Origin of the sequence: Microcoleus sp. CAWBG27 (genome assembly GCF_020883145.1) — a bacterium.
Lineage (GTDB): Bacteria > Cyanobacteriota > Cyanobacteriia > Cyanobacteriales > Microcoleaceae > Microcoleus.
The window spans coordinates 1-42,333 of sequence record NZ_JAHREU010000064.1 but is presented as its reverse complement, the minus strand read 5'-3'; the positions used below and the strand labels follow the sequence as shown (position 1 = coordinate 42,333).

Sequence of the window (42,333 nt, the reverse complement as noted above, 5' to 3'; positions counted from 1 at the left end):
TTTGCACGGCGACAAATCATTATACCTTAAAAAACCTCAAATGATTGCATAGCAACCATCTCAGGTTTTGAAAATTATGATTTGTTTGAAAATTAAATCCGATCGAATATCTGCGGAATGTGGGTTATAACTATTGACGCTTGAAAAGAGGTATCCACTTTTTGGCATCTGACCAGAGAATTGGAAGAGTATTATTAGGACAAGCATCGGCAAATACAACTGCTGCTTGACAATTTCCGTAACCAAGTGGATTATTGTTAACTAAGTTACGACCATACTCATAAGCGACATTTTTTGCTCGTTCCAAATCACTAGATTTAGAGAATATTTTAGACCGATCGCTAAAAACTTTATCAGATTCATCAAGGGGATCACATATATGTACCTTGACATTAAAATTAAGTTCATAAAGCTTAGTTTCGATCCGTGTTTTAGCTTCCTGGAAACCAGATACAGAGATAAAAAATACTATCAAGTTGGTATTCCGAAGCAGTTCTCCACATTCATTCGCTAATTCTTCAAAATATTGACAAGCAGATCCCCCCGTACCTATAAAATCATCAATAAAAACAAGACCTTTTATTTTTTCCATTCGGGTCTGATCTGTTAGAGTTTGAGCTAGTTTTCCTCGTTCAACAATATTATTAGCATAAATTTCATTTTCATCAGCAAAATTTTTCGCATAAGAGCATCCACTTTTGCTGGGATTATCTTCTAGATAGCTAACAAGTATATCCGATCTTTTCCTTTGCTTTTCTGTTTCATATTTACGTACTGAAATTCCTCCTCTAACGATAATTCCATGAGCTTCTTTCATTTTATTTCTAAGATTATCACCATTGTAGAATTTTAGATGTTTAAGAATTCGGAACATTAACCTCTGTTCTGTATTTTCCTTAAACTGGCTTAGCCAAGCTCTCACCTTATCTTCTGTAATGGGTCTAGATAAATATTGTCCCCAATTACTGATTAATTGGATGATTTCTTCAGAACGAACATAAGCCTCTTCTTCTTCTTTTTTTCTTGACAAAATAGCATCTAAATCAGTAAAGGTTGTAATGATTTCATGAAGTCCTTTCTCTTTCAGCCATTTTCCAAATAAAGGAACTTTATACTTATAAACAGTATCCTCTTCACTTAGAATTATTTGACGACGTTCAAAATCTCGCAGTTCAAATTTAACCTGATTTTCATTTAATCCATATTTCATACCCTGTTCTATAATTATTTCTTGGTTGAGATTAATATTTTTTCGACTTATTTCTGCTAGAGCCAACAAAACTTTTCTCCGATTCATTGACCTTTCTTCAGCACGATCTGTCTCAAATAAACCATCTTCCCAAAAATGCAGGAAACTATTGCTAGCTAATTTATTTATAGTTATCTTAGTAGCCTCTTCCACTTCTTTTTGTGTAATATGCCCATCTCGACGATTTACGATAAGTTTAAATAATTCACTGCATATTTGCTTTGTAAAATAAGGATTACCACCTGTTTGTTGATAAAGTTCATATATTGCTCGTTCTGAAATTTCAATATTCCACTGAGCCACTGGTTTTTTTACAAGGTCTTGAAAGTCAGATTGATGATTTTCAAAGTAATCAATTCTAAAAGGTTCAAATTTATTAAGAGCATCACCTTGAGTGCTTATTATAAATTCCATTTTTTCGCCTCCTACCAGAAGAAAGCCAAAATGTGTCTTTCCACTAATAGCTCTTAAGCTTAAAAAAAATGTATCTCCAATAGTCCCTCTTCTGTAAAGGTCAATTGGCAGTTCGTCAAATTCATCCAAGATAAAAAGAATTTTATATTCAGGTACAATTTTTACAACTGACTCTAAAAAACTACTCAAAGGAGATAATGCACCGTTGAAAGAAGGTATTTCCAACCCATCAAACTGAGAATTGCTTTGTTTTATTCGTTCGCAAATCTTTTTTGCTAAATTTTCTATAGTAATTATCGGATCGCTATTAGCATAATCACCACCTTCTAAATCAATTACAAGATAATTACTGGGCATTAGCCTATTTAAGCGTGCTTTTAAAGTTTGCGCTATAGAGGTTTTACCCACACGCTTTTGTCCAAAAATATAAGATGATCCTATACTTCTGGCTTTGCTTCTTGCGATTAATCTATTGAGTTGTTCTGTTCTGCCAACTAACTCATCCTCGGTTATGACTGGTTCTAGACTGTATGGCTCTTCTATCGCTAAACTATCCCAATCTATCTCATAATTTTGGCTTTCAAACTCTAGGCAAAATTCTTTTTTGATTTCTGAGCTATCAAAGTTTTTCCAAGCTAGTTCTAGTATTAATATAGCCTGTTTTTCTGAGCGAGTTACCTTACAGGTAATGGGAACTGTTATAGAAGTCAAATCTAGATTTCCTAGATATCGTTCTGAGCTATCTAAATATAGATTATTATCTATATCTATTATATTTAAGCTGACATCAAATGCCTGACCTGGTCCATGATTTTGAACAACCAAGTTCAAATCAAATTTAGCATCTTTTGTTGAAAAAGGGTACTTTTTATCCGAGCGAGAAATGTCTAATTCAGAAGGTTTACTAAGGGGATTATTTTGAAAATCTTTTTCTAAAAGTTCTAAGACTTTAGTAGCAAATCCCCCTAAGTAATTACAACTATATTTTGTTCCAAATGTTTTAGCCGAACTTAAATAATCAGTGAGGATTTCTTTGGATTCAGTAAAATACTGAATTTTTTTCACTTCTGCTTCTTTTAAATACTGGTCGATAGATTGAAAAATTTGCGCTAGTTTTCCATTTTCGATTAAATTCTTTGGTACAAAATAATGCAGTACAGCCTTGGATATTTTACTATTGATTATTTTATTAAAATCATTGCGAAAATTATTAATTAAAGTAATATCATTAAAAGAATCTATCAAGTTATCAAAATCTTTCTCTAAGGTTAATACAACGTCTTTTAGAATATTTGCTTTTACATAAGATTGAGATTTTATTTTTATATCTAATTGGGAATACAAGTCTCTGGCAAATACTTCATTAAAAAGTTCTAGGGTTTGGTGTTTGACTCTGTTATCATCAAGGATATTTTCACAAATATTTAACAACCGTAACAAACAAGCAGCTATAAATTTTTTTTGATTGGAATTTAAGTTTTGATCGAAAAGCATATCTCCTAAATTCGAGTGATTTATATATTCAATATCTTGGTATTGGAAGACTGCCTGACAAAAAAGAACAAAAAATTCTGAATTGATATGTTTTTGCTTGGCTTCTTTGGTGCCGAATAAAAAAGCCTCTAACGTATAGTCAAGGGCTACAATAGGTTGACTAGATAATATTTTTTTAATCTCGTCTATACTTTTTGGCGACATGATTTTTTTTTCGTAAAACTGCAAACCGAATAGTCTCAAATAGATATTTGTACTGTTTATTATCTTTGCTTCTGTGTCTCTGTCAGCTTAGCTTGATATCGGAAGTTCAGATATAGGAAACCACTGTCGAGTATGACATATAATGCGAATATTCCGCCACTTCTGCACGATTCAAATCAAACCTTGTCTGAATTACCCTTAATTCCCGTGCCCGCATCCCCACAACCGTGCCCAAACCTTCCTCTTCCTCACTGGCTGCATACGTTAGATACTTGTCCCAGTACCAATACCTGGGCGATCGCCCGCGCAGACCAATTGCACCACGGAGATGTAATATTTACTAAGCAGCAAACCAACGGGCGCGGACAGCAAGGGCGCACCTGGTACGCCCCAACAGGTGTTTTGACTGCCAGTTTTGTACTCGACAACCTCAATCCCCATCTGTTACCCGGACTCAGTTTAGCAGTCGGTTTGGCTGTGATTTTCGCGATCGAAGATTTAGTACCCGAATGTCGCGATATGCTGCGCCTGAAATGGCCAAATGATGTTTGGATACATCGACAAAAATTAGCCGGAATTCTCTGTGAAGCCTCTTCTGGTAACAGTTTCGGCACTCGCGCCGTTGTGGGAATTGGACTCAACCGCTGCGTAGATTTCGCGGCGGCCGGATTGGATGACAGGGCGATCGGCAATGCGGTAAGCTTGCATTCTATTGCTACTAATGTACCCGATGAATTGTGTTTGCTTGCGAGACTCCGGCACTATTTACTCGAACTAGCCGATATGTTTTCCGCCACCGACAAGCCACCCGAAAAGTCTGGTTTAGCAATGCTTTTGCCAGAATTACGCCGCCGCGACGGGCTGATTGGTTCCAATGTGGCGATCGAACTTTCCTCCGAAACCATCTGCGGAGAAGCCGCCGGCATTGACGGATGCGGCCGGTTGTTAGTATGCTTGGCGGGCGATCGAATACAAGCCTTTACCTCCGGGCGAATTCGATTAAGTTAAGACGAAGAAGTCATTAGTCATGAGTCATGAGTCATTAGTCATTAGTTATTTGCTAGCAATGCCCAATGCCCAATGCCCAATGCCCTATGCCCAATTCCCTATGCCCAATTCCCAATTCCCAATTCCCCATTACCACTTTAATTTACCACCTCAAATACTACTAATCTGCTCATCCACAGCGGTTGATTAGCCTCCACACCTTCAGGACGACCCTTCGTAGAAGCAACTTGTATTCTATTGCCATTTATCCCTTCTTTAACTAGAGCAGCTTTCACATTTGTCGCCCTTTCCAGCGCCAACTTTTGATTTTCCACAGGACTACTTTTAAAATCGCTGTAGCCAATTACCCTCAAATTAGTCGTGCTATTTTCCTCCATATATTCTTTGACTTTGCTCAGTTTTTGTGCTATGTCTTTCGGCGCCAAAATTGCTGAACCAGCACCGAAATAAAGGCGAACTTCTATTGGCAGTGACGGCGGTTGAGTTCCGATTCCCACTGTATTTGTTACAGACTTTACCCCCGGAATTTTCTCGAAAGCTTGAGTAATTTTCTGAGCATCCGTTGCTTTGCTCACACTACCTGCAATCGCGACTTTTCCCTCTGCATAGCGAGCCGAGATATTAATACTTTCTAATTTATTCAAAAGAGCCACAGTCCGCTTGACATCAGCTTCGGTTAAAACCGGATCGGGAGGTACTTCAACGGCTATAATTTTATTGTCAATTCTTAATTTGGGAGCTGCTTGCTGAGCAATTTTTTCCGCTTTCACTCGCAGCTTTTGATTCGGTACTCGTCCCGAAATCTCTAATACTCTATCTTTAACATCTGCCGCGAGTCGATAAACCGATAAGTCGGGAGCAGATTGTAAAGCTAAATTTGTATCTGCTTCTAAAGTCGCTGCAATTCCGCTGCGGTATTCATGAATGCCCCAACCTACGCCAATTAAACCTAACGCGGCCAAACCGATAACTGGTAAAATTGGAATCTTAGCAGGTTTAATTTTTACCTCTGTATCGATTAATTTTTGCAAGTTCAAGTTTACTTCTGGAGGTACACGGGTTGGATCTCCGTTAAATGCCTGAATTTGCTCTCCGTATTCTTCAATAATATTCTTGAATATCGCTCGCATTTTGTACTTAAACCACTGGCGGGTTCCTCCTTCGATCACTACTGCTAGATAACACGAACCTGCTACTTCCAATACTATCGAAGATGTCCCGTATTGTACCGCATCAATCTCTGCAAGATTTCCCGATTTAGATATACAGTCGTTGACAAAAGAGCGGATAGCAGTCAGCATCCCTGCTACCATTTCTGATTCTAGCTCTTCGCTTTCAGGCGGCTGCACTCCTGAAATTAACAAGCCAGAGTTTTTTTGAATCAAAAATACAGCTTTAACAGTCAGCGGTGCTGTTGCTTGCATTAGCAATTCTGCTTCAGAAATTCCCTGCAATTTGGCTTTAATTTTGCGAGCGATCGCCTCAGGACTTAACGATTGCTCCAACTTTTCGTTAATCTCGCGCATCGTCTCGCCTATGTATTTTAAAATTGTGCTGCCTATGATCGGATAAAGTGCATCCGACATTGCTTCTCGCTTGATAGTGATTTGCTGTTTGATTGCCGAGGCTATTTCCGGCGCCAGCGCTATGGCAATTTCATCGGGATATTCACTAATTCTGTGGCTGATTCCCACAGGAATAGAAGGCGCTAGGGCTACTCCAAACGACTGCCGATTTTCTCGAATTTTGGTATTAATTACTTCATCAATTATCGGAGCTAGAGTTTCGGTAAATAATTTTCTAGAGTCATTAATTGTTTGGATCATCATTTCGGGAAAGATGCTTTTAATTCGGGCCATTAATTCTGCCCGATCGCCTCCCCATTCAGCATCAGTTATTTTGCGTTCTAGTTCCTGTACTTTACTGTTGAGATTGTAATTATAACCTACCACTTCATCTAATAACGGTAAAATAGATTCTATGACCGATTTTTCTAGTTGGGAGTGATGGCTAACCATCAGCTCATCAATCAAGGGTTTGAGTAAATCTGTAAACAAGTCTGTCGATTGATAAATCCGGTGTTCGATCGCCACAATTTTTTGTTCGATATTTCCGAGTCTTTCATCAATCTTTTTGTTCTGAACGATCGCATCGACAGTAGGGGCGATCGCAGATTCTATCTCTAGCTTAGCGTCCCGAATGCTTCCGGACAGCATTTCCAAGATCGCGGGCATGATTCTTCCCATCAACCCTTCGATCTCGCCTAAAACTTGCTGCTGAACTTCGACAATCTTACTTTCATTTTGCAATATTTTTGCTGCAATACCGCTGTTTTGAATAGCAGTATCGACAGCAGGTGCGATCGTCTCTCTCATCTCTAACTTTGTCTCGTCAATTTTCCGGCTTAGCGACTCAATCATTAACGGCATCAACCTTGCCATGATTTCTTCCGGCTGAGATTTTTGCTGGCGCTGAAGATTATTGAGCCTACTTTCGACATCGCTCAATTTTCCGGGAATTTCTCGTTGCAGAATCGCTGATTGAATCAAAGGTTCGATCGCTGCTGCTACCTCTAATTTTGATTCATCAATTTTCCGGTTCAGAAAATCCGTGATTGCTGGCATTAGCATCGCCATAATCTCTTCTGGCGTCTGAATTGGCGACTCTTGGGTAGCTAGTCGGCGCTCGACGATGCTCAATACTTTTTCTTCTATTTCTACCCAAGCTATTCTTACCTGTACTGAAGGTGCGAGTGTTTCGACAACTTCTAACTTTAATTCACTAATTTTGCGGGCGAGCAAATCGCTAACTACCGGGACTAACTGTTTGATAATATCTTCCGGTTGCTGCTGGTAACGCTGCTGAACAGTCGCAAGTTTCTCTTCAATTATGACTACTTGTTCTTCCAGTCCGTTTTGATTTTCAACTACTTGATTGATTGTCGGTGCGATCGCCGAAGTCACCTCTAACTTAGACTCCTCTACCTTGCGGTTGAGCAGATCTCCCACCATCAACATTAGCCGTTTAACTAACTGTTCTGAATTTCCCAATTGCTGCTGGTTGAAATCAGAAATTTGATTTTCCAAATCCGCTAATTTGGTCTGAACTTCCAGGCGATTCATTTTATCGTTGCCGGCGAGTTCTATCGCGTTGTTTAATTGAAACTTCAACCGCTCTAGGTCTTCTCTCACTAACTCGGGCATTAAAGGTTTCAATAAATTCATCAATTCTTTCGGTTCAGACATTAGTTTCTCAAAATTTTCTAACCTTTGTTCTACACTGAAAATATTACTATAAAATTCCGGTAAATCCCTTTCAAACAACAGTTGCTGCAACCGCTTAAACTCTTCGACTGCTTTTTCTAAATCTTCTTCCGACGGTGGCTCATTGTTTTCTAAATTCTCGATTCTAGATAAGCCTGCTTCCTCGTTCTTGTTTTGTCCTCTTTGAGATGGTATCTCTTCACGATCGTTCAACACTTCCGGTACCACAGCAGGTGATTCGATCAAAAAAGACAATTGGTTGCGCCGATTTTCCTCTTCCTCCAGTCGCTCCGCTGACTTTTCAGAGAGCGGTAACTTCAGCTCGATAGATTCTTTTTTTGATTGCTTCAATAACTGAATTTCAGTTAATATGATTAGCAATTCCTGAAGTTGATCTCCTGCTTTAGAACTTGCCAGAGTTGCATCTGACACCTGTGTTTCTGACTGATATATGTTCCCTGAATTATCATTAGATGCTGCCATACTGTGCTACCAAAATCTGATTTTAACCGATCGACTAAAATGACCAGCTTGCTTGTCGCCTGACACCAGCGAACATCAATAGGATTGACACTCAAGCGGGCTGAAGCCGCTGAGATTTTGCGGACAGAATAGGCTTGGGTAATACCCAAAGTCTAACTCTCGCTACGGTCGTCAAAGACCGTCTACCCAGTTGGTTTAAGCTTACACCTAACTTACTGGCTACTTTTCTCAGAATATTTGCAGCACCATTTAAGTCTGCATTCACCATCAAAGCATTAGCTGACTGATACAAGCCACGTTTAATCCGTTTTCCAGATGCTTTCCACCACGATGGTTTTTCACCATATTTGGGTAGGGAGTCACCATCTAAAAAACTAGCTTTCGATGTATATGCTTCTTCAGTTTCAACAAACCTGACACCGTGCAAATCACACAGTTCTTTTAACCTATTTTTCAGTTTACCTAAAGGCATTTGAACAAATTTTTGATTGTTCGCTTTACCTAGATTACTGTTAGACTTAAAACCTTCATTCCACCCAACTATCAGTGTACCAATTCCGATTTTAAGACAATGGTTAGCAATCAACTTAGCAGCCTTATTGATACCATCACGCATTTGGTGGTTACGTTTTCGGGTAACACCGTCTAACCAACTATCCCAATAACCTTCTGGCTTTCCTTCTTTTCTGGTTGCTACTTTTTTGTTCCATAATTGATTCATCGCTTTCATAGCACGAGCATCAATCAAGAAGGAATTTCCTAATGTATCAACACAAGCTGCTAAATTATCAGCAGTTTCCAAGTCAATTGATAACGCTTGACTAATGTCTAGATTATGTTGTTTTTTTTCAACCTCGTAGGACATTTCCAGATAAAAAGCGCCATTTTTAGGGAGAATCGTAAACTCTTTTACCTTGGAAAAATCAAGATTTGACGGCATAGGTAAAAAGAATTCAGAAACTCCAAACCATCGCTTCACTGTTAAACCCAAGGAAAATCTTAACTGATTGTCAATAAGCTTAGGTCTTAAACCTCCCGAATTTGGATAAGCCACTTTGAACAACTTAGAACCTGTCAGGTATCCCGGTGGCTTGGGCTGGAAATGCAGTTGACCTTTGATGTACAAATCTCTTAATTCTTTAAAAGATTTGAAGGCTTCCGTGACTGACATCAATGTTTGCTGCATTGGTGTTGATGGCAACGACTTAGCGATCGTTGATTTGGCAACTGACGATTCAAAAGATAAGTCGAATTTTCCCGTCAACAGTTTTCCGGTCTTAAAAAAAGTTTGACGAGCCAAATAAACACCACTATTGTAAAGTTTACCTGATTGTTGGCAGAGATACTCCAACAATGCTTTAATTTCTTTGTTAGGAGACAGCAATACTTGCTGAACTTCCATTATTTTTTGGGTTTGAGTCACCTCTGTTTTCCTGAATATTGGTTGATTTGTCTAGTTTCAGTTATTATACTAGATATCTCAAGCTCGCTCAATAAAATCTTTAGAAAGAAAGAAAGAAGGAAAGAAAAGAGACAGGGACTAAAGTCCCTCGTGCCGCTTCCCTAGGAAGGTCTAAAGACTCGCTTGTTTCTCGCATCCCGTATTAATTTTTATGACACAATTTTGCACAGTGTCAGACTTAATTAAGGCTATCGCCCTATTTTAACTGGTGCTCTGCGACTAGCCAACTGGGCCGCCAACTGCAACGCTGCTGTCATGCTGGAGGCATCGGCAATTCCTTGACCTACAATATCAAAAGCTGTGCCGTGATCTGGAGATGTACGGACAAAGGGTAAGCCAATTGTAGTGTTGACTGCTTTGTCGAAGGCCATCAATTTGACTGGAATCAAGCCTTGGTCGTGGTACATTGCCAAGTAACCGTCGTGAGCTTCTTTGGCTAAGCCGTACCAAACTTTAGCCGGTTTTACCCACATGGTATCCGGGGGGATTGGCCCGTCTAATTGCACTTGAGGAAAACGATCGCGCTGCGCTTTCAACCACGGTATCATCCAGTCTTGCTCTTCACTTCCCAGTTTGCCATTTTCGCCGCTGTGAGGATTTAAGCCAGAAATCGCTATTTTTGGTTTTTCTATCCCAAAATCTTCGCGCAAACACTCGATCAGCAATTCTAGTTTTTCACTCAGCAACTCTGGAGTCAAAGCCTCGGGTACTTGACGCAGAGGAATATGTGTGGTAGCGAGTAAAGTTACCAGCGTCCAACCGCTGTGGGGAGATGTGGCGGCAAACAGCATTCCGAACCGCTGCGATTTCGACCTTTCTGCGAGAAGTTCTGTTTGTCCGGGGTAATTGTAACCTGCGGCCTGCCAGCAAGTTTTGGAGATGGGGCCGGTGACGATCGCACAAAATTCGGCGGCAAGGGTACGGGCGATCGCCTTTTCCATATAATCAAAGCTAGCTGCCCCACTAGCCGCATTCCCGACACCGGGGATAATGGAACCCCACTTGCTGTCTGGTTCGATATCAATAATGTTTAATGTTGCGGGATTTGCTGCTGTTGTAGCCCGATCGATCGATCGCAACCGATCGTAAGTTTGTTGCAAAATCATCCTCGATCCGAAAACCGTCACCATCAAAGCAGCAGCCGGATCTGCCAAAGCCTTGAGAATCACTTCCGGGCCAATTCCTGCCGGATCTCCCAGAGTTACAGCTAGTTTTGATTGCCGATCGAGACTCAAGGCAGTTTTCTCCCCAAAAAATACAGAAATTTCAGCAGTAAACTACCCCACGGCCTTAAGCCGGGGACTTTCAGTAGCCCTGATGTAGTCTGCAAGGTGGCAAGACAACACCGAACCTCCGAGCGGATTTACTGCCGCTCCAACGATTGAAATCACCTTTGAAGCATTTTCATCCGCATCACATTGATTGCCGCAATGCCCACACTTGAACGACTTGCCAGAGCGATAGGACTTACCTTTGACCGGATGGATGTGCAAGCACTTGTGGCAAGTCTGGCTAGTGTATGCCCGGTTAACTGCAATCAACTTCACGCCATACTTCACGCTCTTGTAGCTCAGAAATAATCGCAGTTGGAAGAATGCCCAACAGAAGCGAGCGCCTACGCTCAGTCTTATTTCTAGGCAGTTCATTGGTGCGTTCTCGAATGCCCGTCAAGTCTTCAATCGCAATCATTGAATTACCTTGAAGTGCAGACAGGACAATCAATTTGCTGATGTTATGCTTGGGCCAAGTCTGATAGCGACGTTCACGCCCCGACAGCCGTTTCAAAATCTGCCTTGCCCTGCGGCGAGTAGACCTTGTGCCTTTGGAAGCTTTGCTTTGGAGAGACGCTCTGACTCTGGCAAATTTATCTCTAGTTTCTGTAGTCTGTTTTCCGTCCCATTTGTCACCCTCAGAGGTTACGGCAATGTCTCTACGTCCCAAGTCAACGCCGATTACCTTGTCACCCTCGATCGGGTCTGGCGCATCGTCCGTTACTTGGATGTGCATATAAAACCGTCCATCACCGTGCTTGCACAGTTGAGCAGAGGTGGGCTTACGTCCCTTCAATTTACCTGCCTGATAGTTGGCAAGCACGACCCGAATCCGCTCGCGACTGCCCAACAGTGTCAGGCTGACGGTTTGATCCTTCTCCCTGAAGTCAAAGATCCGAGCGTCATAGTCTGCCGAAGTTGGACTAAACGATTTCACCGTTTCGCCTTTGAACTTCGTGGTTTTTCTATTAGCTCCGACTCTGGCGCAAACTCTGACGGCTTGATTGGCGCTCAAACCAAACCGAGCGCGAATATCCTGATAAACCAAGGTTTGAATAGTAGTTTTGCTAGTTATTCCTGGTTTTACCTGCTCATTGACATAGTTGCAAGCATCTGCGAACGCCTTCAACAAGTCATCTGCTTTGATGGCTTGTTCGGGAGTAGGTTGAAGTTTGCAAACTATAGTCAATGTTTGTTCCATCTCCCAATTATATCACACTGTGAGATACTATGGATAATTCAAGGAGACTTGAATTCGCAGCCGCTTACCTCCCCATGTCCTTAGCCCAGGGCATCCGCTCGTTTTTCGGTGAGATCTTAGCATTCATGTAGCTGGTTGGCCCAAATTATATTATTATTTTTACTTAATGCGATCGTCCAATTAGGTCTATAAATTATGAATCCTGAAATTTTCAATGCAGCCTTTTTGTCCTTTTCCCTAATTTTCGTGGGTATAGGTGGAGGCTTCCTCCTGCTCAAACTGCAAGGTGGCGAAGAATAAATTTTTGTAACAATCATTCAGAAGTCTCCTAGGTCAAGCCTTCTAGCTTCTGCGTGACACCCCAAAGCCAGCGTGCTGCTTAGGCTCTCCAGCCGAAAATGAGAAATATTCAGGTTTTTGTTAAGTTTTTATAAAAAACATAACGAAAACCTGATACTATCTTATAGAAAGTTTAAGATTCATAAATTAATCCCTAGATGACTTTATTGATTGTAGGAGCCACCGGCACCCTCGGCCGTCAAATAGCCCGCCGCGCCCTAGACGAGGGCTACCAGGTGCGTTGTTTAGTGAGAAATTACAGAAAAGCGGCCTTTTTGAAAGAATGGGGCGCCGAACTCGTACCGGGGAACCTTTGCCAGCCTGACAGTTTGATTCCTGCACTAGAAGGAGTCACTGCTATCATCGATGCAGCAACAGCCAGCGCGGCAGATTCTGTCAGCATTAAAAGAGTAGACTGGGACGGAAAAGTATCGCTGATCCAAGCAGCAGCAGCAGCAGGCATCAAGCGTTACATATTCTTTTCATTTCTCGACGCCGAAAAATATCCGCAAGTCCCCTTGTTGGAAATTAAGCGCTGTACCGAGCTATTCTTAGCAGAATCCGGTCTAGACTACACAATTTTGAGACCTTGTGGCTTTTTGCAAGGACTGCTCAGCCTGTACGCAATGCCGATTTTGGACGGTCAGGGAGTCTGGCTGCCCAACAAGCCGTCAGCCCTTGCCTACATGAACACTCAGGATGTAGCGAAGTTTGCCGTCCGGGCCCTTTCTGTTCCTGAAACCGAGAAAAAAAGCTTTCCGGTGGTGGGAAATCGCGCTTGGGATGCAGAAGAAATCGTGCGGTTGTGCGAGCGCCTTTCTGGCAAACAAGCCAAAATCACCCGCACGCCAGATGCCTTGTTGCAGGCTACCCGTCAATTTGCTAAGTTCTTTCAGTGGAGTTGGAACGTAGCTGACAGATTGGCTTTTTCAGAAGTCTTAGCAGCCGGAAAACCCTTGAAAGCTCCGATGGATGACGTTTACAGTGTCTTCGGATTAGACCCCAAAGAAACTACAACTTTGGAATCTTATCTGGAAGAATACTTCAGTCTGATTATGAAGAAGCTCAGGGAAATAGAGTACGAGCAGCTTAAGACTAAAAAACGGAGTAAACAAAAAATGCCTTTTACATTTTAAAGTGCCGAAAGCTGGGATTATATACAACGACGTTAAACCAGTCTCTTGTCGCATCGCCGAAGAGTTGAAAGACAAGCTGACTGCCCGCGGCTGGGAGGTCTGTGCGGTTTCCGGTGCCGGGGGAATTTTGGGCTATTCTAGCCCAGATCGCCCCATGTGCCACACTCCGATCGACCAACTTGTCCCCCCCGGTTTTGACAGCGACATGGAGTTTGCGGTGGTTTTGGGTGGCGACGGTACGGTGCTGTCGGCATTTCGCCAAGTTGCTCCCATCGGAGTGCCGCTGCTGACTGTCAATACCGGTCACATGGGCTTTTTAACAGAAACTTACCTAAACTTGCTCCCGCAAGCTTTGGAAAAGGCGATAGCTGGAGAATACGAAATAGAAGAAAGATCGATGTTGGCCGTGCGGCTGTTTCGAGAAAACGACTGCCTTTGGGAAGCCCTTTGTCTCAATGAAATGGTGCTGCACCGCGAACCGTTGACTTGTATGTGTCATTTTGAAGTGGCAATTGGCCAGCACGCTTCTGTGGACATTGCCGCAGATGGGGTAATTATCTCGACTCCGACAGGATCGACAGCTTACGCGCTGTCAGCCGGCGGGCCTGTAATTATTCCGGGAGTGCCGGTGCTGCAATTGCTACCCATTTGCCCTCATTCAATGGCTTCGCGGGCTTTGGTGTTTTCCAACACCGAACCGGTCAAAATTTTACCTGCCAGTCCCAACCGCCTGGTAATGGTGGTAGATGGCAACGGCGGATGTTATGTTTTGCCGGAGGATTGGGTGCAAATTGAGCGATCGCCCTACCCAGCCCGCTTCGTGCGGATACAATCTTTTGAGTTTTTCCACATTTTGCGGGAAAAATTAGGCTGGGGCTTGCCTCACATTGCTAAACCCAGTTCCGTTGAGTTGCCTTAATACTTGTTGATAATGAGCGGAGTGTAGCGGAGGATTAAAGTCCCGTCCTTTTAGGGCGGCTTTTTCTTTGCGTTCAGGTTTCTAAGTTTTTGTGCAGGATAAGGCTCGATCGTCCGGGTGCATCTCAATGAGTGCAAATATCTTCGTAGGGGATCTCGCATTTCGGCAGTAAATCTCTGATTCTGAGTAGTAAATTGTCTGCCGAAATGCGAGATCCCTTGCCAAATAGAGATGCACCCGATCGGAATCTCCTAAGGAATCCTTAATTCTCGATCGAGCTTCCGAATCATCTCCAAAGTCAGGCAGCGTTTGCGAGATAACAGTTGAACTCACCGGACGGGAATAATCTTTGCAACTCAACCAACCAAATTGACACATTCCGGTGCAGTGCGGTTGTTAGGCGGCGGACTAAATGAAAAGTGAAGTCCTTAAACTGGATACTCTAATGGTTTATTTCGCATCTTAAAATACTTTCTTACACTTTTAATTAAACTTTCTGTTCTTTGCCGATAGTAATTTCCTCTACTTTGTCTCTCATACATCACTATTGGCTGTGTCACTCCCCAAATTCTTAAGAAAACTTCTCCATAAGTTTCGCAAACAAATTTAGTGTTTATTTGCTTATTTTCTATTAATATCCAAGCCCGGTCTAAGCTTGATAAAACTTCATCTACAATGAGAAGTTCCTCTGTTGTTAATTGAGACGGATCTTTGTTCTTAAGGGAATATATGAACGCTCTATTCTTCCTGCTGTTTGGTGAAGAAAGCTCATCAAATAGCCTAATAGATACATCTAGCTTATGACTTTGATTTGTCTGTTTGATTTGTAAAATAGCAAAGCCAACTGTGACAATAATTACAATTGTTTGAATAAGAGATGATATTGCACTTATTGCCTCCCACGGTGATGACATTTGCCTCACTCCCAACCTGTAATTATATTTGTAAATTAGAGTAGCTTGTATTCCGGGGAACTTAAAATGACTAGGCTTTGTCTGCCTCACAAACAATATCGCTGTACCGTCCCAACCGAGATTTTAAGCTGCCTAACTATTAATTAGACCGACTTTCTCCATATATCCTCATAATTCTACCAGATAGACGGACAACTGGCAAGTGATTTTCGGAAAGCGAATCTTCATATTTCCGCTATTTCTATAAATATCTGGAAAATTTCCATTTATCTCTCCGCTGGAAAGACAACTTTTCGGAAATTTATTGGACTTATCACGCACGAATGACTGTAATAGTTCTTCCCATTGGACTAACCTGAATTTCAGTATTCAACCGTTCTTCGATTTCCGGTGCATTATCTCTGCGATCGAATATAACCAACCAACCCGAATCTTGTCCCAATCTCGCCAAATATCCATCTAACTGTTCCAATCCTTTACTCAACGGATCGACTTTCCGAGTCCGCCAAACCTTCAGTTCAATTCCTAATGTTACCTCACCATAACGCAAACATAAATCCATCCTGTCTCGTCCGATCGCATATTCCCTCTCCAGCGTTCCCCCACCATTAATCACCCGATGCAGAAACGCCATCAGCACTAAATGCGGCGCAATTTCAGGGTAAGACGCACTTTTGAGTAAGGGTTCGCCATGTTGCAACCAAAATTCTAAAAAAGTTTTCAGTAAAGCCTGAGTATCTAATTTACCTTCTGATGTCAACCAACTCGGTGCAATTTGGGGCAGAGAGGCCATTGGAGTTACGGTGAGCACGCGGGGCAAAACTTCGCGATAAATTGGGTTGGCGATCGTCAATCCACCCTGAACGTCCATCTTACACAAACCCAAATCGATTAAAAACTGAATATCATCATTGGGGATATTGCCGAGTTCCAAACCCGCCAACATCGGCTCGATAATTGCTTTGACTCGGTTTTCTCTGAGTCGTTCAGCCAAGCTATCTAAATGCGTATCTTGTCGTTTTATCAGAATTTCTTTAGCTTCTAAAATATGTTCTGGTGTAATTTCTATAGATTCATCTGTTACTAATTCTTCGACGATTTCTTTGGCTAAAGCATTCACCAACCAAGGTTGTCCTTGTGTTAATTCAAAAGCTAAGGCTACGGCTTCTGGTGTAAAAACTTGTCCGGTATTTTGGGTATGTTGCCCGTAGAGTTCTGCGACTTCTGAGGCATTAAAATTTCTGAGCGTAATCGATCGCACTTTAATATTAAACGGACTGGATGTATTGAGGCGATCGCTACCACCCGCAGCCACTTTATAATCGCGAACATCCCGCAAACCGATTAAGCCCACCGATTGCGGAAACGCACGAGGACGAGAGGGATAACCATTGCGTAACTGACGCAAAACGGACAGCAATACTTCATTTTGCAGCGAATCAATTTCATCAATGAAGACTACTAAAGGGCGAGGTGAAGTTTGTGCCCACTGCCGCAAGGTTTCTTCAATTCCTTGTCCCACCTCCATCTCTTGTTTTGCTGGTGGCTGGAGCTCCGGTGGCAAATAGACTCGCGCCTCACTTCGCCAAGAACTTAAAATCGCCGCTTGGGCTTGTTGTGGATTGTCATTAAAGGGCGAACCTAACTCTACTGAAACAACAATCGCAGTGTACTGTCCGCTATCGGTGAGTTGTTTGGCTAAAGCCAGCATGGCCGTGGTTTTTCCTACTTGTCGGGGTGCATGGATGACGAAATAGTTTTGCTGAGCAATCAGTCGCTCTAAATTTGGGAGGCGGCGGGTGGCAGGAAGCTGATAGTGAATGTCTTCTTGGCAAGGGCCAGCGGTATTGAACCAACGTGGCATAGGTCAACTGGGGCGAATGGGGCTGCTCTCAGTTTACTTTACTGTTGTTGGAATGGGGTTCTATTGTTGTTAAGTGGGGTTTGTACCGACTCATCGGGTGGAAATGAGAATCTTAGGCGGAATTATTAATTATCGATCGAGCTTCCGAACCATCTCCAAGGTGAGCCAGCGTTTGCTAGATAACGTTCGTGTTCAGCGGACGCAGACCATCTTTGCGACTCTATTCAGCGGACTGATACGTTCCGCTGCAACACGGTTGTTAGGTTGCTGGTAAACAGATGACTTTTTGAGATTCTGTAAGCTGTCACGATTTTGTACTAATACAAATGTGGCAACTGCTAGAAGAAAGTAACCAAAGCTTTTCTGAAGTTGCTTTGGTGAAACAAATTGGGCAAGATATGCACCGATCACTGTTCCACATCCTGCTAAAAATGTAAATGAAACCGTTAGCGTCCAATTTAAAGAAATATGTCCTAAATAACCAAGGAGACCAGCAAAAGAATTACACGCAATGATCAACAGCGAAGTTCCAATCGCTTTTTTCATTGGGATATTGCCTAACAGTACCAAAGCTGGAACGATGGCAAAGCCACCGCCAACGCCGACTAACCCGGTCAAAATGCCTACAGCAATTCCTTCAGTCATGAGCCATAGCCAGCAATATTTACAAGCAGGTTTGACATACTGGATTGCTGCTAAATCATCCTCGCTCATGTCAGGTTTTGCATTAGCGGAACGATAAATCATTAACCCTGCGGCAATCAACATCGATATTCCAAATAGAAGCATCTGAATTCCACTTGTGATGAAGGGAAGTGTGGCAATCCTGGCACCTAAATAAGCACCGACCATCGTTGCCGATCCGAAAATTCCTGCTATTTTAAGATTTAGATTGCCACGTCGCGCATGAGGAATACTCCCCAACAAACTCACACTTCCCACGATAACTAAGGTCATCGCGATCGCTGGTTTCGGTGAAACCCCCATGACATAAACCAGCACAGGCAGTGCCAGCACCGAACCACCACCACCCAACAAGCCTAAACTGATACCGATACAAATGGCGAAAAGATTTCCGAAAATCCAAGTCATAGTTTATTCCCAGATCGTTGATTGTAGGGCAACTTAGCTAAGAGCAATCCCATTGCACAGGTGTTCGTGACTCCAGCAAACACAAGCCCAGCACCCACAAATCCACTGAGAAGCAAGAAATTAGGTGAAATTAGCACGCCTAAAAGGGTTCCTAAAAACACCAATGAACCTGCCACAATTTGCACCTGCCGAAATAAGCTAATCGGCGCATTTTGACTCTTCTCAATCCCGTAGCCTGCATTTTTCCAACTAGAAATTCCGCCTCGTAAATGGCTAACAGAAGTCAATCCAGCCTCTAGACATCGCTGAGCAGCTTTCATGGATCGATTCCCCGATTGACAATAAAGTACAAGCTTTTGACCCGATGGCGGTTGAACTCGATCGGGATTGAATTGTGATAATGAGTGGAGTTTCGCACCAGGAATCCGTTCAGTCGCATATTCAGCAGATTCCCGCACATCCACTAATGTCACCGAGTTATGCTCAAGCCATTGTTTCAGAGTTTGAGCATCAATTTCTTGCAACTGAGGAGTATTCGTCATGATTATCCTTAAATAGAATAGTTGTTGGCAGGCGTGGCGATGGATTTGCCACAACGTTCATTAGCGGGTAATGCCTCCATCATTTTTTGCGGATCGGGCAAATCTAGCTTGTCCATAAATGCCTTAAATTCAGCCCGATCTCGCCCGACAAATCGAGGATTCCAGCGTTTTTCCTCTGCTACAGAAGAAACTGTCTGTCCACGATAGTCATGCGCTGGATAAATCAATGTGACATCTGGCAAGGTAAACACCCGTTGAGACACTGAATCAAATAAGGTGCCCGCATTCCCACTTTGAAAATCCGTTCGTCCGCAACCCCGAATCAATAGCGCATCTCCAGTCAGTAGATGAGTCCCATTGATGAGATATGCCATATGACTGTCGGTATGTCCCGGTGTCGCGATCGCTTGTACTTTAACGGAGCCAAGATTTAGTCTTTCACCATCTTGAATAAACTGATCGGCACAGTCTACTTGCGCCCGATCGGGGACTACACTGAGGCATCCCGTTGCCGATCGCAGCTCTGCCGCACCTGTAATATGGTCGGCATGAACATGAGTCTCCAGGCAGTAGCGCAATGTCAAATCCAGTTCTTTGAGCAACTTCAGATCGCGTTCAACCTGCTCTAAGACTGGATCGACCAAGATTGCCTCAGCAGAAGCGCGATCGGCAATCAGATACGTGTAGGTACTGCTTTCACGGTCAAAAAGTTGACGAAATAGCATCACTATTTGTCCTTGCTTATATTTATTGATAATATCATTATATAGTAGTATAATGAAAAAGACAAGTCTAAATTGAAATTAGTTCACTCCCGCTCTTATGTCACAAATCCCAATTTCCGCGCTGACCCAAGTTGCAGACTATTTCAAGGTTTTATCAGAACTGAGTCGGCTGCAAGTATTGTGTGTCCTCAAGGACGGGGCAAAGAATGTGACCGAAATCATTAAAGAAACTAACCTGGGGCAAGCCAACGTTTCCAAGCACTTGAAGATTTTGACCCAAGCAGGCATTGTGAAACGGCAGCCGCAGGGAGTCAGTGTTTACTATCAAATCACCGACCCAATGATTTTTGATTTATGCGAATTGGTGTGTCAACGCCTCGAAATTCAGTTACAAGAACAGTCACAAGCGTTAAAAAACCTCGACGGGTTGCGTTAGCCCTAATTGTTTCGATTTCATGTGTGGTAGACGTGCTGAATGATTTCTATTCAGGGAGGGTTTGAAGCATTGTCCTCACCGATAACCTAAGCAACCTAACTTATAATTATATTTTAGATTAGAGTCGATCGCACAGAATCGCACACCCTCGGCGATCGGTGCATTATGATAAAGCAAGCAGCGATAAAGTCTCGTCTTCATAAAATAATTCGATCGCGTTGAACTCCCGGCGCAGCAAATTTTCAACTTGCAATGTTGAACAGTTTCCGACGCGAAGCCAAATAACTTTCGGTGGATTCCCAAATACCAAGCTCAGGTCGTGCATATCCGCGTCTTTCGAGACAATCATCAAATTATTCTCTTTTGCATAATCCCAAACTATTGGGTCGATCGTTGCTTTCATTCCCACATCTCGAACGTGAATCGAATTTGGGAAAAGATCGCTCAAACGATTCGGCAACTTGGGCGACAAGTTTTCATCAAAAAGTAATTTCATGCGGATAAGGTCGCAGCCATAAACCGACGCTCACGGTCAGCAGCATAAGCTATACAAGCTTTTAAATCTTCTCGTGTTAAATCGGGAAAATCATCGAGAATTTCTGCTTCGGTCATCTCGGAAGCCAGGTACTCAAGCACTTCATAAACCGTAATTCGCAAGCCGCGTACACAAGGCTTACCACCGCGTTTATTTGCTTCGATCGTGATGTAGTTTCGGTAGTTCATAGTTTGATATGGGATTTTTAGCAGACCAGTTTAGAGAACAGATTTCAGTCCAAGACGAGCAACACTACATTAGTTCCTGCCCTATAGCGTTCGACATATTTTCCTCTAACGCCACCCTTCATCTTACTAAAATTATACTCAGGACGTAACTCGTCCTCTAGCTCTTGATTATTCTCCATCTTCATAAAATCTCCGCTCATTTCGGGTTACCTCTCGCGCACTGAATGCTGTTGAGTTAGACCTCGACTTTCTAGATAATAAAGAATTGCTTCGATTGGGTCAGGCATCACGATCGGCTCGTGTTTGTTTTCGTAGGCTTCAACTAAGGTGACTAATATTTCTAATCGATCGAATTCTGGAGTTCCTTGAGGAGCTTCAAACAAATGCTCTATTTCTTTCAGCGATGCTTTGTAATCTTCTTGGCTTCTAATAGGTTTTAGGCTGTACATAATTACCTCAGATGGTTTCTGCATCCACTTTGTCATATTCAGCATGAGTGCCGATAAATCGGATAAAGATAATCCCAATGTCATAACGCATATTCTCACATATAACGAAGTTCAAGTGCATTGCAAAAGCTATTCAAGCGATTCAGCAAAGCATTGTAGTAGGGATAAGCATCATCTCGTTCATCTTGAAGGCGGGCATAAAGGGTCAGTTCTGGCTCTGCGGCCAGACGATCGAGAGGAACATCTAAGCCTGCTTCAGCTAGGCGCGTTGCTGCGATCGCGACTAACAATGACCCAACTGTATTAGTTTTACCATGATGAAGATCGTCCAGTCCGGGAAGAATTAGCTCTGCTCCCGGTAACTCATTTAAGTTCATAACTGTCCATCCTCTATGTTGCTTTCAAAACGTTTGATGAAGTTCTCAACTCTGCTTCTGAGCGCATCAGGATTAAGAGAGGGAAATCGGATTAATTCGGGTGCAATACTCTCAAAACTATTCCGCAGTTCTTCTAATGAAAATAATTTCTGTTCGTACATGGCTTGAACATCTTTAATGTCCCGATCGAATCCCCTGGATATTTTGGAGAGTGCTTGGGCTATAAAGTCATAGTGATAAAACGAGATTTGACCGTATTTGCCAATGAAGATACTCCTGTCGCGCCACCCCGGAATTGTGGGTAAGAAATCCTGTGGGGAAGCCAGTTCGATATTGATATTCAATTCTTGTTTGATTTTGGCGATCGCACCAAAAATGCCTGGGGGTTCAGGATCTAGACGAATATCAATATCAATCGTCGAACTCCGCCATCCAATCAGTAGGGCACTAGCACCACCCGTGAAATAAATGCAGCCTGAACCCTGAGCTTCTCTACCCAAGACTTGCATCAGTCGTTCGAGCTTCTGGGAGTCAACATTCGGACGCATATTCTGCCTGCCAACTGATAAAGTTTTACTCTTCCACGCGATAGCCCAATTCTGCCAAACGGGTGCGGGACTGCCGCCATTTCGGCTGCACCTTGACAAATAACTCCAAATATACTTTACCTTCAATTAACTTTTGAATCTGTTCGCGGGCCGCACTGCCGATCGACTTGAGCATACTGCCGCTTTTACCAATTAAAATACCTTTTTGGGAATCTCGTTCAACGTGAATCGTCGCCAGAATGCGGGTAATTTTCGCTTCTTCTTGAACGATGTCGATCGCGATTGCTACAGAATGCGGCACTTCTTCCCGCGTTAGCAGCAAAATCTGTTCCCGAATCAACTCGCCCATAATAAAGCGTTCCGGCTGATCTGTTACCAAATCTGGCGGGTAATAGTAAGGCCCAACTTCCAAATGTTCGATTAACAACTGTTGCAGCGGTTCCACACCCTCGCCTGTGAGAGCCGAAAATTTGACAACTGGCCACTCGGGATTGACAATTTGCTCGTAAGTTCGATCGATCAACACGGAATCCTCCGGTTGTTCGTCCAACTTATTCATCCCCAAAATCACCGGAACTTTGCAATTGCTGAGAATTTCAATAATATATCGATCGCCCCCTCCCGATTCCACCGAACCATCCACCACAAACAGCACTACATCCACAGACTGAATCGCGGTGCGCGCATTCTGCACCAAAACCTTACCCAGTTGGTGGTGCGGCTTGTGAATTCCGGGAGTATCGACAAAAATAATTTGTGCTTCCGGCGTCGTCAGGATGCCCCGCAGCCTGTTGCGCGTCGTCTGAGACACCGGCGAAGTAATCGCAATTTTCTGCCCCACCAACTGATTCATCAGCGTGGATTTGCCAACATTCGGGCGTCCGATAATACCCACGAAGCCAGACTTGTAGCCCGCAGGAGCCGCGGGAACACCCATAATTTCCGATACGTCGATAAACTTACTATCTTCCACTAAAATCACCTATTTTCAAGCCCCTTCTCCGTCTATTGTCGCCTGAAAATACTCAAACGCCCATCGGTGCAGTCTAGCATCTTTCTTCCGCTGGTATAGCGCATAACACTCAAAGGGCGATCGAGCCCTCAACCAGTGTGAAAATGCCACAGGCGATCGACAAAACTTGATATCTGACACAAAATTTGATAAAGTTCCAATGACATCGATCGAAAATGAATCATTCTGGTAAAACCGAGTCCCCAACGCTGTAACAACTTCAGATGTGTAAATGTCTCACTCAACTGAAACAATTCTACAGTTTGTCAGACCAACCAGTTTTTACGTTTTTGAAGATGTCTGGTAATAAATTAGATGGGTCAAAACCAAGATAAAATTTCATTAGCATTAGATTTTTTATAAATTAAAGCTAATGTTTTGCCCCTACCTAATTAGTGCTAACCGTCATAAAGTTGAGGAGATGAATCGGATGAAATCGAAATTATTTTGGAGTTGCTGCACCGTATTGGTAGCCAGCTTACCTATTCCTGCCTTCGCTCAAACAGCCCCTCAAGCAGGTATTGACTACAAAGGCGGCTCAAAGAACTACCAAACAGTACCGGGCAAAATTCCTGAAAGAACTTTACCCAAAGCCTTTGACTTTCCAATTATTACCAACGTTGCTACTGACACTAGCATCACCACAGATCACCTAATTACCGAGCAGTTTCGCGCCCCCGCGACTCGTACAGAATACACCAGCGCTCTCACCACCTGGTCAGAATCTATCAGAGAATGTCTGGCAAAACAGCCCCGCTTGATCCGGGCCAGCACCAAGAACCCGATTCAGATTAATGGCAAAGTAGGCACGATTGTCAGAAATGCAAATAACCGTGCAGTTTGCAAATAAGCGAGTAAGTTCCGCTGTCTGAAGACAAAAACTAAAGAGTGTTTTTACACAAAAAGAGCAATAGAAAACCTATTGCTCTTTTTGTGTAAAAACTCAATTGGTTTGTAGTGAGGACTTTAGTCCTTCTTAATTTCTGAGGACTAAAGTCCTCACTTGGTTTGTAGTGAGGACTTTAGTCCTTCTTAATTTCTGAGGACTAAAGTCCTCACTACAAACCTGATAATTCCACAAATATGCTCTGAAACCCGAAGGATAGGGATTTCAAACTCTAATTCTCGATTAAGTAGCGCAAAATTCATTCGTATTCAGCAAAATTTCCCCATAATCAGGAATCCAAGCCAGCCACTTTTGGTCGGAGCACTGACACAACAACCACGCTTCATCAAAACTGAATGCTGTTGGCGGATTGAACAGTTTGACCCACATCGAAGGAGCCAATTTTGGTGCAGGTACGGCGCAGCCAAATTTTGCCCAGTCCAAGGCACTCGCGGCGCTGGCTAGCGTTGCTTGCGGTTGCCGACTACGAATATCTGTTTGCAGTTGCATAACTACTCCTGTAGAGCTAAAAGTCAGCACGCCTTGCGGGGTTTCAACAACTCATCACCAAAGGCGCAGATCAACTTAGATTATGTAGTCTATGCTACTGAATTTTCTTGGGTTCTGTGTGCTATTGTAGCAAAAATTTACAATCTAGATCGAAAAACCGGGTCAAAGCTGAAAAGACCGATCGACTATTTGGGCGATCGACAATTATCAATTACGATCGATCGGTCAAAACATTTAATTTATAGCAACCATGGCCGACGCTTAGAATATTCTTAATTATTTTGTCCCTCTTCGTTCTTCCCTATTCTCTCTTCCTTCTTGCTTCGGTCAACTGTCAACTGTCAACTAAGAGGGCGGGCACGCACCATCCGCCGCCCCTACAAACTGTCAACTGTCAACTGTCAACTGTCAACTGTCAACATGAACCCAACCGAAAATTTCAACTGGAAAACTCTAGACAGATTTGTAGAAATCAACTCTCATTGGGTAAAACTAATTGGCGAACATCTCGAAACAACCGAAGGGCAAATAGTAGAATATTGGCGAGTAGAAAGACCAGATTCAGTGGTCGTCTTAACAATTCAAGCTGACAAATTGCTGTTGCCCTCACCGATGTATCGCGCCGGCGTAGCAGCAGCAACCCTCGACTTTCCCGGCGGTCGCGTACCAGAAGCCGCAACACCAGCAGCCACAGTTCCAGCTATAATCAAAAAAGAACTAGGCGTGACAGAAAGTGCGATCGCCCGCATCCAACCAATCAACACCACAGGCTGGGAAATCAACAGTTCATTCTCCAATCAAAAACTCTACGGTTTTGTAGCAGAATTGCACCCCACAGCCACAGTAAACCCCGAACTAATCGGTGCTGCATATCCTGTAACCCCCGACGGAATTCGCGACTTGCTCAAAAAATTAACTTGCCTCCAATGTCGAGCCTTGTTGCTAGAATGGCAAAACCAAGATAATTTTAGATTGTAGATTTTGGATTTTGGATTCTCCCGCAACACTCGCCGATTGACGATTTATTAAAACCAATATCACCCAAACTAATCATGGCTCTCAACAATGAAGTTGCTGTCGAATGCCTCGACGTTACATATCGGCTCAACCGCAGACATTTAGTAGAAAAACTCAATTTTAAAGTGTTCCAAGGAGAAATTTTAGTATTGTTAGGACGCAGCGGTAGTGGCAAAACTACTACCATGAAATTGATTAACAATTTACTAACGCCAAGCAGTGGCGAAGTGCTTGTCATGGGAAAACCGACAACTCAGTGGAACGCAATTCAACTGCGGCGAAAAATTGGCTACGTAATTCAAGAAATCGGTTTGTTTCCCCATTTTACCGTCGAGCAAAACGTTGGTTTAGTGCCGAAATTGGAAGGCTGGGAGGACGATCGCATAAAATCTCGCGTCCACCAACTGTTAGAATTACTGAATCTTGACCCCCAGCACTTCGCCAAACGCTATCCCCATCAGTTATCCGGCGGACAGCGGCAGCGTGTAGGCGTCGCCAGAGCACTTGCAGCAGACCCTCCGCTGCTATTAATGGACGAACCGTTTGGTGCTTTAGACCCCATTACTCGCCTGGAATTACAGCGGGAATTCGGTCAATTGCAGCAGCAACTAGGGAAAACTGTGATTTTTGTGACTCACGGAATTCAAGAAGCTTTTTTTTTAGCCTCTAAAATTGGTTTGATGCAAGACGGAAGGTTGGTTGAATTGGCATCGCCTGAGAATTTTATGAAATCTCAGCATCCAGAAGCTCGCGCCTTTTTGGAATCTTTTTAATTAGCTAAATACGAATGCTGTTAGCAATCATGAATTACGCAATGATTAATTTTATTAACCGCTATGGTGCTGAGATGGTTCAGAGGTCGATGGAACACTTGTATTTAGTAATAGTCGCGATTGTTATATCTACGATTGTGGGAATTCCTCTGGGGATTTTAGTCACGAGAAAACCCAAATTGAAAAAGCCGATTTTGGGCTTTGCGAATATTATGCAAACAATTCCCAGTTTGGCTTTGTTTGGCTTGCTAATTCCGGTGCCAGTTGTGGGCGGAATAGGCGATCGCACGGCAATCATCGCCCTGACACTCTATTCCCTACTGCCAATTGTCCGCAACACTTACACGGGCATTGTCGGGGTCGATCGGGCGATTGTGATGGCCGGGACAGGCATGGGAATGACGGATATGCAACTGTTGTGGCAGGTGGAACTTCCCCTGGCGCTGGGCGTGATTTTGGCGGGCGTGCGAGTGGCTGCGGTAATTGCGATCGGGCTAGCAACTATTGCGGCGGCAATTGGTGCAGGTGGCTTGGGAGTCTTTATTTTTCGGGGCGTTGCTACAGTCAACAATCAGTTACTTTTGGCTGGGGCAATTCCGGCGGCTTTGATGGCCTTAGCTGCGGATTTTGGGCTGGGTTTCGTGGAAGCGCGTCTCTCGAAAAGTACATTGAAAGGTGTTAAAGAGGACTGAATTTGTATTTAAGGTATGTAGTTGCGCTGTCTTCGCTCCGGTTTTATCTATTAAGAGAGCGCTGAAGCGCAACAACGTACCTAAGAGGGCTGAAGCCCAACAACGTACCTAAGATCGCACTTCCTCTACTTCCTCTGCTAAGTTCATCTCAGGTTCAGCCTTTAAAAGCGGCAAACTTACCCTAAAAGTAGATCCCTGATTCTCGCCCGCACTCTCCGCAGCAATTGTCCCGCCGTGTGCTTCGACTAAATGGCGGACGATCGCCAATCCCAATCCCAGCCCGCCATATTTGCGCGTCAGAGACACGTCTTCCTGGTAAAAAGAATCAAAAATAGATAGCAAAAAGTCAGGGTGGATGCCTTTACCGGTATCGCTGACGGCAATCAGCGCCCGATTGCCCGATCGCTCCAGCCGAATCTCCACTCTGCCACCGTTGGGAGTAAACTTAATCGCATTAGAAAGCAAGTTCCAGACAATCTGCTGGAGTCGTACCGCATCGCCCGACACCAACCCCAGATCCGGCACCACCGCATGAATCTCGATCGACTTAGCCACCGCTGCCGTTTTCACAGTATCGATCGCAGATTCGACAGCCAAACTCAAATTCACCGGGGTGGGATTCAAGCTCAGTTTGCCGTGCATAATCCCCGCAATATCGAGCAAATCATCAATCAACTGAGTCTGCAATCTGGCATTGCGCTCGATCGTGTCTAAAGCTTTAGCAGTTTGAGCCGCATTCAAAGCTTGACTTTGCAGCAGTTGCGCCCATCCCAGGATCGGATTCAAGGGCGATCGCAATTCGTGAGAAAGCACAGCTAAAAATTCATCCTTAGCACGGTTAGCTTTTTCCGCTGCTGCGCGCAGAGCTTTTTCCTGCTGCAAAATACTGTCGCGCTGCTTTTCCAAGCATTTTTGGTCTTCAATATCAGTTGCGGTACCAAACCATTTGACAACTCGATCCGATTCATTCTTGACGGGAATAGCTTGGTGCAAAAACCATCGATACACGCCGTCGCAGCGCCGCAATCTACCTTCGGCTTGATAAGGGCTGCCGTCTTGTTGAGCAGACATCCAACGATCGCCCATCATAGAGACATCCTCAGGATGGACAACCGCCGGCCAACCTTCGGCTTGGGCTTGTGCTAGCGTCAACCCAGTAAAATCTAACCAGCGTTGGTTGACATCTAGCAATACTCCCTCAGCGTTTGCTGTCCATACTAATTGTGGGATTGATTCTGTTAAATATCGATAGCGTTCTTCGCTTTGGCGGATCTCTTCCTCAGCGTGCTTGCGATCGGTAATGTCGAGGTTAATGCCGCTCAACTGTAGCGGTTCATTTTGCGGGCTTAAGCTGAGGCGGGCCAGCCCCAGAAGCCACCGCACGCCGTATTTCGGGTGAACAATGCGGAATTCGCAGTGAAACTCTTCGCAGTGTTGCTCTACAACTCTCTCCACCTCTGCATTTGCTCGATCGCGATCCTCGGGGTGCACGGCATTTAACCAATCTGCGTATTCGGGTGCACCCTTCGCAGGATCGAGTCCGTACAAATCGAAATTTTCCCGGGACCAAAAAACTTTGCCAGTGGGAATTTCCCAGTGCCACGAGCCGGCATGGGCCCCCGAGAGTGCCAATCGCAGGAGTTGCTCGTTGTGGCGCAAGGATGCTTCTGCTTGTTTGCGCTTGGTGATGTCGATCAAGGTTCCCACGTAGCCCGTCACCGTTCCGTTACTGTCTAGGTAGGGCAGTGACTGGGTGTAGTACCAGGTAATGCTGCCGTCTGGCTTTACGTGCCTGCCTTCGTTCTGGTAAATTCCTCTGGGCTCAGGTTTTTCACGCCACTCTTGCCATTCTCTCCTCAGACGCTCGTGTTCGTCGGGATGCAAAGCTTGCACCCATCCCATCCCCAAGGCCTCTTCTACCGATCGGCCTGTCATTTCGCCCCAACGGCGGTTGACATAGAGACAATTATTTTGAAGATCGAACCGGAAAATGGCAGCGGGAGAGGCTTCTGCTAGGGTTGCAAACTGGCGTTCGTTCTCTAGCAAAGCGATTTCAGCTTGTTTGCGATCGGTAATATCCTCAGCAATTCCTGTGAGCCGATAAATCCTTCCTGTCTCATCTTTGACCGGAAAACAGCGGTCTCTCACCCAGCGTACAGTGCGATCGGGCAAAACAATCCGGTACTCTTCATCGAACTTTCCTTCAACAGCTTTCTGCTCAAACGCTCGGGCGTTCGATTCGCGGTGTTCCGGATGCACTAAATCCTGCCAAACCCGAGAGTCATCATACAAAGATTTGGGATTCAAGCCCCACAGCCGTTCGTAGGCAGGACTGACATAAAGCACTCGCCCCGAAGGGTAATCGGAAATCCAGAACACAGCATCGATGCTTTCTGCTAACTGGCGGAAGCGTTCTTCGCTTTCCCGTAAAATTGCTTCGGTGCGCTTCCGCTCTTGCAGTTCGTGTTGTGCTTGCTGATAAAGCTCAGCCTGCCGGATAGCAATGCTCACCTGCTGGGCCAACTGCTGAAGCAAATCAATTTCTAAAGGTTGCCACAGGCGCGGGGCGCCGCAGTGATGGACAATCAGCAGTCCCCAACACTGTTTTTCGTGCAGGATGGGTACGACTAGATTTGCCCTGACTTGAAATTGAGCCAGCAGTTCGACGTGACAAGGGTCGATCGAGACATCGTGAATATCTGTTTTTGCCGTCACCAATCCTTGACGGTAGGGTTCGAGATAACTCTCGGCCAAACAGGGATCGTAGATTTGGGAAGCTAGGATCGATCGCCACGCAGTGCCCACAGATTCTGCTACCACAGTCCCGCCACCATCTGGCTGCAACCGAAACACGATCGCCCGATCCGTGTCGAGAAACTGTCGCACTTCCTCTACGGTTGTTTGCAAAACGCGCTCTAAATCCAGCGATTGGTGAACTTGTTGAGCAATTAGGGCGATCGCGCGCTCTCGCTGCAATCGTTGCAGGCGTTCTGCTTCTGCCTGTTTCGACTGAGTGAGGTCTACTACTGTACCCAGGAACCGCAGCGGTTTGCCAGCCCAGTCATAGTAAAGTTGCCCTTTAGCGCCTACCCAATGCAGCGAACCATCGGCCCAGACAGTGCGAAATTCAACTTCATAGTTAATCCCTGTCCCAAGGGTACTGGTAATAGCCTCGCCAATAATCTCGCGGTCTTCGGGATGTACGAGTTCGATAAAATCTTCATAACTTGCCGGAGAAGTTCCCAGCGGTAGACCAAAAATCGGCCCTACCAGATTAGACCACACCACACAATTCTTAGGAATCTGCCATTCCCAAGTACCCATCCCAGCGGCTTTCAACGCTAAGTGCAAGCGTTCTTCGTTTTGTTGCAATTTGGCGTGTAATTGCGCTTTGTCGATCGTCGCATTCACCGCCAGCCGCAAGCTCTCCGGTGTCAATTGTTCTTTGATGAGATAGTCTTGGGCGCCGGCTTTGATAGCTTCGACTGCGATCGTCTCGTTCCCGAACCCCGCCACCACGATCGCAGGTAAATATCGCTGCGATACTATTTTGCTTCGCAGTTGGGCGATAAATTGCAAACCGTCCATATCTGGCAGCCGATAATCGAACAACACCAAATCTGGCTGGTGCCGTTCCCACAGCGCCAACCCTTCTTTCCCTAACGGGGCTGCGATTATGTTGTATTGGTACTCGCGATCGCGCAGCAGATACTGTCGGTACTTATGACAGTCTTCCGGGCTGCGATCGACAATCAAGACGGTGCGCTGGATCTGACTCATTGCAAACCTTCCTTGCAAGCGCGATCGATCTTCATGGCAATTTCACAGCACCCATCGTGTAAAGTCTGGATGCTTCCCTTCAATTGACGAACATTCATCGGAGCGATCGTACAGCTATAATTTGTAACAGATACTGGCAAAACATGAGCCAAACGCAGAAAGTCTATTTTTTGTATCGGCTTAAAAAGCAGATCGTTGCTACCAATACATTCTATCTACTTTCAACAAGTTATACGTAGATAAATTTTAAACCGTCAGCGTTGTGATTGTCTGCAAACCATCGGCATTCGGAGGATTTGCCATCAGATTGCGAATTTCATGCGATCGTGCAATGTACTCTCCATCGCTTAAAACAGCTTCACTCCCCTCCAGAGAAATAGGACTTGCCAAATCAATCCAAGAACGACAACCGCCGTATTCAGAAATGTACGGAATTTCGGCTGTTTCTGCGAGGCGATAAGCGCGCAGCAATAAAATATAAATTGGCTGGTTTTGTTTCCATTTCAGGCGGTCGCCGACAAATTTTTCATTCCAAATATGGTAAGGAAGCAGTGCCTTAATTGCTGGCTCCCAAGCCACCAAAAAAACATCAGTAATCTCAGCCCAACTGGCAATTCTAATATTTTCTGGATGCCAACCCGATTCTACAATTTTCACTTGACTTGCAAAATCTGGCTTTAATAAATCAGGTTGTTGGTGTTCAAAAGTTGGATAAAGCAAGACTTGCTTGTCACTGACATTAAACTGTCCCGCTTGCTCGCGAATACCACCCTTTCGCAACAGCAAAATCGTTTTGCCACATTCTAAAGCATTAACCGCTACATTCCATTCTTTCAGCGCGCAAGTAGTTGATTTCATAGGTGTTTTTTAGAGTTTAACAATAGTAACAAAATCGGTGACTCAAAGCTACTATACCTACTTTTTTCTGTTAAAATTAGATAGATTGAGGGTGAATACTAAAAATCCAAATGAGGACTTAGGGTATGGAAAAGCGACAATTGGGGACATCGGAAATTCAAATAACCCCGATAATTATGGGGACTTGGCAAGCTGGGAAGTGGATGTTGGTGGGAATTGAGGATGCTGAAAGTGTCAAAGCCATGCGCGCCGCTTTTGAGGCCGGTATTACCACCTTTGATACGGCTGAGGTTTACGGAGAAGGGCATTCGGAACAAATTATCGGTCAAGCACTTTCAGACGTGCGATCGCAAGTAGTATATGCTAGCAAAGTCTTTGCCAACCACCTCAGAGCAGATTTGGTAGTCGAAGCGTGCGATCGCTAAAAAACCTCAACACCGATTATATCGACCTGTACCAAATCCACTGGCCCGCCGACACTTGGAATTCCAAAGCTGTACCAATTGCCGAAACAATGGACGCCCTGAACAAATTAAAGCAACAGGGGAAGATTCGGGCGATCGGCGTTTCCAACTTTTCCCAGGCCCAAATAGCAGAAGCCTCCCAATACGGACGCATTGACAGCTTGCAACCGCCCTATTCTCTGTTTTGGCGCTGCGTAGAAAAAGACGCCATGCTCTACTGTCAAGAAAATCATATCTCAATCATCGCCTATTCATCTCTAGCCCAAGGAATATTGACAGGTGAATTTGGGCCAGAACACAAATGTGCAGAAGGAGATCGCCGCGCCAAAAATAAGCTGTTCCTCAAAGAAAATTATGCCCGAGTGCAAACAGCATTAAATCAACTGCCGCCAATTGCCGATCGCCACCAGACAAGCTTGGGAAACTTAGCATTGGCCTGGTTGATTGTGCAGCCGCAAACCAATGCAATTGTCGGCGCCCGCGACGCCCAACAAGCCACCGATAACGCTAAAGTGGCTGAGGTAAAGTTAAGTCAGGAGGACTTAAAAGAGATTGACGCGATCGGGCGAACAGTCACCCGGGCGAACAGTCACCGATCGTTTAGATGACAATCCCGTCATGTGGAACTTCTAAAATAGCTTGGGATCGGAATACCGGGCGGTTGAAACCGCGTCTATACAAACCAAACCCGCCTCCGCGGGTTGAAGACAAAAGCGGTTAAAATTTTTTTATTTTCTTCAGTCTGCGGAGGCAGACTTCGTTTGTGTAGACGCGGTTTCAACCGCCGTCTTATCTAAAATCTAAAATCTAAAATCGAATGAGTTACTGTTTAAACCCGAACTGTTCCAAGCCCCACAACCCGGATGCAGCCAAAATTTGCCGCAATTGCCGGTCAAAACTGCTGCTGCGCGACAGATACCGTGCTATAAAGGCGATCGGACAAGGCGGCTTTGGCAGAACATTTCTCGCCGTAGACGAAGACAAACCCTCCAAACCCCGCTGCGTCATCAAGCAATTTTTACCAGACAGCCAACTAATACCATCTGGAGTCGATCGCAACAGCAAAAAAGCAGCCCAACTTTTTGAACAAGAAGCAATGCGATTAGACGAATTGGGCAAACACCCCCAAATTCCCGAACTATTAGCCTATTCCACCCAAGACAACCGACAATACGTAGTACAAGAATTTATCGACGGCCAAAACTTAGCACAAATCGTCGAACAAGAAGGAACATTTACAGAAACTCAAATCAAAGACTTACTCAATAGCTTATTACCAGTCATTCACTTCATCCACTCGCACAACGTCATTCACCGAGACATCAAACCCGGAAACATCATTCGCCGCGCCGACAAACAATTAGTTTTAGTAGATTTTGGCGCCGCCAAAATTGCCACAGGTACGGCATTACTCAAAACAGGAACCAGCATCGGCAGCCCCGAATACATCGCCCCCGAACAAGCCAGAGGCAAAGCATTTTTTACCAGCGATTTGTACAGTTTAGGCGTAACTTGCCTGTATTTGCTAACACAAGTTTCCCCATTTGACCTTTTCGATCCAGGCGAAGATGCCTGGATCTGGCGGCAATATTTAACAAATAACCCTGTCAGCGAAGAATTAGGAAAAATCTTAGATAAAATGATTGACAATGCTACCAACCGCCGCTATCAAACGGCTGTTGAAGTATTAAAAGAAATAAATCCGCAAAGTGCGATCGACCTAGCAATACCCGAAAAACAATCCAACAAGTTAATTAAACCAGAAAAAACTACCGCCCAGCCCCAACAACCTACATATAACTGGCAATGTATTCACACCTTAACAGGTCATAAAAACTTAATTTACTCTGTTGCTTTCAGCCCCAACGGAGAAGTCATAGCCAGCGCTAGCGATGACAAAACAATCAAACTGTGGCGAGTAGAAGACGGGCAAGAAATAGTTACTCTTGCAGGCCATACTAACTCAGTATATACAGTAGCTTTCAGCCCCGACGGACTGATGCTAGCCAGCAGCAGCCACGACAAAACAATCAAACTTTGGCGCATGAAAGACGGGCAAGAAATGCGATCGCTTGTGGGTCACAGCAACTCAGTTTACGGCGCAGCATTCAGTCCCGATGGAACTCTAATTGCTAGCAGCAGTTGGGACAGAACAATCAAGATTTGGCGAATCAAAGACGGACAAGAAATCTGCACCCTGGCGGGTCACATCAACTTAGTTTATTGTGTCGCCTTTAGCCCCGATGGCGAAACTCTTGCTAGCAGCAGTTGGGACAGAACAATCAAGATTTGGCGAGTCAAAGATGGGAAACTAATTCGCACGCTGACAGGTCATACAGACAGCGTTCGCTGCATAGCTTTCAGTCCGAACGGCGAGTTTTTGGCTAGCGGCAGCCACGACAATACAATTAAAATTTGGTGGGTTAAAGATTGGCAAGAAGTTTTAACTATCAGAGGTCATTCGTGGTATGTTGATTCTATTGCCTTTAGTCCAGATAGCGAGATTCTGGCTAGCAGCAGCAATCAAACTATTAAGATTTGGCGAGTTAAAGACGGTGAAGAAATTTGCAATATTGCAGGTCATACTAACTCGGTTTATTCGGTTAATTTTAGCCCGGAAGGAGAGTTTTTGGCTAGCGGTAGCAGTGACAAAACTATTAAAATTTGGCAGAATACCATGTTTGTTTAATTAGCGCGATCGAAATTGTTTGTAATCGTTGGGCGGGGGCAGGTTTATGATAATTTTCGGTTTTAGGCAATTATTGTTGGTGAACCTGCCCCTACAGGAATTACGATCGATTCACCGAACACCATATGATTCAACCGTTTTCCCTTTCAATTTTCAGTCGCAACTCCCGAATAACTGTACTTGTATGGCGATCGCGCGACATTTGCCAGCATTCCTCCACAATTTCTGATATATTAAAATTGGGAAAATAACGGCTAACTTAACTTTCGACATAGCGATCGTTTTGCAAGTCGTAAATTCTGAGCTTATTTTTCTTAAACAGCCACACTTCCGGCACTTGATAAGGCAAGTAATCATCTAAATCCGTATAGCTAGTTACGTCTACTTCAATCACCAGATCGGGCGGCGGTTCAACACCCCAAGCAATCCGATCTTTACCAAGAATTGCCGCGCAATTATCAATATAAAAACAATAATCTGGTTCAATTCCTCTTTCCTCCGGCAAATCCATCGTAATTGGCGTAAACGCTTCATAATCTCGCCCCAAGCAATCTAGCAAAACTTTGACAACATCAGCAATGATATTTGCTTGTTTTCCGTGTACGGGTAAAGGGGACATTAACAAAATTTCTCCTGGCCGATATTTGATGCGCGGAATTGAACGATCGCCCAATTGTTCTACAAGTGCTTGGTAATCCTGCCAACTACCAGGAAATTTTATCAGTGTTCCTGGTGGCAAATGAATCTTTTCTGGGGTGACGACTGCGAACATAAAACTTATACCTCGACTGAGGATGTGTGTTTTAAACAACTAAAAGCTATTATCAATCTATCTGCTTCACTACCTCCGAGGCTAACCCTAGCACCTCTGCAATTTGCTCATCCCTCAATCCCAACTGTCGTAATTTAACAATCATTTCAATTTTAACTTGATTCGTGCCATCCTGGTAGTCGGGAGTCGGAGGCTGACTTTTATCTGGGGTAGGAGTGGGTAGTTCTGAGCAACCATTGATATAGTTAATTGTATTGCTATCACCATCAATATTATTACTATTATTTAAAGCATTTTTTATAGTTGATTGCCGTTTTAGGACAGATTTAAGATTACGTTTATCCACTGGTTCGCCGAAAACATCAGATAACATATGCAAAAGCTCGTAACCTACATCTTTAGCATGACCCGCAGTACAACCATAAGTATTTGCAATATCAGAATACTTTTGTCGCTTCAGTATTCCCTCGATAATTCCACGCTGCAAGTCATTTAGATGTTTGCCTGTCTTCGCACTGAGCACTTCATCTACAAATTGCAAGATATGGGCAGTGTCCATCAGTAGGCGTGTCAGAGAACTCTAGTTAGTATACCCGACTTTATCCGCCTTTATCCGTCTTTTTCCGCCTTGCATCCAAATTTTATAAATACCCGTCTTTTTCCGTCTTTTTTCGCTTTGCAGTTTTGTGCGATCGGTCTAAGATACAGAAAATGTAAGATTCATCGAACTTGCATCGCCCAGCATCATAGAGCAGATACCCCCTGAACGGTTACAATTAGGAGAATGAAAAATGGCACAAAAATACACTCTTACTTTCCAAAACAACTCTTCCAATAACTGGGATTTCTGCTGCTTTCAGCAAGACCCAGACATGAATAATCCTGAAGTCATGTCACTCGCATGGTTCGCTCTTCCTGTTGCTCAGACAACATCTGTCTCCTTTACTTGGGAGATTGATTATCAGTTTGTCTGGTCTCAGGCTGGAACCCTCAGTGCTGGCGTTATATTCTCGGCTTCACAGAAATGGGATGCCGATCTCACAACCTCAAACAATGTTAATTTTACAAGAAGGCCCAACGGAGCTTTTACGTTTCAGAATCAAGCGGCCGGTGGTCAAGTTGACACTCTATACATCCATCAAGATGCCACAATTCCGGCGAACGCTGCCGCAGTTGGCATCAATATGGGGATTGTTGGTTCACCTCCAGGTACAGGTACTGGCACGTTCGTGGTTCCAGCACAGATGAACATAAGCGCAACCTTTACGCCGCACCCAGAATATTGGTGCACATTCGGTCAGTATACTCCAGGACAAGTCTTGGATATCGGCGAGATGACAGAAAAAGCCCAGATTATCTTTCCCCCCAATGTGTACCAGATGGTAGCTACCCTTACCGAAGAGAACACCTGGGATGTTAAGTCCCTGCAAAGTGTAAATGCAGCATTTTTAGCAGGAGATACCCGAAGAGCACACGCCCTGCTGGGTAGTTCGCGTACTGTACAACCAAACATGAATGCCAAGCTAAGCATAGGTAAGTATACAGCAAAATGTACGGGTGCTGGATCTTATAAATTTTGTAGTGCGAACACGGTGAATTTCAATAATCAGGTAACCTTCGAGGTCATCGCGAATGATACAATCTTCTCAAACAAGGGAGCGACTGCTATTACTCTTACTTTCTAAGCTAAGAGTCACCTACTTTGCGTATTTTAGTGGCTGAACCCTAGATGAGGTTCAGCTACGCAATTTAAATGTCTAACAGCTTAGTAAGAATATTAAGAAGCGGCTGATCCACTCACACTCAGGAGTATTGAAAGATGAAGCTACGATCTTCTGCCAAAGACGCTTGTGTGATTGAGTGTGAAATTTTAAGTCTGGATTCAACACTTCTAGTCCTGATCGCCCGCCTCGTAGTGCGATCGCTATTGTGGATTGGGTAAAGATTACGCAAAATCCTTTAACTATGATCTTAAAGCAATATTTGAGGATTTGCGAAAGAAGCAAATTGCCAGCGGGCGGAAAGTTGTGAAACTCCCGATCGAGCGCTGGGCCAACACTGAACTGCACTCGACAGCAAGCTAAAACATTACTTTTTTATTGATCGGCGATCGCACTCTTTGTGTGGATGCGATCGCCCCTTACTTTTTTTATCGATAGGACGATCGCCCTTGTCTTTTTTACCGATCGACATCGACGCTGATTAGAAGCGGATAATCTCGATCCTGCATTGCGATCGCTGAAAACAAACATCAAATTCTCGAAAGAAGTTTGTTTGCCCGAGAATTAAGGGCACCTGAGAGGATTGTGCCCAGGCAAATGCTAGACGAACTGGTTCCAGATTCCCAATTTGAACCTGTACAAATATACCCCGTGCCTCAACCCTTGCAAGATTTCCAGCCAATGGCAAGCGGATAGTTTGTTCCTCCCAAATTGCACCCAATTGCAGCCCTATGTCATAAGGTAATAGGTTGACCGCAGATCCAGTATCTAGCAGTGCATTCGCGGAGACAGAAAAGCCTGCATGAATCAGAGTAATGGGAATCGTGGGTAATGCTTCATCGTCAGAAAAGGGAAACTCGATCGTACTAGGCATGAGTAGATGCCTCTCGGTCATCCCGAATCATCTGCATCAGAATGTTTGCAGCTTCCGTTGCATCGTAGGGCGACCAAACCGGATACTCTGATGCAGAAAAAATAACTTGTAGTTCAGCCTTTGGGATTTGCACAGCTAGGAGTTTGAAGAGTGATAATTTGTCTGGCTGGCTCAGACTGTTCACCAAAGGAATTAACTCAGCGAGAGACATAGTTTAAACTCCTAGACATACGAGGATACATTTATCATAAGCGATCTGTGAGACACGGTTTTATAGATAGGCGATCGATAAGGACTGGGGATGCGATCGCACCTTTGTTTACCAATAATCTAATTTTAAACAGAATTGCGATCGCCCTTCCTCCACTTCTTCAACAACTCCGGCGTCACCAAACCTTGCGGAAAAAAGATTGTCCCCAAAACAATCAGCACCCCAAACACAATTAACCGCCCATCCCGCAGAAATTGCGCTAACCAAATCGGCAATCCCTGAATAGTGGCCATCCCCCTCAAAACCTCCGGCAAAGCAGTAAACACCATCCCACCCAAAACTGCTCCCAGAAAAGTTCTGCTACCACCAATCAACACAGAAGTCAAGTAAATAATACTAGCATCAAAAGTCCCTTGACGGGCGTTCCAAGTATTCAGGAAATGAGCACTAACCGCACCCACAACACCAGCTAAAACAGCACCTAATGTGAAAGCCAAAACCTTATAAAAAGTTGGGTTAATGCCGATCGCATCCGCCGCCAACTCATCAGCCCGAATCGCAGCAAAAGCCCGCCCCACCCGAATCCGTTCCAGCCGATAGACGATCGCCATACTTACCAACAGTAAAGGCAGTACAATCCACAAATACTCGATCGGCGTCCCAAACGGTTGCGGAATCCCAAAAATGCCCACAGCCCCGCCAGTGATATCCAGATTCAGCGATAAAACCCGCAAAATTTCCACAAAAGCAATAGTTGCGATCGCCAAATAAATCCCACTCAACCGCAGCGCCGGAATTCCCACCAAAATCCCCAGCAACCCCGAAACAACCCCTGCAATTATCATCTCCACTAACAGCAACGGCAGAGGAAACAAACCCCCTGTCGTCTTAAACACCGTCGTAGACAAAATCGCCGCAATATACCCACCCAACGCATAAAAACCAGGGCTAGCCAGAGACAACTGTCCAGTCATCAGAGGCAAATACAGCGACATTCCCAACATTGCACCCAGCAACATCGAAACGATTAAAAACCCGTAAGTAGTAAAAAATGTAGCCATAACTTTCTTTATTTCTTAGTCCGCGAAGGCGGACTTCGTTTGTATAGAAGCGATTTCAATCGCCGAATCTTTTGAATCAAACGCCTTTATTTCTTAGTCCGCGAAGGCGGACTTCGTTTGTATAGAAGCGATTTCAATCGCCGAATCTTTTGAATCAAACGCCTCTATTTCTTAGTCCGCGAAGGCGGACTTCGTTTTTGTAGAAGCGATTTCAATCGCCGAATCATCAAGGAAATAACAAACTTACACCTTTTGAATCAAACGCCGCCCAAACAAACCATGCGGCCTAACCAACAGCATCATAAACAATATAGCAAAAGCCACAGCATCCTTATAAGCCGAAAAATCACCAGGTACAAAAGCCTCCACCAAACCAATAATAAACCCACCCAAAACTGCCCCAGGAATACTCCCCAAACCCCCAAGCACAATCACCGCCAAACCCTTCAAACCAAAAGCAATCCCAAAATACGGCCCAGCAATACTCACGCTAGAACCCACCAAACTCCCAGCCAAACCCGCCAGAAAACTGCTCACGAAAAACGTCAACACAATATATCGATCGGTATCAATCCCCAACAAACTAGAAGTAGTAGCATCTTCAGCCACAGCCTGCATTGCTTTACCAAACTTAGTGAAATTTATCAAGTAAGTTAAAACAGCCACAATCGCAACAGATACCGCAAAAATAACTATTTGTACGCTACGAATTGGAATAGGTTTATCCACTGTTCCGAAGTTAATTGCCGCAGGCAAATAGCCGTAAGTATTAGCAGGAAAAGTGTAAATCTCCGCACCGACTAGATATTGGATGATATTAGCGATCGCCACTGCTGCACCCAAACTAGAAACCACCGTCAGCAAGGGATCTGAGTGCCGGCGGCGTAAAGGCAAAAAAGCAACTCGTTCCACAATTACTCCCACCAAACCAGCCATCACACTTCCCAAAATTAACGCAGCAGCAAAAGGCAATTGCACCGGAATTCGAGCATTAGCCCACAACCCATTAAAACCGACAGCACCTCCCATCAGCGCATAAGTGAAATAAGCACCCAAGGTAAATACAGCGCCGTGAGCAAAATTAATAATTCCCAGAATAGAAAACACCAGCGTGTATCCCAGTGCAAAAATAGCATACACGCTGCCGATCGACAAACCATTCAGAAATTGTTGCAGAAACAGAGTTAAGTCCATCGCCAGTCACTAATTAGGCATCAAAATTAAATCATTCAATCACAAATAGGATAAAAAACTACTGTCATATTTTTGACTACATTCGTTAAATCCCTACAAAATTCGTTGCCGAAATTCCTTTATTTCAAAAATTCAAACTTCCCATTAACTCCATCCGCATTCATTTTAATTTGTGCCACATAAAAGTCTTTTTGATTTATTTCACCTTCCGGCGTAAAAGAAATTTCCCCCAAAGGCGTATCATACTTGCCAGTCAACAACTGCTCATTAAGCTTTGTACGCAATTCTGCCAAAGGCTTTTCGCTAACCTTAGACTGAGCATTAATTGCCTTTAATGACTCCACAAAAACTTGTACGCCAGTAAAAGCTTGAGCGCTAAACTGAGGCGGTTCCTTCTTAAATTGAGCGCGATAAGCCTCGCGGAAAGCCTTATTAATTTCATTCTGATATTCCGGACTGTATGCTTGGGCAATCAAAACCCCATCGCAAAGAGCCTTGCAAACAGTAAATACATTGGAAGTATTCAAACCGTTGCCGCCAATAATAACGCCTTTGTAGCCCAACTCCCGCAATTGCTTAATTAAATTGCCTCCATCTGCGGCCAACCCAGAAATAATTATCAAATCGGGCTTGACATTGATCCCATTAGTGGCTTGAGATTGGAAATCTGTATCAGTAGTCAAGAATTTTTGGACTGTTGCCAATTCCAGCCCCATCTCTTTAACGGTTTTCTGAAAAGTTTCCGTCTCAGATTTGCTGAAAGCATCATTCTGAGCAAAAAACACGGCTACTTTCTTGATATTGGGATTTTGCTTCAGGGCTGCTTTAACCGCATTAGGTGCCACCACAGCGACAGGCGCGGAGACTCTGGCCACATAATCGCCAATCTGGGGAATACCTTTAGCCGTGTTGGAGGGTGCGAGGACGGGAACTTTGGCGCGATCGGCGATCGGATCGGCACCAAAAGCCTGCTGTGATAGAGTTGGGCCCACAATCCCCACCACCTTATCCTGATTGATCAGAGTATTAAACGCATTAATCGCCCCTTGTTCATCTCCACCCGTATCTTGGAACACCAGTCTAATCGGCGTCCCATCCACACCGCCCTTATCGTTAAAATACTTCTCAGCAATTTTCGCCCCAGCCACCTGTTCCTGACCGAGTAAAGCCACATTGCTAGTTTGCGCCACCCCAACCCCAACCGGAATAGCCGCAGAGTTCCCCGCAGCCGAAGCCTGTGGCGTAGCTGTGGGAGTTGGTGAAGTACCTGGAGATACTGTATTAGTACCAGTCTGGGGAGTGTTGGTCTGACTGCAAGCCAGCAGCAGTGAGGCGCAGGTTAGGAACAAGGCAGTAGGACGAGCAGTAGGTTTTTTCATGGGCGGGCGATCGAACACATATATATAGAACATCTGTCTGTGTCTGTAAAGATATTCTACCCATTAGCGGAAGAGTCCCCGGAAAAAAACCTTAGAATTACGCCCCAAACAAGTGAAATCCGGAAAAGCAGATTGGGCGATCGGGTGAAATAGTCTGTCTCAACAGCCAAAACGCATACGGTGTATAGTTTCTACACAACATCAAAAATATTTTCGCAAAACGCTTGACAACCCCTTGCGAAATAAGTATATTAATAAAGCGCCAGAGAGAGAGCGGTTCACACCGCGAACTTAAGGCACAGAGAACTGAACCTAGAAAAAAGAATA

Annotated in this window: 42 protein-coding genes and 1 pseudogene; 13 read left to right on the top strand and 30 right to left on the bottom strand. The window is 44.3% G+C overall.

Translation table 11 applies throughout. The features are described 5' to 3' along the window. Positions 1 to 130 precede the first annotated feature (130 nt). On the bottom strand, positions 131 to 3,385 hold the full coding sequence (locus tag QZ938_RS26525; protein WP_293365657.1) for a hypothetical protein: 3,255 nt from the start codon (positions 3,383 to 3,385) through the stop codon (positions 131 to 133). 108 nt (positions 3,386 to 3,493) lie between these two features. On the opposite strand from QZ938_RS26525, the gene QZ938_RS26520 reads away from it, so the two are divergent. Next, on the top strand, positions 3,494 to 4,369 hold the full coding sequence (locus QZ938_RS26520) for a biotin--[acetyl-CoA-carboxylase] ligase (RefSeq protein ID WP_293354466.1): 876 nt from the start codon (positions 3,494 to 3,496) through the stop codon (positions 4,367 to 4,369). Between the two features lie 137 nt (positions 4,370 to 4,506). On the opposite strand, the gene QZ938_RS26515 is transcribed toward QZ938_RS26520, so the two are convergent. The 5 genes from QZ938_RS26515 to QZ938_RS26500 form a co-directional block, all read right to left on the bottom strand. After that, complete coding sequence (locus tag QZ938_RS26515) at positions 4,507 to 8,115, bottom strand: BON domain-containing protein (RefSeq protein ID WP_293354464.1); 3,609 nt, start codon at positions 8,113 to 8,115, stop codon at positions 4,507 to 4,509. Positions 8,116 to 8,206: 91 nt separating this feature from the next. Beyond that, the gene (locus QZ938_RS26510) at positions 8,207 to 9,538 is read right to left on the bottom strand and encodes a transposase (protein ID WP_293354462.1); all 1,332 of its coding nucleotides are present in this window, start codon (positions 9,536 to 9,538) and stop codon (positions 8,207 to 8,209) included. A 227-nt stretch (positions 9,539 to 9,765) separates the two neighbouring features. Further along, positions 9,766 to 10,812 carry a 4-hydroxythreonine-4-phosphate dehydrogenase PdxA gene (gene pdxA, locus QZ938_RS26505; protein ID WP_293354460.1) on the bottom strand — a complete coding sequence of 349 codons (1,047 nt, stop codon included), beginning with the start codon at positions 10,810 to 10,812 and terminating at the stop codon, positions 9,766 to 9,768. Positions 10,813 to 10,854: 42 nt separating this feature from the next. Further along, on the bottom strand, positions 10,855 to 11,223 hold the full coding sequence (locus tag QZ938_RS33160; RefSeq protein WP_363318903.1) for a transposase: 369 nt from the start codon (positions 11,221 to 11,223) through the stop codon (positions 10,855 to 10,857). After that, positions 11,105 to 12,049, bottom strand: coding sequence for a transposase (locus tag QZ938_RS26500; RefSeq protein WP_363318902.1), 945 nt, complete (start codon positions 12,047 to 12,049; stop codon positions 11,105 to 11,107). Before QZ938_RS26500 ends, QZ938_RS33160 begins: the two co-directional genes overlap by 119 nt. A 195-nt stretch (positions 12,050 to 12,244) precedes the next feature. Between QZ938_RS26500 and petM the strand changes: the two genes are divergently transcribed. The 3 genes from petM (at position 12,245) to QZ938_RS26485 (ending at position 14,443) form a co-directional block, all read left to right on the top strand. Then, on the top strand, positions 12,245 to 12,349 hold the full coding sequence (gene petM, locus QZ938_RS26495) for a cytochrome b6-f complex subunit PetM (RefSeq protein ID WP_172189541.1): 105 nt from the start codon (positions 12,245 to 12,247) through the stop codon (positions 12,347 to 12,349). Between the two features lie 197 nt (positions 12,350 to 12,546). Continuing rightward, the gene (locus QZ938_RS26490) at positions 12,547 to 13,524 is read left to right on the top strand and encodes an NmrA family NAD(P)-binding protein (protein ID WP_293154339.1); all 978 of its coding nucleotides are present in this window, start codon (positions 12,547 to 12,549) and stop codon (positions 13,522 to 13,524) included. Position 13,525: 1 nt separating this feature from the next. After that, positions 13,526 to 14,443 carry an NAD(+) kinase gene (locus QZ938_RS26485; RefSeq protein WP_293354458.1) on the top strand — a complete coding sequence of 306 codons (918 nt, stop codon included), beginning with the start codon at positions 13,526 to 13,528 and terminating at the stop codon, positions 14,441 to 14,443. Between the two features lie 81 nt (positions 14,444 to 14,524). Here the strand turns inward: QZ938_RS26485 and QZ938_RS26480 are convergent, their stop codons facing one another. The 6 genes from QZ938_RS26480 to QZ938_RS26455 form a co-directional block, all read right to left on the bottom strand. Beyond that, a complete protein-coding gene (locus QZ938_RS26480; protein ID WP_293354456.1) occupies positions 14,525 to 14,821 on the bottom strand; it encodes a hypothetical protein in 297 nt (98 codons plus the stop codon). A 50-nt stretch (positions 14,822 to 14,871) separates the two neighbouring features. Continuing rightward, complete coding sequence (locus tag QZ938_RS26475) at positions 14,872 to 15,357, bottom strand: hypothetical protein (RefSeq protein WP_293354454.1); 486 nt, start codon at positions 15,355 to 15,357, stop codon at positions 14,872 to 14,874. 313 nt (positions 15,358 to 15,670) lie between these two features. Next, positions 15,671 to 17,221, bottom strand: a complete 1,551-nt coding sequence (locus tag QZ938_RS26470) for an ATP-binding protein (protein WP_293354452.1) — start codon at positions 17,219 to 17,221, stop codon at positions 15,671 to 15,673. 192 nt (positions 17,222 to 17,413) lie between these two features. Next, entirely contained in the window at positions 17,414 to 18,313 is a 900-nt protein-coding gene (locus QZ938_RS26465; RefSeq protein WP_293354450.1) for a sulfite exporter TauE/SafE family protein, read from the bottom strand. Next, positions 18,310 to 18,855 (bottom strand): rhodanese-like domain-containing protein, encoded by a 546-nt coding sequence (locus QZ938_RS26460; RefSeq protein WP_363318901.1) that lies wholly within the window; start codon positions 18,853 to 18,855, stop codon positions 18,310 to 18,312. The genes QZ938_RS26465 and QZ938_RS26460 overlap by 4 nt, the downstream gene beginning before the upstream one ends. 8 nt (positions 18,856 to 18,863) lie before the next feature. After that, complete coding sequence (locus tag QZ938_RS26455; RefSeq protein ID WP_293354474.1) at positions 18,864 to 19,580, bottom strand: MBL fold metallo-hydrolase; 717 nt, start codon at positions 19,578 to 19,580, stop codon at positions 18,864 to 18,866. 97 nt (positions 19,581 to 19,677) lie between these two features. Between QZ938_RS26455 and QZ938_RS26450 the strand changes: the two genes are divergently transcribed. Next, positions 19,678 to 20,016, top strand: a complete 339-nt coding sequence (locus QZ938_RS26450) for a helix-turn-helix transcriptional regulator (RefSeq protein WP_293354448.1) — start codon at positions 19,678 to 19,680, stop codon at positions 20,014 to 20,016. 163 nt (positions 20,017 to 20,179) lie between these two features. Here QZ938_RS26450 and QZ938_RS26445 read toward each other — a convergent pair whose 3' ends face one another. The 8 genes from QZ938_RS26445 to QZ938_RS26410 form a co-directional block, all read right to left on the bottom strand. Continuing rightward, positions 20,180 to 20,512 (bottom strand): DUF5615 family PIN-like protein, encoded by a 333-nt coding sequence (locus QZ938_RS26445; RefSeq protein ID WP_293354446.1) that lies wholly within the window; start codon positions 20,510 to 20,512, stop codon positions 20,180 to 20,182. Then, on the bottom strand, positions 20,509 to 20,739 hold the full coding sequence (locus QZ938_RS26440; protein WP_293354445.1) for a DUF433 domain-containing protein: 231 nt from the start codon (positions 20,737 to 20,739) through the stop codon (positions 20,509 to 20,511). The genes QZ938_RS26445 and QZ938_RS26440 overlap by 4 nt, the downstream gene beginning before the upstream one ends. 206 nt (positions 20,740 to 20,945) lie before the next feature. Continuing rightward, entirely contained in the window at positions 20,946 to 21,212 is a 267-nt protein-coding gene (locus QZ938_RS26435) for a hypothetical protein (protein ID WP_293354443.1), read from the bottom strand. Next, a complete protein-coding gene (locus tag QZ938_RS26430; RefSeq protein ID WP_293154385.1) occupies positions 21,196 to 21,279 on the bottom strand; it encodes a type II toxin-antitoxin system HigB family toxin in 84 nt (27 codons plus the stop codon). Before QZ938_RS26430 ends, QZ938_RS26435 begins: the two co-directional genes overlap by 17 nt. Before the next feature lie 4 nt (positions 21,280 to 21,283). Then, positions 21,284 to 21,565, bottom strand: a complete 282-nt coding sequence (locus QZ938_RS26425; protein WP_293354441.1) for a hypothetical protein — start codon at positions 21,563 to 21,565, stop codon at positions 21,284 to 21,286. After that, positions 21,562 to 22,113, bottom strand: coding sequence for a DUF6036 family nucleotidyltransferase (locus QZ938_RS26420; RefSeq protein ID WP_293354439.1), 552 nt, complete (start codon positions 22,111 to 22,113; stop codon positions 21,562 to 21,564). The genes QZ938_RS26425 and QZ938_RS26420 overlap by 4 nt, the downstream gene beginning before the upstream one ends. Before the next feature lie 25 nt (positions 22,114 to 22,138). Beyond that, on the bottom strand, positions 22,139 to 23,050 hold the full coding sequence (gene era / locus QZ938_RS26415; RefSeq protein WP_293354472.1) for a GTPase Era: 912 nt from the start codon (positions 23,048 to 23,050) through the stop codon (positions 22,139 to 22,141). Between the two features lie 51 nt (positions 23,051 to 23,101). After that, positions 23,102 to 23,266 carry a hypothetical protein gene (locus QZ938_RS26410; RefSeq protein ID WP_293354437.1) on the bottom strand — a complete coding sequence of 55 codons (165 nt, stop codon included), beginning with the start codon at positions 23,264 to 23,266 and terminating at the stop codon, positions 23,102 to 23,104. Between the two features lie 289 nt (positions 23,267 to 23,555). On the opposite strand from QZ938_RS26410, the gene QZ938_RS26405 reads away from it, so the two are divergent. Continuing rightward, positions 23,556 to 23,975, top strand: coding sequence for a hypothetical protein (locus QZ938_RS26405; RefSeq protein ID WP_293154280.1), 420 nt, complete (start codon positions 23,556 to 23,558; stop codon positions 23,973 to 23,975). 279 nt (positions 23,976 to 24,254) lie between these two features. Here QZ938_RS26405 and QZ938_RS26400 read toward each other — a convergent pair whose 3' ends face one another. Then, the gene (locus tag QZ938_RS26400; RefSeq protein ID WP_293154278.1) at positions 24,255 to 24,521 is read right to left on the bottom strand and encodes a hypothetical protein; all 267 of its coding nucleotides are present in this window, start codon (positions 24,519 to 24,521) and stop codon (positions 24,255 to 24,257) included. A gap of 420 nt (positions 24,522 to 24,941) precedes the next feature. On the opposite strand from QZ938_RS26400, the gene QZ938_RS26395 reads away from it, so the two are divergent. The 3 genes from QZ938_RS26395 to QZ938_RS26385 all read left to right on the top strand — a co-directional run bounded on the left by QZ938_RS26395 (position 24,942) and on the right by QZ938_RS26385 (position 27,003). Next, entirely contained in the window at positions 24,942 to 25,499 is a 558-nt protein-coding gene (locus QZ938_RS26395; RefSeq protein ID WP_293354435.1) for an NUDIX hydrolase, read from the top strand. Between the two features lie 74 nt (positions 25,500 to 25,573). Continuing rightward, positions 25,574 to 26,311, top strand: a complete 738-nt coding sequence (locus tag QZ938_RS26390) for an ATP-binding cassette domain-containing protein (RefSeq protein WP_293354433.1) — start codon at positions 25,574 to 25,576, stop codon at positions 26,309 to 26,311. A 41-nt stretch (positions 26,312 to 26,352) separates the two neighbouring features. After that, positions 26,353 to 27,003 carry an ABC transporter permease gene (locus QZ938_RS26385; RefSeq protein ID WP_293354431.1) on the top strand — a complete coding sequence of 217 codons (651 nt, stop codon included), beginning with the start codon at positions 26,353 to 26,355 and terminating at the stop codon, positions 27,001 to 27,003. A 108-nt stretch (positions 27,004 to 27,111) separates the two neighbouring features. On the opposite strand, the gene QZ938_RS26380 is transcribed toward QZ938_RS26385, so the two are convergent. Both QZ938_RS26380 and QZ938_RS26375 read right to left on the bottom strand, forming a co-directional pair. Next, positions 27,112 to 30,783 carry a PAS domain-containing protein gene (locus QZ938_RS26380; RefSeq protein WP_293354429.1) on the bottom strand — a complete coding sequence of 1,224 codons (3,672 nt, stop codon included), beginning with the start codon at positions 30,781 to 30,783 and terminating at the stop codon, positions 27,112 to 27,114. A gap of 246 nt (positions 30,784 to 31,029) precedes the next feature. After that, positions 31,030 to 31,641: a DUF1802 family protein gene (locus QZ938_RS26375; protein WP_293354427.1), complete on the bottom strand. Its 612-nt coding sequence runs from the start codon at positions 31,639 to 31,641 to the stop codon at positions 31,030 to 31,032. A gap of 125 nt (positions 31,642 to 31,766) precedes the next feature. Between QZ938_RS26375 and QZ938_RS26370 the strand changes: the two are divergent. Continuing rightward, positions 31,767 to 32,738: pseudogene (locus QZ938_RS26370) on the top strand (aldo/keto reductase). 184 nt (positions 32,739 to 32,922) lie between these two features. Then, a complete protein-coding gene (locus tag QZ938_RS26365; RefSeq protein ID WP_293354425.1) occupies positions 32,923 to 34,794 on the top strand; it encodes a serine/threonine-protein kinase in 1,872 nt (623 codons plus the stop codon). Between the two features lie 259 nt (positions 34,795 to 35,053). Here QZ938_RS26365 and QZ938_RS26360 read toward each other — a convergent pair whose 3' ends face one another. Both QZ938_RS26360 and QZ938_RS26355 read right to left on the bottom strand, forming a co-directional pair. Further along, positions 35,054 to 35,566, bottom strand: a complete 513-nt coding sequence (locus tag QZ938_RS26360; RefSeq protein WP_363318900.1) for a Uma2 family endonuclease — start codon at positions 35,564 to 35,566, stop codon at positions 35,054 to 35,056. Positions 35,567 to 35,618: 52 nt separating this feature from the next. Further along, entirely contained in the window at positions 35,619 to 36,125 is a 507-nt protein-coding gene (locus QZ938_RS26355) for a hypothetical protein (RefSeq protein WP_293354423.1), read from the bottom strand. Between the two features lie 232 nt (positions 36,126 to 36,357). On the opposite strand from QZ938_RS26355, the gene QZ938_RS26350 reads away from it, so the two are divergent. Beyond that, positions 36,358 to 37,251: a hypothetical protein gene (locus QZ938_RS26350; RefSeq protein ID WP_293354421.1), complete on the top strand. Its 894-nt coding sequence runs from the start codon at positions 36,358 to 36,360 to the stop codon at positions 37,249 to 37,251. 134 nt (positions 37,252 to 37,385) lie between these two features. Next, positions 37,386 to 37,508: a hypothetical protein gene (locus QZ938_RS26345; RefSeq protein WP_293354419.1), complete on the top strand. Its 123-nt coding sequence runs from the start codon at positions 37,386 to 37,388 to the stop codon at positions 37,506 to 37,508. Between the two features lie 260 nt (positions 37,509 to 37,768). Here QZ938_RS26345 and QZ938_RS26340 read toward each other — a convergent pair whose 3' ends face one another. The 5 genes from QZ938_RS26340 to QZ938_RS26320 all read right to left on the bottom strand — a co-directional run bounded on the left by QZ938_RS26340 (position 37,769) and on the right by QZ938_RS26320 (position 42,039). Next, entirely contained in the window at positions 37,769 to 38,161 is a 393-nt protein-coding gene (locus QZ938_RS26340; protein WP_293354417.1) for an aspartyl protease family protein, read from the bottom strand. Further along, positions 38,154 to 38,372, bottom strand: coding sequence for a hypothetical protein (locus QZ938_RS26335; RefSeq protein WP_293354415.1), 219 nt, complete (start codon positions 38,370 to 38,372; stop codon positions 38,154 to 38,156). The genes QZ938_RS26340 and QZ938_RS26335 overlap by 8 nt, the downstream gene beginning before the upstream one ends. 125 nt (positions 38,373 to 38,497) lie before the next feature. Next, entirely contained in the window at positions 38,498 to 39,433 is a 936-nt protein-coding gene (locus QZ938_RS26330; RefSeq protein ID WP_293354413.1) for a branched-chain amino acid ABC transporter permease, read from the bottom strand. Between the two features lie 243 nt (positions 39,434 to 39,676). Continuing rightward, positions 39,677 to 40,627, bottom strand: coding sequence for a branched-chain amino acid ABC transporter permease (locus QZ938_RS26325; protein ID WP_293354411.1), 951 nt, complete (start codon positions 40,625 to 40,627; stop codon positions 39,677 to 39,679). A gap of 119 nt (positions 40,628 to 40,746) precedes the next feature. Then, complete coding sequence (locus QZ938_RS26320) at positions 40,747 to 42,039, bottom strand: ABC transporter substrate-binding protein (RefSeq protein WP_363318899.1); 1,293 nt, start codon at positions 42,037 to 42,039, stop codon at positions 40,747 to 40,749. Positions 42,040 to 42,333 lie beyond the last annotated feature (294 nt).

Bases quoted from the DNA above. Each gene is read 5' to 3' on its own strand.
- QZ938_RS26450 (WP_293354448.1), top strand. From the start codon at position 19,678: ATGTCACAAATCCCAATTTCCGCGCTGACCCAAGTTGCAGACTATTTC.
- QZ938_RS26355 (WP_293354423.1), bottom strand. From the start codon at position 36,125: ATGGACACTGCCCATATCTTGCAATTTGTAGATGAAGTGCTCAGTGCG.
- QZ938_RS26420 (WP_293354439.1), bottom strand. From the start codon at position 22,113: ATGCGTCCGAATGTTGACTCCCAGAAGCTCGAACGACTGATGCAAGTC.
- QZ938_RS26365 (WP_293354425.1), top strand. From the start codon at position 32,923: ATGAGTTACTGTTTAAACCCGAACTGTTCCAAGCCCCACAACCCGGAT.
- QZ938_RS26350 (WP_293354421.1), top strand. From the start codon at position 36,358: ATGGCACAAAAATACACTCTTACTTTCCAAAACAACTCTTCCAATAAC.
- QZ938_RS26515 (WP_293354464.1), bottom strand. From the start codon at position 8,115: ATGGCAGCATCTAATGATAATTCAGGGAACATATATCAGTCAGAAACA.
- QZ938_RS26325 (WP_293354411.1), bottom strand. From the start codon at position 40,627: ATGGACTTAACTCTGTTTCTGCAACAATTTCTGAATGGTTTGTCGATC.
- petM (WP_172189541.1), top strand. From the start codon at position 12,245: ATGAATCCTGAAATTTTCAATGCAGCCTTTTTGTCCTTTTCCCTAATT.
- QZ938_RS26335 (WP_293354415.1), bottom strand. From the start codon at position 38,372: ATGTCTCTCGCTGAGTTAATTCCTTTGGTGAACAGTCTGAGCCAGCCA.
- QZ938_RS33160 (WP_363318903.1), bottom strand. From the start codon at position 11,223: ATGAACTGCCTAGAAATAAGACTGAGCGTAGGCGCTCGCTTCTGTTGG.
- QZ938_RS26405 (WP_293154280.1), top strand. From the start codon at position 23,556: ATGAAATCGAAATTATTTTGGAGTTGCTGCACCGTATTGGTAGCCAGC.
- QZ938_RS26440 (WP_293354445.1), bottom strand. From the start codon at position 20,739: ATGAACTACCGAAACTACATCACGATCGAAGCAAATAAACGCGGTGGT.
- QZ938_RS26435 (WP_293354443.1), bottom strand. From the start codon at position 21,212: ATGCAGAAACCATCTGAGGTAATTATGTACAGCCTAAAACCTATTAGA.
- QZ938_RS26445 (WP_293354446.1), bottom strand. From the start codon at position 20,512: ATGAAATTACTTTTTGATGAAAACTTGTCGCCCAAGTTGCCGAATCGT.
- QZ938_RS26345 (WP_293354419.1), top strand. From the start codon at position 37,386: ATGAAGCTACGATCTTCTGCCAAAGACGCTTGTGTGATTGAGTGTGAA.
- QZ938_RS26425 (WP_293354441.1), bottom strand. From the start codon at position 21,565: ATGAACTTAAATGAGTTACCGGGAGCAGAGCTAATTCTTCCCGGACTG.
- QZ938_RS26430 (WP_293154385.1), bottom strand. From the start codon at position 21,279: ATGCGTTATGACATTGGGATTATCTTTATCCGATTTATCGGCACTCAT.
- QZ938_RS26320 (WP_363318899.1), bottom strand. From the start codon at position 42,039: ATGTTCTATATATATGTGTTCGATCGCCCGCCCATGAAAAAACCTACT.
- QZ938_RS26455 (WP_293354474.1), bottom strand. From the start codon at position 19,580: ATGCTATTTCGTCAACTTTTTGACCGTGAAAGCAGTACCTACACGTAT.
- QZ938_RS26330 (WP_293354413.1), bottom strand. From the start codon at position 39,433: ATGGCTACATTTTTTACTACTTACGGGTTTTTAATCGTTTCGATGTTG.
- QZ938_RS26385 (WP_293354431.1), top strand. From the start codon at position 26,353: ATGATTAATTTTATTAACCGCTATGGTGCTGAGATGGTTCAGAGGTCG.
- QZ938_RS26500 (WP_363318902.1), bottom strand. From the start codon at position 12,049: ATGGAACAAACATTGACTATAGTTTGCAAACTTCAACCTACTCCCGAA.
- QZ938_RS26470 (WP_293354452.1), bottom strand. From the start codon at position 17,221: ATGCCACGTTGGTTCAATACCGCTGGCCCTTGCCAAGAAGACATTCAC.
- QZ938_RS26520 (WP_293354466.1), top strand. From the start codon at position 3,494: ATGACATATAATGCGAATATTCCGCCACTTCTGCACGATTCAAATCAA.
- QZ938_RS26375 (WP_293354427.1), bottom strand. From the start codon at position 31,641: ATGAAATCAACTACTTGCGCGCTGAAAGAATGGAATGTAGCGGTTAAT.
- era (WP_293354472.1), bottom strand. From the start codon at position 23,050: ATGGGTGTTCCCGCGGCTCCTGCGGGCTACAAGTCTGGCTTCGTGGGT.
- QZ938_RS26460 (WP_363318901.1), bottom strand. From the start codon at position 18,855: ATGACGAATACTCCTCAGTTGCAAGAAATTGATGCTCAAACTCTGAAA.
- QZ938_RS26465 (WP_293354450.1), bottom strand. From the start codon at position 18,313: ATGACTTGGATTTTCGGAAATCTTTTCGCCATTTGTATCGGTATCAGT.
- QZ938_RS26475 (WP_293354454.1), bottom strand. From the start codon at position 15,357: ATGTCATCACCGTGGGAGGCAATAAGTGCAATATCATCTCTTATTCAA.
- QZ938_RS26395 (WP_293354435.1), top strand. From the start codon at position 24,942: ATGAACCCAACCGAAAATTTCAACTGGAAAACTCTAGACAGATTTGTA.
- QZ938_RS26340 (WP_293354417.1), bottom strand. From the start codon at position 38,161: ATGCCTAGTACGATCGAGTTTCCCTTTTCTGACGATGAAGCATTACCC.
- QZ938_RS26390 (WP_293354433.1), top strand. From the start codon at position 25,574: ATGGCTCTCAACAATGAAGTTGCTGTCGAATGCCTCGACGTTACATAT.
- QZ938_RS26400 (WP_293154278.1), bottom strand. From the start codon at position 24,521: ATGCAACTGCAAACAGATATTCGTAGTCGGCAACCGCAAGCAACGCTA.
- QZ938_RS26490 (WP_293154339.1), top strand. From the start codon at position 12,547: ATGACTTTATTGATTGTAGGAGCCACCGGCACCCTCGGCCGTCAAATA.
- QZ938_RS26360 (WP_363318900.1), bottom strand. From the start codon at position 35,566: ATGTTCGCAGTCGTCACCCCAGAAAAGATTCATTTGCCACCAGGAACA.
- QZ938_RS26380 (WP_293354429.1), bottom strand. From the start codon at position 30,783: ATGAGTCAGATCCAGCGCACCGTCTTGATTGTCGATCGCAGCCCGGAA.
- QZ938_RS26480 (WP_293354456.1), bottom strand. From the start codon at position 14,821: ATGTGTCAATTTGGTTGGTTGAGTTGCAAAGATTATTCCCGTCCGGTG.